Source organism: Marinobacter sp. G5_S1_61_S3 (assembly GCF_054968585.1).
Genome location: NZ_JBQKUK010000021.1, coordinates 1 through 57,331, shown reverse-complemented (window position 1 = coordinate 57,331; position 57,331 = coordinate 1). Strand labels below are relative to the sequence as shown.

The following is a 57,331-nucleotide window of genomic DNA, read 5'->3' as shown; positions in this document are numbered from 1 at the left end:
ACCTCGTACGGTGCGCTCGGCCCAGGCCCGCATCGCATTCCCTGTCGCGTTGCTGAGCGGCTTCCTCAACAACACCCCGGTAGTGGCCACCATGATTCCCGCGGTCCATGCCTGGTCCCGCAAGATTGGCATATCACCCTCGAAACTGATGATCCCCCTGAGTTACTCCGCCATTCTGGGTGGTACCCTCACCCTGATTGGCACCAGCACCAACCTGGTGGTCAATGGCCAGTACCAGCAATTGACCGGGGAGGGCGGTTTCTCGATTTTTTCCATCACCGCCGTTGGGTTGCCGGTTGCTGTGATCGGCTTGGCTGTCATGCTTCTGGTGTTACCGAGGGCGCTTCCGGATCGTAAGGACCAGCAGAAGTTCGGTTCCATGCGGGAGTTCACCCTGGAGGTGGCAGTTGCCTTTGATGGGCCGTTGGTGGGCAAGAGTGTCGGAGAGGCCGGGCTGCGTGAGTTGGAGAGGCTGTACCTCGTCGAGATTGAGCGGGATGGCAGCGTTGTTACGGCGGTACCTTCGGAAGAACGCCTTCGAGGCGGTGACCGGTTGGTCTTTGCTGGCGATACCCAGGCTATTTCCGATCTGCTGCGAATCAACGGTATTGTCCCTTCGGTACACGATGATGAGCCAAGCCTGAGTAAAGACCGGGCAGAGCGCCGGCTGGTTGAAGCCGCGCTGTCCCCGCAGTCGGAAGTGCTGGGTCTGACCATCCGGGATGCCCGTTTTCGGGATCGTTATGGCGCGGTGGTATTGGCAGTCGCCCGGGGTGGTGAGCGGGTGTCGGGCAATCTCGGCAATATTCGTCTGAAAACCGGCGACGTTCTGTTGCTGGAGGCACGTCCCGCTTTTGTCAGTCGTCAGCGATACGCCAAGGACTTCCTGCTGATCAACGACCTGGAAACCGAAACACCCCGCCATGACCGTGCCTATCTGTCCTGGGGCATCCTGCTGGTGCTCGTGGGCGCTGCCGCTTTTGGGGCATTGAGCATGCTGAACGCCGCACTGATGGGGGCGGCCCTGATGGTTCTTAGCGGTTGCTGTTCCGTCGGTCAGGCGCAGAAAGCGGTGGATGTACCAGTGATGCTTACAATTGCTGCGTCATTTGCCTTAGGGGCTGCGCTTCAGGAAACCGGGGCTGCAGGTTATGTTGCGACGGGCATTCTGGAGGTGAGCAGTGGTCACCCACTGCTGACCATCCTGCTGGTGTACTTCGCGGTATCGGTGCTGACCGAGGTCATTACCAACAACGCAGCCGCAGTGTTGGTACTACCCATTGTACTGTCAATGACAACGGCCCTGGGGATCGCGTCAGAGCCCTATGTTATCGCCGTGATGATGGCGGCATCCGCCAGTTTTGCCACACCACTGGGCTACCAGACCAATATGATGGTGTTTGGGCCAGGGGGATACCGGTTTATGGACTTCGTAAAAGTAGGCCTGCCGATGAACCTGTTTATCGGGCTGGTGACCGTCGGCGTGATCTCGGTGGTCTACGGGATCAGCCTTTCCTGAGGGCGGTTTCGGTAGGGTTGGCGAGAATGTCGCAGCAAAGAACCCTCAGCTCGCCCTTGTGGTAGTAACCGAGGGACAGGGTAACGCACATGTATGCGCCGGTAATACAGAGGTAGGGCGCGGTTATATGAACATGGCCTGGCTGGGCAATGGCCTGGCGTAGATACTGTTGGCGATACCAGTCGGCACTGGTGGTGCTTTCCAGCGGCCGGAATCGAGGGTCCAGGCCCCGGGCTGTGGCGTCCGATACCATGGTGTCATCAATTTGTACGCCGTTGGCATCGACCAGGTAACACCGCGACACCGCAGGATGATTCAGCAGGCTACTGCATGCCTCGTTCATCGGCATGCCCTGCGAGAGTGTGTCTACGGCACTACGAAAGAAATCCTCGAAGTAGGAAATCAGTTGCTGTGTTGGGTCTCTCGTTATCCGGTTTTTGCTCTTATAGTCTCTCAGTAACCCGTCCAGGTCCGTCACTTTGTGGGGAATGTCCGCCAGGGCAGTACTTGGCCTGCTGAAATAGAATCCCTGGACAAAATCAACGCCCGCGTCGATAGCAATCATTGCCTGGTCGTGAGTTTCCACGCCTTCAAGGAGCACTAGGCACCCAGACTGATGCAGCAAAGAGACGATGCCGTTGAGTATCTGTCTGGCCTTGTGGTCGTCTGTGGCCCGAGTCAGAAGCTTACGGTCCAGCTTCACGATATCCGGTGACAGGTTCCAGATGCGCTCAAAGTTGGAATGCCCAGCACCAAAGTCATCGATAGCGGTCAGGCAGCCCAGCTGTTGGTAGTAGGCAACGGTTTCACGCAGTCGTTCTGCATCGTCCGTTGGCTGCTCTACAATCTCCATCACGATGCGATGGGGAGGCAGGCCCGTTTTCTTCAACAGTTCGCCGAAAAAGCTGTCGGCACGGTTGCCAGCTGAAACCACACGGGGAGATACGTTCAGGAACAGCCAATTCAGCTGGTCCTGGAATCCGGAATAGTTGCTGATGTGCAGGTATCGGCAAAGGCGATCAAGCAGCAGGTTTTCGGCGTCAGAGCTCGGTAGCTCGAACAAATGAAGGGGTAATACCGCAGCATTATCGGTATCAAAGGCGCGAATCAGCGCTTCGTAGCCGACAACCCGTTTGTGGGAAATACTGAATATTGGCTGCAGCGCCGTTCGTAAAGTCAGGCCCTGGTAGTCGGCCGTCCATGATTCCCCCTCCCTGGTTAACATAGGCGACAGCACATCAACTTCCGGTGCGGTCATCTGCTCTGGGAGGGTTCGCGACATAGGCCTTTTCTGGTCCGGATAAACGAAAACATCGGGAAAGCCTGTGGCAGCCCGATCTGTTGATCCTGGTCGCATTTCGTTGACTTATAGGAAAGTAAATCAGTCAGCACGAACAGGATGGTCTAGATAGACAGAAGAGTGCCAAAAACAGCGGGTTATTACCACTATTTCATGTAAAAACAGGCAACGTCAGGCGGCAATGCGCAGGTGGGTGAGCAGGACCGGTGTCCGGCAGCTCCGGTGGGAGCTGCAGGGAATCAGTTGTTGCTGGGTACTGCGACGGATTCGTCGAATTCAAGTTCCATGTTTATTCCTCTCGTTCACTGAGTGACCCGAACCGGGTAAATGAAGTATGTAAAAAGTTTATCGTACCCATTGTTTTCCACAATCCGTAAAACCCGTATCAGACCAAAGGTATAAGGGATCGTACGTATGGGGTTGTTCATCAGAAAATCTGATCTTCGTCTCCAAAACATTTTGATTGGTTTTGTGCGGGGCTCTTCCTAAACTGTTGGGATCTTGTCTGGTATCAGGGAGTGGGACGTTAAGCGTCATGCAGGTACGCAATTCGAGCAGTAATTTTGGTGTGGTATCCGTAGCCATTCATTGGCTGGTGGCTGTAGCGGTGTTTGGCCTATTCGGGCTGGGTTACTGGATGGTGGATCTATCCTATTACGACGACTGGTATCGCACCGGCCCGGATATCCATAGAAGTATCGGTATATTGCTGCTGTTGGTCATGCTGTTTCGCCTGGTGTGGCGACTGTTCAATCCGCTGCCGCGTGCACTCCCGAGCCATAGCCGACTGGAAGTGTTGGCCGCTCATGGCGCACACTCTCTGCTCTATGTGCTGATTTTTGTTGCTATGGCCAGTGGGTATCTCATTTCGACGGCGGATGGGTCCTCAATAAGTGTGTTCAACTGGTTTGATGTGCCTTCGGTGACCGGCCAGATTAAGGGGATGGAGGACACCGCCGGGCTTGTCCATTACTGGTCTACCTGGGCACTTGTCGTGCTTGCCGGGGTACACGGTCTGGCTGCGGTTAAGCATCATCTGATTGACCGGGACGACACCCTTCGACGCATGTTGGGTTCAGGCCGCCGCCAATTGTAATTCAGACTATCGATTCAATCGTGCCTACGGGCTGTTTAAACAAGGAGATGAACATGAAAAAATTGCTGCTTGCATCTGCGGTTGCACTTGCGGTGTCTGGCGGAGCCCAGGCATCCGAGCACAGTGGAACCTATGCTTTTGATACCAAGGGTTCCCACCAGTTTATTACGTTCAAGATTTCCCATCTGGGCTATAGCTGGTTGTATGGTCGGTTCAACGATTTCGATGGTGAATTTGTCTACGATGCACAAAACCCGGCGAACAGTTCCGTTGAAGTTGCCGTGGACACATCCAGCGTTGATTCCAACCACGCCGAGCGTGACAAGCACCTGCGCTCGGAAGACTTCCTGTACGTTGACGAATTCCCAGAGGCCACGTTCAAGAGTAAAAGAGTGGTTGTGGACGATGAGGGCGAGGCCGATATCGTCGGTGACCTGACCCTGCGTGGTGTGACGAAAGAGGTCACCCTGGACGTGGAAATGCTCGGGCATGGTGACGATCCATGGGGTGGTTACCGCATGGGGTTTGAAGCTGAAACCGAATTCAAGTTGACGGACTTCGGTATCCCCATGGATCTGGGCAAGGCGTCTGAAACGGTTGAGATGATCATTTCTGTCGAAGGCATTCGCCAGTAAAAGCTTTCTAAATGCCGCCTCCAGATTTTAGTCCGGAGGCGGCAATGCTCCTTCCTTCAAATTCACACCTTGAACCGGCCTGTCTGCTGCTCAAGTTCCCTGGCATAGCCATCCAGCGATTCGCTAATGCGGTCGATGCTGCCTGAGCGCGTCATGCTCTCTGACGCCAGATCATTGATTTCAGTCACGCTTCGGTTGATTTCGTCAATTACCTGGGTTTGTTCCTCGGTGGCTGAAGCCACGCTGGTGTTCATGTCGCTGATATCCGCCATGGATTCGAGGATGCCCTGAAGCTCCGCCTCCGCCTCTGTGGCCAGCTTTTCAGTTTCCACCGCTTCCTTGCTGCCGGTCTCCATCACCGCAACGATATCGGCAACGCCGGTCTGCAGGGCAGTGATCATGGCCTGGATATCTTCCGTGGATTGTTGGGTGCGCTTGGCCAGGGTGCGAACCTCATCGGCCACAACCGCAAACCCCCGTCCCTGTTCGCCGGCCCGGGCGGCCTCGATGGCGGCGTTGAGGGCGAGCAGATTGGTCTGGTCTGCAATCTCGCGGATAACATCCAGTACCGAGGTGATGTTCTCCGAGTCCTGTGACAGCTTGCGTATAACCTCCACCGCCTTGGAAATCTGCGCCGCCAGTCGCTGTACCTGGACGGAGGAGTTGCGAATGATGGTGGCCCCGTTGCGGCCTTTTTCCTGGGCGTGTTTGGTAATGTCGGCCGCACGTGATGCATTGCCCGCCACTTCTTCAATGGCGCTTTGCATCTCATTGATGGCCGTGGCGACCATGGAGATAGCATCTGTTTGCCGTGTTATCCCGTCGCTGTTGTCGCGCGCCGCACTGGACAGCTCGGATGCGCCCGAGCCAAGTTGCTTGCTGAGGTCCTGGATGGAGCCGATCATGGCCTGGAGGTTTTCCAGCACCTGATTAAAGCTTGTGGCCAGTTTGCCGAGGTCATCGTCCATTTCCACGGGAATGCGTTGTGTGAGGTCTCCTTCGCCCCGGGCAATGTTGTCAAGTTGCTTCCTTAGCACACCAACGGACGCAATAATCATCCGGAGGAACACGATAAACAGAAGAATGCCGGCTATGACAGCGCTGGCGGTGATGACCAGTATAAAGGCCGAGCTGGCAGCCCCCTCCTGAGATGCTTCGTTGGCTACAATCTGAGCCTGCTCATCGGCGTGAACCCCCACCTGGTCGTAGTAATCCCTGAGCTCACTGAACAGCGGGTTGCTTTGTTCAGTCAGTAGCCTGTGCCCCGCGGCGGGGTCTCCTGACTGTGCAGTCCGCATGGACTCTCGAGCGGTCTCCAGCCAGAGGTCATAGGTTTTGCGAAAACTCTCGGTTTTCCCGGAGATACCAGTGCCTTGCAGGCGTTCTATCGCTTTCTCCAGCCTCTCCAGTGCTTGGTCAGCGTTTTCCTCGAAGTCAGCCTGATGCTGGTCCGGAGATTCATTGTTCTCCGTTGCGCTGATAAAAGACATTTGCGCGACCAGGGCCTGATAAAGGTCTCGATCGCCGTTGAGCGCTTCGCTTACGGCGGGAAGATAACGTTCGGAGAGCGTATCTGTGTCGGATACCAGATTCCGTGCCGTCAAGACGCTAAAAAGACCGATGACGATCAAAGCGATGGCGGAAATTGCGAAAGGTAAAGCGATCTTGGCTCTCAGGCCTAAGGAATTCTTGAAATTCATCTTTCCTTCCTGCTTTTCTGAAGACGCGTTTAGTCAGGATAGCATCGGAAAGAAGGTTGTCAGTGTTAGCGGGTTGCTTATGAGGTGTGGTTGGCAGGAATACCCTTAAAGCGTATCAGGGGACTCCTGGGCCGATTGTCCGTTCCGGCAGAGATGGCGCTGGCGCCAGAACTGGGCAAAGAAAATAACCAGTCCGATGAGCAACCCCGCCCACAGGTAAGGGCCCGCCAGTTGGAAAGTGCCGGTTATGGCAAACTCCACCAAGAGCATCAGGGTAAGAGCAAGAACAGCGTTCACCATGGCCGTAATCAGCGCCTGCCCACAGGCTTTCAGGTTGGGTCTCATAGTTCTCCACTCGTGGATGTCGTGAAACGGATCATCGTTTACTGATGGCGAGCATACGGTGAGGGTTACACTCTCTCCATGCGGGAATTCCGCTATTGGAAAATCCACGGGGTGTTGGTGTATCCGTCCCCGCCTCCATATAATGTGCAGTCCCGGCTTAGGCCGGGATAACCAGCGGAATTCATATCAGGCAATAACAAAGGGGCATCCATGCCAGAGTTTCAGACCACGGATGAAGGCTTTGAGCGGGTTTCATTGCGGGACTACACCGAAAAGGCCTACCTCGACTACTCCATGTACGTCATTCTGGACAGGGCGTTGCCCAACGTCGGAGACGGACTGAAGCCGGTGCAGCGGCGTATTATCTACGCCATGTCCGAGCTTGGTTTGAAATCCACCTCAAAGTATAAGAAGTCTGCCCGTACGGTGGGCGATGTCCTGGGTAAATTTCACCCCCATGGCGACAGTGCCTGCTACGAAGCCATGGTGTTGATGGCTCAGCCGTTTTCCTATCGCTACCCACTGGTGGATGGCCAGGGCAACTGGGGCGCGCCTGACGACCCCAAATCTTTCGCGGCCATGCGTTATACAGAATCCCGTCTCGCGAAATTCGCGGATGTCCTTCTCAGCGAGCTGGGGCAGGGCACAGTGGACTGGGTGCCAAACTTTGATGGCACCATGGACGAGCCTTCAGTATTGCCCGCGAGGTTGCCTCACGTACTTTTGAACGGCACCACCGGTATTGCCGTGGGTATGGCAACGGACATCCCGCCGCACAATGTCCGGGAGGTGGCAGCGGCCTGTGTAAGGCTGCTTGACCAGCCGGAGGCCACCACCGATGACCTGTGTGAGCATGTCCAGGGGCCAGACTTTCCCACCTACGCGGAGATCATTACGCCTCGCAAGGATATTCGCCAGATGTACGAGACCGGCCGGGGCTCGCTAAGAATGCGGGCGCGCTGGATTAATGAGAGCGGGGAAATCGTGGTGACCGACCTGCCTCATCAGGTCTCCGGGAACCGGGTGCTGGAGCAGATCGCCCAGCAGATGCAGACCAAAAAGCTGCCCATGGTCGCGGACCTGCGCGACGAATCCGACCATGAGAACCCGACCCGGCTGGTGATCGTTCCACGCTCCAATCGTGTGGATCAAGAAGGGCTGATGGCCCACCTGTTTGCCAGCACGGATCTGGAGAAAACCTATCGGGTGAATATCAACGTCATCGGCAATGACGGCCGCCCGGGCGTGAAGGGCCTGCGCGAAATGCTGACGGAGTGGCTCAGCTTCCGTCGCACCACCGTCACCCGGCGCCTGCAGCACAGGTTGGATAAGGTCCTGGCGCGTCTGCATATTCTTGAAGGCCTGTTGGTGGCCTATCTGAACATCGATGAAGTTATCGCGATTATCCGCTACGAAGATAAACCCAAAGCAGAGTTGATGTCCCGCTTCGGGCTGTCCGGAGAGCAGGCTGAAGCCATTCTTGAGTTGAAGTTGCGTCACCTGGCCAAGCTTGAGGAAATGAAAATCCGTGGCGAGCAGGACGAGCTGTCGGCTGAGCGGGATGAGCTGCAGGCGATTCTTGGCTCCGAGGACCGCCTGCGGGAGCTGATCAAGGACGAATTGCTGGCGGATGCGGAAACCTATGGGGATGATCGTCGTTCACCCATTGTCGAGCGCCGGGAAGCCAGGGCCTTCAGCGAAACCGAATTGGTTTCCAACGATCCGGTCACAGTCGTGTTGTCGGAGAAGGGCTGGGTCCGTGCTGCCAAGGGCCATGATATTGAGCCGGAAGGGCTCAGCTACAAGGCGGGTGACAGTTTTGCCATGGCTGCCAAGGGGCGTAATAACCAGCAGGCGGTATTCCTGGACTCCACGGGGCGGGCTTACTCCCTGGTCGCCCATACGTTTCCATCTGCGCGGGGGCAGGGCGAGCCTCTGAGTGGCCGTATCAATCCGCCGTCGGGAGCAACGTTCTCTGGGTTGCTGATGGGCGATCCAGCGCGGAAGGTGTTGTTGGTTACCGATGGCGGTTACGGATTCGTGACCTCCCTCAATGACATGATCAGCAAAAACCGCAACGGCAAGGCCGTGGTGTCGGTACCGAAAGGGGCGAAGATCATGTCGCCGGTGGTGGTGCCCGGCTCGGACAAGCCGCTTTATCTGGGCGCCATTTCCAATGAAGGACGGATGCTGGTGTTCCCGCTGAGCGAGCTGCCGGAGCTGGCCAAAGGCAAGGGTAACAAGATCATCAGCATTCCCTCGGCGCGGGTTCAGAACCGGGAAGAGTATGTGGTGGCTGTTGCCGTTTTCGCTGAGGACGACCAATTGGAGATTCGTGCCGGCAAGCGCAAGATGGGCCTTCAGTTCAGCGATCTGGAGCACTACCTGGGCGAGCGTGGCCGCCGTGGTCATAAACTGCCTCGCGGGCTTCAGAGAGTGGATGCGATAGATGTGATTCAGTCAGCCAGCAATGCGGCAGGCGTTTCCGATGCAGACAGCGTTGCCAATGCAGAGGAGCAGCCTGACAGTGAGTGAACTGGTTCTGATTAACGTTTCGGGGCGCGACAAGCCGGGCCTGACGTCGGAGATAACCGGCATCATGGGACAGTACGATGTGCGTATTCTGGATATCGGCCAGGCGGTGATCCATGACCACCTGACCTGGGGTATCCTGATCGAGATCCCCGATGAGTCCAAATCCTCACCGGTGATTCGCGACCTTCTGTTCCGACTGCATGCGCTGGATCTGCAGGTGCGTTTTGCGCCGATTACGATCGAGGAGTATCAGCAGTGGGCGGAGGGGCGTAACCGCGCCTGTTACATCGTCACGCTGCTGTCGCGGGATATCAAGGCCGAGCAAATTGCGCGGGTGTCTGCGATTACCGCTCGCCATGGCCTGAACATCGATAACATCAGCCGGCTTTCTGCCCGCCCGTCGCTGAATTCCTCCGAGAACCGCATTGCCTGCGTGGAATTTTCTGTCCGTGGCACACCATCTGATCTCGAACAGCTGCGCTCCGACTTCCTGCATATCGCCGGAGAGATGAACGTGGATATTGCCTTCCAGGAGGACTCCATCTTCCGCCGTAATCGACGGCTTGTCGTGTTCGATATGGATTCCACCCTGATCGACGCCGAAGTGATCGACGAACTGGCTTTGGAAGCCGGCGTTGGGGCGCAGGTGGCGGAGATCACCGAGCGAGCTATGCAGGGTGAGCTGGATTTCGGGCAGAGCTTTGCAGAGCGTCTGGCGCTTCTCCAGGGGTTGGATGAATCCGTGCTTGAGGGCATCGCCGCCCGCCTGAATCTAACCGAAGGTGCGGAACACCTGATACTGAGCCTGAAATCCCTGGGCTACCGAACGGCGATACTGTCTGGTGGCTTCACCTACTTTGCTCGCCATCTGCAGAAAAAACTCGGGATTGACTATGTGTACGCCAACGAGCTGGAAATTGAAAACGGCAAGGTGACGGGCAGGGTGTCGGGCCAGATTGTTGATGGCAAGCGCAAGGCGGAACTGCTTCAGGAAATTGCGGAACGCGAGCATATTTCACGGGAACAGGTCATTGCGGTGGGTGATGGTGCCAATGATCTGCCCATGCTAAGCCAGGCGGGGCTCGGGGTGGCTTTTCGGGCCAAGCCCCTGGTCAAGGAATCCGCACGGCATTCGATTTCGACGCTGGGGCTGGATGCGATCCTCTACCTGATCGGGTTCAGGGAAAGCGACAGTCTGCAGGCCCGGGAAAGGTAGCAGAACGCGCGGCATGGGAGGGCTATGCCGCGCGATTCTTCAGTGGTCACCGAAGTCGTAGTTCATCTCCGGAACCGGGGCCTGCAGATAATAGCCCTGGATGTAGTTCACTCCAGCCTGCCACAGGGTTGCAAGCACGCTGGCGTTCTCGACCAGAGGCACGATGGTCAGCTTGCCTGCACTCTGCAGGCTCTTGACCATTTCCTTGACCTCTTCCTTGGCGTCGTCCTTCTTCTGAAGTTCTTCAGTAAAGGAACCGTCGATCTTCACGTAATCCACGTCGATATGCTTCAGGGTATTGAACGGATTCAGAGCGCACCCGAACTGGCAGATCGAGACCTTGCAGTGCAGCTCGTGAACCGCCTTGGCGAACTCTTTGGCCTGTTTCATGTAGTTGTTGGCATCACCTTCGCGTATCTGGAAGATCAGTGAGTCGCCCGGCAGGCGAGCTGCCTTCAGGGCCACACTCAGCCAGGGGGTAAAGGTTTTGTCTTCCAGGGTCTCTGCCGTCACGTTCAGGAACAGGCGGGTATCGTGCCCGCGCGATCGATGGCTGGAAAGCTGCTTGATGGTCTGCAGAATCACCCAGCGGTCAATCTTGATAGCCATCTCCGAGGGGCCAACGGGCGGCAGGAAGTCGTACGGTGAGACTTCCTCGTTGTCCTTGTTCAACATCCTGACGAAGGCCTCGTAGTGTTCTTCACCCTCGCCGCGTAGATTGATAATGGGTTGGAAAAGCAGCTTGAAGCGATTGTCATCCAGGGCTTTCTGGATGGCATCGACCGAGTTGCTTTCATCCATGGCCTCGTAATCTGCCGGGTTGTACACCAGAACGCCGTTGCCCTGCTCATGGCCCGGCTTTTTCTTCAGCTCCGATGAGGCGGTGTGGGCCCGGCCCATCAGGTCCGGTGCCTTGGGTGCATTCTCGGTAATCGCGGCAACGCCGATGCTGAGAGTCAGTTGTACCGTGCGGCCGTTGATGTCGAACAGATGGTCTTCGACCTTCTTGCGAATGGCTTCACATTGCTCCGCCATGACTTTCTCTTCGCACGGCTGGCACAGCAGGCAGAAGGCGTCGTCGCTGAGGCGGGCGAGGACCATATTCTCCGGCGCCTGCTCCTTCAGCAGAGTAGCCAGGTCGCCAAGCATCAGGTCGGCGCCGGCAATGCCCACCTGACCTTTCAGGCTCATGAAGTTGTCCAGGGCGATATAGGCCAGTGCACCAGTCTTGTTGTCCTTGCCAGCCGTCGCAATCGTTTGGCCCAAGGCATCCATCAGGTATTGACGGTTGAACAGGCCGGTTAGCAGGTCCTGGCTGCTGATCTGACGAATCTTCTCTTCCAGCTCCGCGTCGCTGTGCTCTGGCTGGATCACGATCTGGGTGCAGGTCTCACCATCATACGTCGCTGCGGATACCGACATGGTGACGCTGAGTTCCTGGTCGTCACTGCGGCGGGCGACGCAGTTCATGGTCATGCCATCCTCACCACTATCGGCGAAGGATTTCATGAACTCCTTGTATTTTTCCTGGCTTTCCGGTGTCAGGGTGTCGAGCACAGGGATGCAGATCAGGTCGTCGATGTCGTCGTAGCCCAGGAACTCCATGTACGATTGGTTGGCGTAGATGTGCATGCCATCGTTAATGTAGGCGATGGCGTCCTTGGAACTTTCCAGCAGAAGCTGGCAGCGTTGTTCAGATTCCCGTAGGTGGGATTCGAGAGTCCTGCGACGCCGCCGATCCTCCAGGGCGCTCAGCTCCCGGTTAACCACCAGCACCAACTGATCCGTGTTCTCGAACGGAACCGTGTCCTGTCCACCGGCTTTCATAATGGAGACTGTGCGCTCGCGATTGAATTCGCCGGTCAGGAGAACGAACGGAATGTCCTTGTCCAAGCGCCGAATCATCGCCAGGGCGCCATCTGCGCCGAACTCCTGTTCAACATCGTCGCGCGCTAAAAGCAGGTCCCAGTTACCCGTTTTCAGGGTTTCTTCAAGGTCTTCCTCGGACGTGATGCGATGGGCTCGCGTGGCTTTGCCCGAGTTTCGGAGCAGGCTGACCAGGGTCTCGGCGTCGTTCTGGGACGGATCAAGGATGAGCAGGTGTACGGTTGCGTTCTTTTTCTGCATTTCGTCAGATGTCTCGTGATACACGTTGGCTGTGCCGACACCTGTCGTAGAACTCAGAGCACGGGGCCGGCTTTCACTAACGCTGAATGATGCAGGGGTTACCGGTTAATAACAACCCTTCGGGCGGGTTCATAAGCGCCCGTTCACAGTAACGGTGCGCTATAGCGAGGGCCATAGTGAGTCGAACTCGTCTTCACTGGTGCCTGCCTCCGGCGGATTGCCGCCGGCTGGCGTTACACTGGCGCTCTGAAGCTTGAGTTCAAACTGACTGACACTGCCGGTCGCTGAAATCTTGCGGGACAGTGTGCCCTGATCTTCCCGACCGTCATGAAGCAATGAAATCCGGCTGCCGGACTGGAACGGAAGTCGCGGTGTGATTAGGGTTGCTGCCTGGTTAACGACGCTGATTTCCGGTAGCAAGAGGCCGCGCAGGTACTCGCTGCTGTTGCCAATTTTCTGAATCAGTCTTACGCCGCATGGCGCCGCACTGGGGGCCAAAAGCTCAATGCCAACCTGTGTGCCCTGGTTGCGAACCTGTCTTATCCAGCGCACAACCGCTACGCTCCAGGGGTGGTTTGACTGCTCGCGGACGCCGAGAACCTCGCCCGCCTGAAGGGAGGAGGGGACGTTGGTCTCCCACGCGGCGCAGTATCCGCCGGGACTGGTGTTCACCAGCAGTGCATGGTGGCGCTTGGGTTTTCTTCGATCACTTTCACTGTCTGGTGTGGCGCCAATACTGTTACGGAAGTTGATTGGCGTATCTGCCGATTGCAATGGCTCGTCGTTGGGCCCGGCGTCATGGGCGCCGGCCCAGGCATCCTGTTTCTGCCGGGACGAGCGCAGGAACATGTTGTCGTCGCCGTTCTGGTTGTCGTTGCCGCTGACAAACTCGTTGAACGTTTTTTCGCCGGCCACGTAATAATGGGTTGCGGTCAGGCCTACGCATATCTCGAGCGTGCCCTGACTGGCAATGCGATTGAAGTTGCGCTTGGCAAGGATGCCGAGCGCCTGGCTCAGGTGAGTCAGAAGTGTGTCGCCAATGCGGGAGGGCAGCTCAAGTTCGCTGGACCCACCATCCCGTCTGTTGCGGGCGTGCAAGGCGTCCGTGATCTGTTCTGATAATTCCCGAGTGTCGAAGTTGTAGCAGTCGTTACCCGGCTTTTGTTCCAGCAGGCTGCGGTAGACCGGCGAGGTGTCCCGCTCCATGTTTACCACGAACAGGCTGTCGTTATCGGTTTCGGGCCCGCAGGAAACCAGGTGGGTCCAGTTCTCGAACAGCTCGTAAACCTGCGCCAACTCGCCTTGCCGGAGTTGATTGGGGCGGGCGCAGCCTAGCAGCAGGATGCGCTTGTAGCAGTCTTCCACGGAGCTTCCACGGCGATGGGTCAGAGTATCGTCGTCGACGGACAGCCCCTGAATCTTGTTGCGATGGGCGAATCGGAAAAGTCGATGACATTCCAGCCAACTTTGCGCAGGGCTTGGGCAATACAGTTGATGGGCCCTTACGATCGTAGCCGCCAACTCTGAGATGGCGCGGTGAATCGCTGTCGAGACCGCCTTGCGATTTTTGTCTAGGCCGCCGTTGTCCAGGAACTCAAGCACACACAGTTTGTAGCCGCTGGCGGCATGGAGCTGCAGGGCTTGGGACAGATTGGCAACCTTGCGCTGTTTTTCCGGTAGGGCAACGGCCAAGCCAAGGTAGTGGCGAGACAGTTCGGAGCAGACGAAGTGAATCTTCGGGCGAATCAGTTCCAGCAGTTGCAGCCGCTGCTGAGGCGCGATAAACAGATGATTGAGTTCAATGATGGCGTGATAGAGCTGCCGGGAAGCTTCCCCAATATTCGCCATTGGTAACTGGTTTACCCAGTCCCTGAAGGCTTTGGGGGAAGTCTGGCAAAAAGAGAGACTTGCCGTCTTCTGTTCAGGAACGCGGAGATCGGGCTTCAGAATCATGCCTTCCATGCTATCACGCCAATTGTCTGGACCACGGTAGGTACTCCGGGTTGCACCACGAACTACAGGCGTATCTTGGTAACGCCTGCGTGTTTTAATCGGAAAACGCCGCGAATATCGGTTTTTATTGTTATCGCTTTCTGCACTGTAAAATAGCAAACGCACAACAAAAAGCGAGAAAAGCACGAGTTGACAATGTTTAACAAGTAAAATTGGGCCAACATTGCCAAATGGGTCACGCAAACAGGTCCAATGGTGTTTTCCCAGGCTGGCCCGGAATCTCCCTGACAAGCCTGGGTACCAGGAAACCTGGCAGCACTGTGATCAGTTGCCGTACCAGGTCCCGAGCCTTGTCGTCACTAACTTCGAAGTGGTGGGCGCCGGCCACTGGGTCGAAGGCATGGAGGTAATAGGGCAGTACACCGCACTCGAACAATCGCTCGCTGAGTTCCGCCAACACTCTGGCGTTGTCGTTCACGCCTTTCAATATCACGCTCTGGTTCAGCAATGTGACGCCCGCGGCTTTCAGTCGCCCGAGGGCCTGTTGCGTGTCGGCATCCAGTTCGGCGGGATGATTGACGTGGATGACAACGACAGCCTGCAGGCGTGAGCCCGAGAGCCACGCGATCAGCGAATCAGACACCCTCTGGGGGATGACGACGGGCAGTCGGGTATGGACTCTCAGCCTGCGGATGTGTGGGATGGCTGCCAGTGCCTCCGCCCAGGCCGACAGCAGCCGGTCATTCGCCACCAGCGGGTCGCCCCCGCTGAAAATCACTTCGTTTATGCGAGTATCGTCGGAGAGGGCCTTGAGGGCCTGCGACCGGTCCTCCGGCGACAGTCGGTGGTCCTCGTAGGGGAAGTGGCGGCGGAAGCAGTAGCGACAGTTGATGGCGCATTGCCCGGTCACCATTAACAGGGCGCGGCTATCATACTTGCGAATCAGCCCGGTCGCTGGCATCGAGCCACTTTCCTGAAGTGGGTCGGAGACAAACCCGGGATAGGTGTCTGCTTCGGACGATAAAGGCAGCACCTGACGTAGCAGGGGGTCGTCGGGATCGCCCCTCGTGATTCGATTCAGATAGGGTTCGGGTACCCGTATGGGGAACAATCGGTGGCCTTCGTCCGCGCCATGGAGCCAAGCTGCCGGGTCAAGGTCAAGCCGGCGTAGGAGGGCATCCGGCGTAGTGACGGACTCCGAGAGCAGTCGCTGCCAGCTGTGATCAGCGTGATCGACGGGGCGGGCTTCTATACGGGTGGCGGTTCGCTGTATCATAGCCAGCTTCGAATTTCCAAAAGCATCGTTTCAGGTGATAATTTCATGGCTTCATATTCTACCAACGAATTCCGTGGCGGTCTTAAGGTTTTGCTGGACGGCGACCCCTGCATCATTCTCGAGAACGAATTCGTAAAGCCCGGCAAAGGGCAGGCATTCAACCGGGTAAAACTGCGTAACCTGATGACCAACCGGCAGTGGGAACGCACTTTCAAATCCGGCGAGAGCCTGGAAGCTGCTGACGTGATCGATCTGGAAATGGAGTACCTGTATACCGATGGCGAATTCTGGCACTTCATGAAAACCGACGGGTCTTTCGAGCAGTTTCCGGCGGATGCCAAGGCGGTTGGTGACTCGCTTAAATGGCTGAAAGAGCAGGATGTTTATACCGTAACGCTCTATAACGGCGCGCCTCTGACAGTCTCCCCGCCCAACTTTGTCGAGTTGGAAGTGGTGGACACGGATCCGGGTATGAAAGGCGATACCGCCCAGGGTGGCTCCAAGCCGGCGACGCTTTCCACGGGTGCCGTTGTCAACGTGCCACTATTTATCACCATTGGTGAAGTGCTCAAGGTGGACACTCGCTCCGGTGAATACGTCAACCGGGTCAAAAACAGCTGATTGGAGCCCTGGTGACTGACTCCCTTCAGTGGCGGCCCTCGGCTTCACAGGTGGCTCTTAAAAGCCGCGCACAACAGCTTGCCTGGGTGCGTGGCTTTTTTGCGCAACGTGATGTGATGGAAGTCGAGACGCCCGTGCTTGGCCGGCATGGTGTTACTGATATCAATATTGACAGTATCTCCGCGAATCCCGCCTCGATCGGAGTCCGCCCAGCGGGCGGGTGGCTGCAGACATCCCCGGAATATCACATGAAACGGATGCTGGCGGCTGGATCCGGCCCTATTTATCAGATCGCCCGGGTGTTTCGCGACGGTGAGTTCGGGCGGCGACACAACCCTGAGTTTTCCCTGCTTGAATGGTACCGGCCCGGTTTTACGGATGTCGATCTGATGGAAGAGGTCTCCGAGTTGGTTTGTGGCTGGCTGGGTTGTGAGCCGCCACGCACCATGGATTATCGCGATGCGTTTGTCCGGTTCGCGGGTATTGATCCGTTTTTGGCCGGTAATGACGAGTTGTCAGAGCGTTGCGAACAATGGATGGAACCATCCCAGCTGGATGGCCTCTCTCGTGACGATTATCTGGATCTGCTGATGAGCTCTCAGGTGGAGCCGGCACTGGCGGGCGTTGGGCCGGTATTCGTGACCGGTTATCCGGAGTCCCAGGCTGCACTGGCCCGTGTGTCTGAACGGTCCGGGGTGCGGCAGGCTCATCGTTTCGAGCTCTACGTGGGCGGTGTGGAGCTGTGCAATGGCTACTGGGAACTGACCGATCCCGACGAGCAGAGGCGTCGGTTTGAGGCGGACAACCAGGCTCGCCGCAGAGTGGGAAAGCCCGAGATGCCCATCGACCAGTCGTTCATGGCGGCCCTGGAGTCGGGGGTGCCCGATTGTTCCGGAGTGGCCTTGGGCCTGGACCGCCTGTTGATGCTGAAGTTGGGGCTTGATGAGTTGGCCGGCGTTATTGCGTTCCCGGCTGACCGGTGTTGATGTCGCCGAAAGCTTCACCCATACGCACCGTACCGCCTGCTACCTGATTGGCGTTCCATTTCACAGCGCCCTTGGGCATAACCATGATCACCGTTGAGCCCAGGCGGAACCGTCCCATTTCCTCGCCTTTTTCAAACTGGATGGGTGTTTTGAGGTTGTCATAGCGACTCTCGGAAACCTCACCGCCGCCGGGTGCCACGACGCCGGCCCAGGTCGTCTCGACACTGCCCACGATCATTGCGCCGACCAGCACCAGGGCCATTGGGCCTGCCGGGGTGTCGAATAGACAGGCAACCCGCTCATTCCGGGCGAACAGGTTGGGCACGTTCTCCGCGGTGGTCGGGTTGACGGAAAACAGCTTGCCGGGAACGTACACCATTTCCCGGAGCGTGCCGGCCAGCGGCATATGAATGCGGTGATAGTCCTTAGGGGAGAGGTAGATGGTGGCGAATTCGCCATCGGTAAAGCTTGCCGCCCGCTCCTCATCGCCACCGAGCAGTTCGTTGAGGCTGAAGGACTGGCCCTTGGCCTGGAATACCCGATCATTGCTGACTTGACCCAGTTGGCTGATGGCGCCGTCAACGGGACTGACCAGAGTGCTTTCTCGCTCGTCCACGGGCCTCAGGCCGGGTTTCAGGGCGCGGGTAAAAAAGGCGTTGAAGCTTGCATAGGCCGCCGGGTCCGGTTCCAGCGCTTCGTTCATATTGACGCCATAGCGGCCGATGAACCACTTCACCACACGATCCTTTAGCCCGGGCATGCTTTCATTGTCCGCAAGTCGGCCCGCAAGGCGTGAAACCGCGAGTTGCGGCGTTATGTACTGGCTCATTACAAACAGCTTGTCGAACATTGGAAAGTGATCCTTGGCGCTCAAAGGCGCGAAGTTTAACAAATCGCGGGGTGTGTATAGAAATTGTTTCATATCTTCGCGGTTCGGTCCGCTGCTTGCTATTATCTGTGCAGGCCGGCCAGGTGGCTCCGCTTCAGGCGCCTAGCCTGACAGAAATCATAGAAGGTGTGTTCTCAATCCATGCTACTCATAATCGGTGCAGTCATTGTCATTGCCAGCGTCCTCGGGGGCTATGTCCTCCATGGTGGTAATCTTCTGGTGTTATGGCAGCCCACGGAAATACTCATTATCGGCGGCGCTGCAGTGGGGTCATTCATCATTGCCAACCCCCTGCACACCATCAAGGAAGTGGCGAAAGGTGTCCTCAGCCAACTGACGGGTTCTCCCTACAACAAGTCCTTTTACATGGATTTGCTCAGCCTGATGTACGAGATTTTCGACAAATCCAGGAAACAGGGTGTGATGGCCATCGAGGAAGACATCGACAATCCGGAGTCAAGCCAGATCTTCAGCCGTTACCCCGCCATTATTAAGTCGAAGTACCTGCTGGCCTTTATCACCGACTACCTGAGAATTATCAGTTCCGGGAACATGGCAACCCATGAGCTCGAAGGCATGATGGAAAATGAGATCGAGAGTCGTCAGCACGAACTTGAAGAGCCAGCCCACGCTGTCAACAAGATAGCCGATGCTCTGCCAGGCCTCGGGATTGTCGCAGCCGTGCTCGGTATTGTTATCACCATGAACTTCCTGAGTGAGGGCCCTGAAAGAATTGGCCTCAGCGTGGCGGCGGCGCTGGTGGGAACGTTCCTCGGAATCTGGATGGGGTATGGCTTCGTTGGCCCCACCTCCATTGCCATGGAGCACACCGCCAAATACGAGATCAAGGCCTACGAATGCGCCAAATCCGCAATCGTTGCCACCGTGTCGGGCCAGGCGCCGCAGATGGCCATCGAGTTCGGCCGCAAGGCCCTGCCGTCGGATAAGCGGCCCGGGTTTCAGGAACTCAACGACCACGTGCGTTCAAAATAGTCTGAGCAAGAGCCGTCAGGAGCAGTTTCTTGGAAGAACAGCCAATCATCGTAAAGAGAAAAAAGAAAGTTGCGGCTGGGCACCACGGCGGTTCATGGAAAGTGGCTTTCGCTGATTTCGCTACCGCCATGATGGCGTTTTTTCTCGTGCTCTGGCTGACCGCAACGGCGTCTCCTGAACAAATTCGTGCTGTGGAAGGTTACTTCAAGGACCCGGTCGGGTTTACTGAGGGTGGGTCTCCCAATCCGGTGGATCTTGAGGGCAGTGCCTCGGTGATCAACGAAAGCAGCGAGGACATCGAGCGCAGCGATATCCAGATCGAAGACCAGGTTGTGGAGGAGCTGGCGCAGACTCTGGAGCAGCGGCAGATGGAGGAGCTCTTTCAGGACCTTCAGGACCGTATAGAGCAGAGCGAAACCCTTCAGGAGTTCAAAGATCAGCTGCTGATCGATATCACAAGCGAGGGCCTGCGTATTCAGATCGTCGACCGCTCACAGCGCCCCATGTTTGACAGTGGTCGGGCCGAGCTCAAGTATTATTCTCAAGATATCCTGTTTGAGCTTGCCAAGACTCTCGGCACCGTCAACAACAAACTGAGCATTACCGGCCATACGGACTCCACGCCCTTCAGCGGTCGCCCGGGTTACACCAACTGGGAATTGTCGGCGGACCGGGCCAACACGGCTCGCAGAGCGCTCGTTGCAGGCGGTGTCAGGCAGGAGCAAATTGGCCGGGTTGTGGGGCTGAGCGATTCGGTGCTGTTTGATCAGGACGATCCTCAGGCGCCGGTTAATCGTCGTATTTCCATTATCGTGATGAACAAAAAGACAGCGGCTGGCATCCAGAGCAATGCCAGTCGATCGGGTGAGCCCTTGATTGACCTGACTGCCCCCTCTGAAGAGGAGCAGCAGGAGGCAATGAAACGGCTGGAAGAAGGCAGCTGGGCGGAAGAGAAGGAAGAACCCAAGCCCGGAGAGCTGAACTGGTAAGTCGGTTCAGTCGGCTTTCAGTCCCCGTGACTGTTGTTCCGCCATATCCTGAAGAATCCGGTTGAAGCTTTTCAGTCGCTCCGTGCTGATGCGACCATCTTCGGCAGCCTGCGCAATGGCACAGCCGGGGTCCCCCATATGGCTGCAATTGCGGAACTTGCAGTGACCGATCAGGTCTCGTATCTCTCGGAAGCCGTACTCGATCTCTTGTGGTGTCATGTGCCACAGCCCGAACTCCCGGATACCCGGCGAATCGATGAGGTCGCCTCCGCAGTTGAGGTGAAAAAGTTTGGCGGTCGTGGTGGTGTGAACCCCTTTCCCGGTGCTCTCCGAGACCGCGCCTACCCGGATCGATGCTTCCGGCAATAACGTCTGGATAATGGACGATTTGCCAACTCCCGATTGACCCACGAATACGCTAGTCTGACCTTTTACCAGGTCTTCAACCCTAACCGCCTGCTCACCCTCCAGGGTTTTTGCGGAGGTGCGTTCTATTCGATATCCGAGCTTTTCGTAGCGAGCCAGAAGTTGGTCGATTGCTTCCCGATTCTGGTCAGTCACCAGGTCGGTCTTGTTGAGCAGGATGATGACCGGAATGTCTGTGCTCTCGGCCGCCACCAGATAACGATCAATCAGGTTGTCGTGGGGTTCCGGTTCGGGGGCGATCACAAGGATGATGTAGTCAATATTGGCAGCGACGGGTTTGAGGGCGCCGAAGTTGTCGGGCCGTTGCAGTAGGGTGTGACGGTCGCAACGTGCCACAATGACGCCGGTATTGTCGCTGCCTGGTCGCCAGATCACCTTGTCGCCAGTTACCAGGCTGTCGATGTTCGCTCTCACGAAGCAACGCAGCACCTTGCCGGTGTCTTCCCCCTCCAGGGCTTCCACGTCGAGTTGCTGGCCGTAGTGAGCGATAACAAGGCCTTGTTGCTCCGGGCCGAGATCACCAGCGTCCAGCTTTTCGCTGATGGATTCTTCTTTCTTCGCCGCCCGTGCAGTCCGCTCCTGCTGAATTTTCTTGATGCGCCACTGCTGCTGCTTATTGAGTCGACGTTTAGCCATATCGTGGGTCGGTTAATTCCTGCTGGGAAATGGTGATTGCTGTAACATCATACGTGAATGATTTCGTCAGAGCCTGTTTGTTCTGTCGGGATTGGCCGATATATTACCAATATTACGAGGGTGGCCGGTCACTGCTTCCCGGGAGCGTCTGAAACCAGGGATGGTTTCAGTCGAGCGCACATGGATGTGCTTGTAGCGTATCCCGGGAAGCAGTGACCGGCCACCCATGCACGCATTGGAAGGCTGGGAGTCACCGAATGCCAGAAGCCAACTACCTTGTCTGGATTGACCTGGAAATGACGGGGTTAGACCCGGAAAAAGAGCGGATCATCGAGATAGCAACCATCGTTACGGATTCTGAATTGAACACGATTGAAGAAGGGCCGGTGATTGCCGTTCACCAATCAGACAAACTGCTCAGTGAAATGGACGAGTGGTGCACGCGGACCCATGGCGAAAGCGGACTGACCCAGCGGGTAAAGGACAGCAAGTACGGCGAGATCGATGCCGAACAGAAAACCCTGGAATTCCTGCAGCGGTATCTCGAGCCGGGGCAGTCCCCATTATGTGGCAATAGCATCGGCCAGGATCGTCGCTTCCTGGTGAAGTACATGCCGGAACTGGAAGCCTTCTTTCACTACCGCAATCTGGATGTGAGTACCATCAAGGAGCTGGCGAGGCGCTGGCGCCCGGATGTGCTGGACGGGGTTAAGAAGAAAGGCAGTCACCTGGCGTTGGACGATATCCGCGACTCCATAGAGGAGCTGCGGCATTACCGGGAACACTTTTTCCAACTGTAGGCCGCGGCGCTTTCAAGCTATAGGCCGTGCCTGCGAAGGGCCCAGTGCACATGCTCCCGAACCATCTCTGACGGAAAGTCAGCCCGCTGTTTTAGGGCCTCGATCACCGGAATGGTCGATGGCGCATTGCCAAGGCCCACCGCCAGGTTCCTCAGCCATCCCTCGTAACCGGTGCGGCGGATGGCGGAGCCTTCAGTGCGTTTGAGGAATTGTTCTTCCGTCCAGAGGAACAGCGTAGCCAATTCGCTGTTGTCCAGGCCATGGCGGGGCTGGAAGTCTTTTTCCGCCGTTGGCTTGCTGAACTTGTTCCAGGGGCAGACCAGTTGGCAGTCGTCACAACCGAACACGCGGTTACCCATTTTGGGGCGCAGTTCTTCCGGAATACTGCCCTTGAGCTCGATGGTGAGGTAGCTGATGCATTTGCGGGCATCGAGTTTGTGGGGGCCTTCAAAGGCATCTGTGGGGCAGATGTCCAGGCACGCAGCGCAACTGCCGCAATGTTCCTTTTCAAACGGTTCGTCCAGCGGTAATGGCGCGCTGGTAAAGATTTCTCCGAGGAAGAAAAACGACCCCGCTTTTGGATGAATCAGCATGTTGTTCTTGCCAATCCAGCCCAGGCCCGCGCGCTGGGCAAGGGCCCTTTCGAGCACAGGAGCGCTGTCTACGAACGCTCTGTAATCGTATCCCGATACTGCCTCGTCAATGCGTTTTGCCAGGGTCGCCAGTCGTTTGCGCATCAGCTTGTGATAGTCACGCCCAGTGGCATAGCGGGTAATGTAGGCCTTCTCGGGGTTAGTGAGTATTCGCCCCGGGTTATCGGGCGCAGGCAGGTAGTCCAGCCGCACGGAAATGACTCTTTGCGTTCCTTCCACCAGTGAGGTGGGGGTATAGCGTTTGTCGCCATGATCTTCCATATACGACATTTCGCCGTGAAAACCCTTGCGGAGCCAGTCCTTCAGGCGAGCTCCGTGAGCACCGGTGTCCGGGAGGGTAATGCCGACATCACTAAAGCCGAGTTCCCGGGCCCAGGATTGGATATGTTCCGGCAGATGTTCGAGGTTTTGATCGATCGATTCGGTCATGGAGTGCCAGTCGAGTGGCAACCGGTTTTCCCGGCGGCCCGAAGGGTAATGAAGTTTAATTTGATTAAGTTATGACCTTTTCCGCTGTTTTGCTATTCTTTACAGGTATCTGGCCGATTTTCTTAATCCGAATTCTTTAGCGGGAGCCGATTTTCATGCCCCTGTCTGGTGGTCATAGTTTACCAGAAGACCTCTACTCCGCCGATGCGGTGAGGGAGATTGATCGCTATGTAATTGATCAACAAGGGGTTGACGGATTTGACCTGATGCAGGCCGCAGCCGCCGGTGCGTTTCGCAGGCTGGTACGCAACTGGCCTGAGCCGGGCCGGGTTCTGGTGCTGTGTGGCGCCGGCAACAATGGCGGTGACGGCTATTTGGTGGCGGCCAATGCCGTACGCCATGGTTTGGATGTGGACTGTATTGCCGTTGCGCCGACGGGAAAATTATCTGGTGATGCCCGCAAGGCCTGGCAAAAATCCGTGGCCGATGGGGTAAAAGTGCGGGAACTTGTGGATCTTGGTAGCGGCGATGCGCAGCGATCAATTGCCAGCGCCGGGTTAATCGTGGACGCCATGTTGGGAACCGGCGTAACAGGCGCTCCCAGGGAGCCCTTTGCGGCGATGATCGACGCGTGCAATGAGGCGCCTGCGCCCGTAATGGCGATTGATTTGCCGTCCGGCCTGAACGCAACCACTGGGGCGGTGGTCGGAAAGGCGATACGGGCCGATGCAACAGTGACCTTTATTGGGCTCAAGGCCGGACTGTTTACGGGGCAGGGGGCTGAGTGTGGGGGTGACATCCTGTTCGAGTCCCTGGATACCGATGACTGGGCCTCCGAGAGCGGTCAGCAGCCTTTTGCTCGCCGAGTTGACTGGCAGTCGATTCGTTCGGTCATCCCCAGGCGATCAAGAACCGCGCATAAGGGTCGTTTCGGGCACGTGCTCGTGGTGGCCGGGGACCGGGGTTTTGGCGGTGCCGGCCTGTTGGCAGCCGAAGCAGCGGCAAGAGCCGGTGCCGGACTGGTTACGCTGGCCACGCGCCCGGAATACGTCTCACCGGCCCTCGCTCGCTGTCCATCGGTCATGGTGCAGGGGCTGATTCATGGTTCTGAACTGCCGCCGTTGATTGAAGCGGCGGATGTCATAGTCTGTGGTCCGGGCATCGGCCAGGGTTCCTGGGGGCAGCAGATGCTCCAGCAGGTGGTTGCGAGCGGTAAGCCGAGGGTGCTCGATGCAGATGCCCTCAACCTGATGGCCTCAAGGGTGGCGCAGCTTGCACACAATCATATCCTTACCCCGCATCCTGGAGAGGCGGCGCGGCTTCTGGCGTGTGATGTGGCGGAAATTGAAGAAGATCGTGTAGGCGCTGCCGGGCGAATGTCCCAGATGTTTGGCGGAGTGGTGCTGCTTAAGGGTGCCGGCACGGTGGTGGCAGGCGGAGGTGCCGTACCGGACGTTGTCAGCGGCAGCAACCCTGGCATGGCGACTGGTGGCATGGGGGATGTTCTTTCGGGTGTGCTGGGTAGTTTGTACGCTCAACTGAAGGATGCCCGTGTTGCAACCTCGGCAGGGGCTGCATTGCATCTGGCGGCTGCGGACCTGGCGTCGGAAACCCGCGGTTATATGGGGCTGTTGCCGATGGACGTTATTGAGGCCCTGTCACAGGTATTGGTGGATTCTGAGCGCTGGCCGGATCGTCGTTCGGTTGGCGGTGGTGGAGGCGAATGATGGACGTTGCAGCGCAGGAGCTCTCGCTGTTCCTGGAGGATGAGGTGGCAACTGAAAACCTTGGAAGGGGGCTCGCTACCGTTGTGGTTCAGGCCGGACAGGGAGCCACTGTATTTCTCGAGGGCAACCTGGGTACGGGAAAGACAACCCTGAGCCGCGGAGTCATGCGTGGCCTTGGTCATGACGGGGCTGTTAAAAGCCCGACCTACACCATTGTGGAGCCGTATGAGCACCTGAGCCCTCCCGCTTACCACTTCGACCTATACAGATTGGGTGATCCGGAGGAGCTGGAGTACATGGGTATACGTGATTACTTTCAGGGCCGGAGCCTTTGTTTGATTGAGTGGCCCGAGCGGGGTCAGGGAATCCTTCCGGATCCCGACCTTTGGATACGCTTGAGTGTCAGTGGAGATGGGCGTAAAGCGCTTGTCTCGGCGGCAACGGCTGTGGGTGTGGGGTTGCAGGCCAGGCTTGCGGCAATACCGTTGTCGAGTGTTCGAGGTTAATTATGTGTGATCAGTGCAGGTGGGCAGGAAAATGATGGCAAGAATGTTCTCCAGATGGTGCCTGGCCGGTAGTGTAATGCTGACTCTGTTGTTTCCTATGGCAGCAATGGCGGGCGTTAACGTGGAAGGCGTGAGGATCTGGCCCGCGCCGGACCATACCCGGCTGGTGCTGGATGTTGCCGACAAGATTGATCACAAGGTGTTTGCCCTTTCCGGGCCTTCGCGCCTGGTGATTGACCTTGAGAACACGACGCTCAAGGCCGATTTTGACAAGCTCGACCTCTCGGGCAGTCCCGTAAAGCGTATCCGCAGCGCCCCGCGCAACGGTAATGATCTTCGGGTAGTGCTCGATCTGAAGAGTGACATCAAGCCGCGCAGCTTTCAGCTCGAACCCAATCAGCAGTACGGTCACCGGTTGGTCGTTGACCTGATCGACGAAGGTGGTCTGAAGGCTCGAAAGCCTTCGGAGCCAACCGTCACCGAAAACGCCAACGGCAAGCGGGATATTATCGTGGTGGTTGATGCCGGCCACGGCGGCGAAGACCCGGGAGCAATCGGCCCCCGGGGCACCCGAGAAAAGGACGTGGTGTTGAGAATGTCGAAAACCCTGGCGGAATTGATCGACGCCAAGCCGGGTTATACCGCCAAGCTAACCCGTACCGGCGACTACTACATCGATTTGCGTAGCCGCACACTGCTGGCCCGGAAGCACAACGCCGACCTGTTTGTGTCGGTCCACGCCGATGCCTTTCGCACGCCTCAGCCCCGTGGTGCTTCGGTGTTTGCGTTGTCACAGCGGGGTGCCACCAGTGAAACCGCCCGCTGGCTGGCCAAGACCGAGAACCGCTCTGACCTGATCGGGGGTGCCGGTGGGGTGTCCCTTGATGGTCGAGATGACATGCTGGCGGGTGTGCTGCTGGACCTTTCCATGACCGCCAGTATCAATTCCAGCCTCGGTGTCGGGGACTCTATCCTCGGCAGGCTTGGCAGTGTCGCCAAGCTTCACAAGAAAGGCGTTGAGCAGGCTGCGTTTGCGGTGCTGAAATCACCGGATATTCCATCGGTTCTCGTTGAGGCGGGATTCATCTCGAATCCGAAGGAAGAGCAGAACCTTTCCAGTGCCTGGTATCGTGAAAAACTGTCCCAGGCGGTGTTTCGGGGTATCGATGACTACTTCCAGAAAACGCCCCCGCCAGGCACGTTGCTGGCGTGGCAGAAGCAGAACGGCCGTGGCGATGGCAGTGTCAGTCAGTACCGGATTCGCCGCGGGGATACGCTCTCAGGCGTCGCTCGGGAGAACCAGACAACCGTCAGCGAACTGATGCAGTATAACGGCCTCAATGATGACCGTGTTATGGTAGGGCAAACCATTCGTATTCCTGCATCCTGACACGAGGTCCCCTGGTAACATGCCCTCCATTCGATTACTCACGCCCCGCCTGGCCAACCAGATTGCTGCCGGCGAGGTGGTTGAGCGCCCGGCTTCGGTCGTGAAAGAACTGGTAGAAAATGCGCTCGATGCCGGTGCCCGCCGGGTCGATATCGAGGTGGAGCAGGGGGGTGTCAAGCTGATCCGGGTACGTGACGACGGCATGGGCATAGACGAGACGGACCTTCCCCTTGCGCTCAGCCGTCATGCCACCAGCAAGATTGAAAATCTCGAAGACCTCGAAGCAGTGGCGTCCCTTGGTTTCCGGGGGGAGGCCCTGGCCAGTATCAGTTCCGTTTCCAGGCTGGCACTGACATCACGCACAGAGCGCCAGGAGGCGGCCTCAAAGGTAGAAGTGGAAGGGCGCGACATGGACGCCAGTATTTCCCCGGCGGCCCATCCGGTGGGCACGACGGTGGAGGTCCGGGACCTGTTCTTTAACACGCCCGCCCGGCGCAAGTTTCTCCGTACGGAGAAGACCGAGTTCAACCATGTTGAAGAATGCATTCGCCGCCAGGCCCTGAGCCGTTTCGACACCGGTTTTACGCTTCGACATAACCAGCGTGTGGTCCAGAGCCTCAGGCCGGCTGAGAATCCGCTGGACCGGGAGCGGCGGATTGGCTCTCTATGCGGTCAGCAGTTTATCGACAACGCCGTGGTGATTGATGCTGAGGCTACGGGATTGAAACTTTGGGGTTGGGTTGCCCTGCCGACCTTTTCCCGCAGTCAGGCGGATTTGCAGTACTTTTTTGTCAACGGGCGGGTGATACGGGACCGGCTGGTAGCGCATGCCGTGCGCCAGGCTTATCGGGATGTGCTTTACAACAACCGTCACCCGGCGTTCGTGTTGTATCTGGAGGTTGATCCCGCGAACGTGGACGTGAATGTTCACCCCACCAAGCACGAAGTGCGTTTCCGCGATGGGCGCCTGGTTCACGATTTTATTTTCCGGACGCTTCACAAGGCGCTGGCAGATGTACGCCCGGATGATCATCTCAAGGGAGCGGTAGCCCAGTCCCACGGTCGGGAGGCCGGTACGGCAACCGGTGGTTTTGGCGTTCAGGCTGCCATGCCGGGTGTCAATCACCAGCCCGCCTCCGATCCGTTTACAGGTTCCGGCGGCAGCCCGCAGCATGCCGGGTTCTCAGGGAGCCCGAGGCCCCCGCAGCCTGAATGGCAGGCCCGCGATCAAATGGCGTTCTACCAGTCCCTGAACGAGGGCGGTGGAACCGGGGCGCAGCCCGCGATGGCTGACTCCGGTGATCTGGCCGTTGCGGCGCCTACGCCACCGCAGGACAGCGGTGATGAGCCGCCGCTTGGCTACGCCATTGCCCAACTGCACGGAATTTATATCCTGGCCCAGAGCCGTCAGGGCATGATCGTGGTGGATATGCACGCGGCCCATGAACGTATTACCTATGAGCGTATGAAGCGTGCGCTGGAGGCGCAGGACCTCAAGAGTCAGCCGCTGCTGGTGCCGGTTTCCCTGGCTGTCAGCCAGAAAGAGGCGGCATTGGCGGAGACTCATGGTGAAGAGCTTTTGCAGTTGGGATTGAGGGTGGAGCGCATTGGCCCCGAAACTCTCGCTGTGCGGCAGGTGCCTGCGCTGTTGCGGGGGGCGGACACCGAGCAATTGGTTCGGGATGTGCTGTCTGACCTGATTGAGAACGGCGAAAGCGACCGTGTGGAGGCGGTGATACATGAGTTGCTTGGTACCATGGCATGTCATGGTTCCGTGCGTGCCAATCGGCAACTGACCATTCCGGAAATGAATACCCTGTTGCGGGACATGGAGGCCACCGAGCGCAGTGGTCAGTGCAACCATGGTCGGCCCACCTGGACTGTGGTCACCCTCTCGGAGCTGGACAAATTATTCCTGCGCGGGCGTTAACACCGGTATGACGGCATCAACCGCTAAAGGCACCAAGCCCCTGGCCATATGCCTGATGGGCCCGACTGCCTCGGGCAAGACCGACCTGGCCATCGAGCTCTGTCGCCACCTGCCCTGCGATATCATCAGTGTTGATTCGGCGATGATCTACCGGGGTATGGATATTGGAACCGCCAAGCCCTCGCACGAGGAGCTCTCCCAGGCGCCACACCGGTTAATTGATATCTGCGACCCGGCGGAAACATACTCGGCAGCGGACTTCCGTCGCGATGCCCTGCGTGAAATGAACGACATTGTGTCAGCGGGGCGGATTCCGTTGTTGGTGGGTGGCACCATGATGTACTTCAAGGCATTGCTGCATGGTATGTCCAACCTGCCGTCTGCTGATCCAGTCGTCCGGGAGGCCCTTGAGCAGGAGGCGAAGGAGCGAGGCTGGGGTGCCCTTCACCAGGAGCTGGAGCGACAGGACCCTGTGGCGGCGGGTCTCATTCATCAGAATAACCGGCAGCGACTTATTCGGGCACTTGAGGTGATTCGTCTGACGGGACGGCCGATTTCCTCAATATGGCAGGACAAGGCGAGCAGAGGCCAGGCAGAGAACCGTCAGAACAGTGATGGCATTGAGGATTACACCTATTTCACCCAATGGCAGGCAGACGAATCGCCGTCTCTTCCGTATACTGTAGTGCAGCTTGCGATGGCTCCCGCCGAGAGGCGGGTGCTCCATGAAAGAATAGCCCTGCGTTTCAACGCCATGCTGAATGCGGGTTTTCTTGATGAGGTCAGGGCGCTGAAGGCCAGGGGTGATCTGAATGCTGGCCTGCCCTCCATGCGTTGTGTCGGATATCGTCAGGGCTGGGCACATCTGGCCGGTGATTATGATTACGACACCATGGTGGACAAGGGCGTTGCTGCTACCCGGCAGCTTGCCAAGCGACAGCTGACCTGGTTGCGAAAGTGGTCCGATGTGGACTGGTTGGATAGTGGCGACAAACTTATGTCCGACACTGCCTTGAAAATTATTGAGTTTCGCACCACATTTAACAATTGAAGTTGACGATCTGCCTTTACTTATAAACAGGAGAAAACACATGTCAAAAGGGCACTCTCTACAAGACCCTTACCTTAATGCATTACGCAAGGAACGCATTCCGGTTTCCATCTTTCTGGTCAATGGTATCAAGCTTCAGGGCCAGATCGAGTCTTTTGACCAGTTCGTGATTTTGCTGAAAAACACTGTCAGCCAGATGGTCTATAAGCATGCCATTTCCACTGTGGTGCCCGCGCGGAACGTTCGTATTCCGCCACAGGCTCCGGGCGGAGAAGAATCTGAAGACTGATTTATCCGGGCACACCGGTGTTGTCACCCGCGCTCCCGAAGGGCCCGAAAAGGCTCCCAGGGCCGCGGGTGTTTGTTTTGGTGACAGGTGCAGCCTGACTGATTTGGAGTTGTTACTACTTGTTTGAGCGTCCCGACGTTGGTGAACGGGCGATTCTCGTTCATATCGAGTTTTCCTCACACGAAGAAGCTGAGGATCTGGGCGAGTTCCGTGAACTGGTCTGGTCTGCCGGTGTCGAACCCGTAGGTGTTGTCACCGGCTCGCGCAAGCAGCCCAGCCCGAGACTGTTTGTCGGCGAGGGGAAGCTGGAAGAGATTCGTGATGCCGTGACCGCCAACGAAGCGGATGTGGTGCTTTTCAATCACGCACTCAGCCCCAGCCAGGAACGAAACATTGAGCGTGAGCTGAGCTGTCGTGTGCTCGATCGCACGGGCGTCATCCTGGATATTTTCGCTCAGCGTGCTCGCACCCATGAAGGTAAGCTTCAGGTGGAACTGGCTCAACTTGAGCATATGTCGACCCGCCTTATTCGAGGGTGGACGCACCTTGAGCGCCAGAAGGGTGGTATCGGGTTGCGTGGCCCGGGTGAAACCCAGTTGGAGACGGATCGGCGGTTGCTGCGGGAGCGTATCAAGTCCATTCATCGCCGCCTTGAAAAGGTCCGTAAACAGCGTAACCAGGGTCGCCGGGCCCGGATGCGTGCGGATATTCCAACCGTCTCACTGGTGGGCTACACCAACGCGGGCAAGTCCACGCTGTTTAACCGCATAACAACGTCAACCGTTTACGCGGCGGATCAGCTGTTTGCGACCCTGGACCCGACGCTGAGGCGCCTGGAACTTCCTGACATTGGCCCGGTCGTAATGGCCGACACTGTCGGCTTTATCCGTCATCTTCCCCACAAGCTGGTTGAAGCCTTCCGTGCCACCCTGGAAGAAACCACCGAAGCCTCAATTCTGCTCCACATAATCGACTGCCACGATCACCGTCGTGACGAGAACATGGAGCAGGTGGAAGAAGTGCTGGCAGAAATAGGTGCTGACGAGATTCCGGTGCTGCAGGTTTTCAACAAGATCGACCTGCTGGATAACTTCCAGCCGCGGGTTGAGCGCAACGAAGATGGCGTTCCCGTGCGTGTCTGGGTTTCTGCGGTCACCGGGGAAGGTCTTGAAGGCCTGTTTGATACCATCGTCGAACGATTGGCGGAGGACGTGATCCATCAATTCGTACTGCTGGGCCCGACGGACGGCAAGTTGCGGGCGCTTTTGCATGAAGCGGGCTCTGTCGTGACGGAAAGTCACCGCGATAGCGGGGATTCGGTACTGGAAGTACGCCTTCAGCATCGTGACTGGTTACAGCTTTTGAGCCGCGCTGGCGTGCGCGAAAATGATGTAAGGCTTGAAGAACAACGTACATAGGCCGGCTGTGCTATTGCCGGGGCGCTTATAAATCCCTAGTATTTGCAGCCATTCGATTAGTTTGGAACGGAGAACACTATGGCCTGGAATGAACCGGGTGGAAACCGCAACGACAATGACCCCTGGGGTACTGGTGGTGGTCGTGGCGGAAATGACCAGGGCCCACCGGACCTGGACGAGGCGCTGAAGAAGGGTCTCGACAAGCTCAATCGCTTGCTGGGTGGCAAGGGCAACAAGTCCGGAGGCAGTGGCGGCAGTTCGTCCTCGGGTGGCGCCGGCGGTTTTGGTGCCATCCTGGCGTTGGCGGCCATCATTTTTGCCGGATACGTGGTCTTTCAATCGTTCTACACCGTGAACGAGCAGGAGCGTGCGGTTGTGCTTCGCTTTGGCGAGTTCAGTCGTACTGAAACGCCGGGTCTGCGCTTCAAGGTTCCGTTGATCGATAGCGTTTATCTGGTCCGGGTGACGAACGTCCGGAATGCGGAATCTACAGGCCAGATGCTGACACAGGACGAGAACCTCGTCTCTGTCGACCTTCAGGTCCAGTATCGTGTTGGTGATGCTCAGGCTTATGTGCTGAACGTCCGTGATTCCAACCAGGCATTGGCGTTTGCTACTGACAGTGCCTTGCGCCATGAAGTTGGTAGCTCAACACTTGATGACGTGTTGACGGAAGGTCGTGCCGAGTTGGCCGTTCGCGTGGAGCAGCGCCTGCAGAGCTTCCTGGAAGAATACGGCACTGGCTTGACCATTGTCCGTGTAAACGTCGAGAGCACTCAGCCACCCGATGCGGTGCAGGATGCCTTCCGTGAAGTGCAGCGCGCCCGTGAGGACGAGCAGCAGGTCAAGGAAGAAGCTGAAACCTACCGCAATAAAGTGGTCCCCGAGGCTCGTGGCCGGGCACAGCGCCTGACCGAGGAAGCGGCGGCCTACAAGGAAGAAGTGATTGAGCGTGCCCGTGGTGAAACCTCACGTTTCCTGGCGGTTCTTGGTGTGTATCAGACTGCGCCGGAAGTCACTCGCGAGCGTATGTACATCCAGGCGCTTGAAGGGGTTCTGTCGAATACCAGCAAAGTGCTGGTGGACACCCAGAGCAGCGACAATATGATGTACCTGCCTCTGGATAGGCTGACTAACCGTTCCGGTGCCAGCACCGGCAGCCAGAGCGGTTCCGGAAGCTCCGGCAGTGACATCGACATCAAGACCCTGTCAGATCAGGTGATTCAGGAGCTGCGTGGCAGGCAGGATAGTGGCGTTCGGAGGAGCAGATAATGATGGGACCCAAAAGTATTGTGGGCCTTGCAGGCGCCCTGATTGTCGTACTGGTTACGCTCTCCAGTGTTTACATTATCCCGGAAACCCATCGTGGCGTGCTGCTGCGGTTCGGTGAGTTGATCGAAACGGATATTTCAGCCGGGCTTCACTTCAAGGTGCCGGTCATTGATCAGGTCCGGGAATTCGACATCCGATTGCTGACAACGGATCTTCCATCGCGTCAGTATTTGACCATCGAGAAGAAGCCGCTGGACGTCGATTCCTACATCGCCTGGAAAATCCGCAACGTGGATCAGTTCTACCGGGCCACTGGTGGTGACGAATACCGCGCCTCCGAGCTGCTGTTGTCTCGCGTGGATAACGGCCTTCGGGATGAGTTCGGTGTTCGGACCATGGTCGAGGTCGTTTCCGGCCAGCGTGACGAGCTGATGCACACCCTGCGTGACCGGGTGAACGAAACGTCGCTCAAGGAATTTGGCATTGAAGTGGTGGATATCCGCGTCAAAGCCATTGAATTCCCGGGGCAGGTGAGCCAGAACGTCTATCGTCGAATGGCGACCGAGCGCGAGAAACTGGCGCAGGAATTCCGCTCCCGCGGTCGCGAGTTGGCGGAGGGTATTCGCGCGGATGCTGATCGCCAGCGCACCGTTATCCTGGCGGAAGCCTTTGCCAAGGCTGAGGAAATGCGTGGTGAAGGTGATGCTCAGGCCGCCCAGATCTATGCCGATGCCTATGGGTCTAACAGCGAGTTCTATAGCTTCTACCGCAGTCTGGAAGCCTATCAGAACACCTTTGCCAATGAAGACGACATCATGGTCATCGACACTGATAGCGACTTCTTGAAGTTCCTGAAGGACCCTCAGGGAAACCGCTAACCACGACGATGGTAGTGACAAAACCGGAATACCTCGGTATTCCGGTTTTTTTGTGTCTGCCAACAGTGTAAAATTCTGCCGGTTTTGGTTCGGGTTTTTATCTTTCCCCGAGCATCGCCCTAAATCCTGTGCACTCTCGCGGCAAGAAGCTTCCGCCCCGGGACAGAACGGACAACCGAATCTCATGACAGTATCTGATCGCTGGCTACTGCCTGATGGCGTGGAAGACATCCTTCCGCCATTGGCTGGACAGATTGAATCCCTGCGCCGGGATGTAATGGATACCTGCCAGCGTTGGGGTTACCAGCTGGTTATCCCGCCGTTGATCGAATACCTCGAATCACTTTTTACGGGCACCGGGCACGACCTGGAGCTTCAGACCTTCAAGCTGACTGATCAGCTGACCGGCCGGATGATGGGGCTGCGTGCGGACATGACGCCGCAGGCAGCACGCATTGATGCCCATACCCTTGGCCAGGAAGGTATTACGCGGCTGTGTTATGCCGGCCATGTGCTCCACACCCGACCGCGCCATATGCTGACAGGGCGCACGCCCATCCAGGCGGGTTGCGAGCTGTTTGGTAGCGCCTCCGAATCGGCGGATCTGGAAGTGATCAGCCTGATGCTTGAAACCCTGCGTGTATCGGGTTTGCCCAGAATCCATCTGGATCTTGCCCATGTCGCGATCTACGAGACATTGGTTGGAGAGGCCGGGTTTGATCGCGATACCGGCGCGGCCATCTTTGATGCCATGGCCCGTAAGTCTGTGCCGGAACTGGATGAATTGCTGGGCGGGTGCCCACCGGGTTCTGCTGGCGGCATGCTCAGAGAGCTGGCCAGAGTCAGCGGTGGGAAGGATGCCCTGCGTGAGGCAAAGCGCATTCTTGAAGGGGCGCCGGAACCGCTTCGTCAGGCGCTGGATCAACTGGATCGAGTGGCGGATATGCTGTCCGCGAGCTATCCAGAGGTAAGCTTCGGGTTCGATTTTTGTGAGCTTCGAGGATACAACTACCATACCGGGCTGGTGTTTGCGGCCTATGTGCCGGGGCATGGTGACGCGGTTGCCAAGGGCGGTCGCTACGATGCCATTGGCAGTGATTTCGGCCGTGCACGTCCGGCGACGGGCTTTAGTCTTGATATCCGTGCGCTGGTCTCACTTGGTCAGCGAACCGGCCGCGCTGGCAAGGCCATATGGGCGCCAGCCACCGAAGATCCTGCGCTGGATGGCGTGATTTCCGGCCTGCGGATGACGGAGACGGTTATCCGCGCCCTGCCGGAAGACGAGGGCGTTGATCCTGGCACGCGCAATTGCGATCGTGCCCTGGTGAAGCGAGACGGCCAGTGGGTCGTGGAGCAGTTGGACTGATGACCTTCGGGGTCGGGCCACTCATTTACAGGTAAACCTGCGGGCACCCCATCAATTGGCGGGGCCGCACTGAGAGAGAGTCATGGGTAAAAACGTTGTAGTGCTGGGCACCCAGTGGGGTGATGAAGGAAAAGGCAAGATTGTTGACCTGCTGACCGATAAGGTTGCGGCGGTGGTGCGCTTTCAGGGCGGCCACAATGCCGGCCATACCCTGGTTATTGAAGGTAAGAAAACCGCCCTTCATCTGATTCCGTCTGGCATTCTTCGCCAGAATGTCCAGTGCCTGATTGGCAACGGCGTCGTGCTCTCTCCGGAAGCGTTGCTGAAGGAAGTCCGCGAACTCGAAGGCAATGGGGTTGCTGTGCGGGAGCGTTTGAAGATCAGTCTGGCGTGCCCGGTCATCCTCAAGACCCATGTTCGTATCGATCAGGCGCGCGAGCGAGCGCGAGGTGTCGACAAAATTGGCACCACCGGTCGCGGTATCGGGCCGGCCTACGAAGACAAGGTTTCACGCCGTGGGATTCGCGTTGGAGATCTGTGTGACCCGAAGAGCTTTGAAGAGAAGCTCCGGGAAATCATGTCGTACCATAACTTCGTGTTGACCGAGTACTTCAAGGAAGAGCCCGAAGACATTGATCAGGCGTTTTCCGAACTGATGACCATGGGCGAGGAAATTCTGCCCATGTCTGCCGACGTCACGGATATCCTCCATGACCTTCGCAAGCGCGGCGAACACATCCTCTTTGAAGGTGCGCAGGGCTCGCTGCTGGACATTGATCTGGGTACCTACCCGTACGTCACCTCCTCAAATACCACGGCTGGCGGCACGGCTACCGGGTCTGGTTTTGGGCCGTTGTTCCTGGATTACGTGCTGGGGATCACCAAGGCCTACACCACTCGTGTCGGTTCCGGTCCGTTCCCGACCGAGCTGTTTGACGATATGGGCCATCACCTGGCGGTCAAGGGCAACGAGATTGGCACCACCACCGGGCGTTCACGCCGTTGTGGCTGGTTTGATGCGGTTGCACTGCGCCACGCCATCCAGATCAACAGCGTATCGGGCATCTGCCTGACCAAGCTGGACGTGCTCGATGGCATGGATACGGTGAAGGTGTGCATTGGCTACAAAACGCCTAACGGGGAGATTACCCGCCCGCCGATCGGTTGCGATACCTACAAGGACATTGAGCCGGTGTATGCGGATCTTCCGGGTTGGCAGGAGAGCACGGTCGGGCTGACAGGCCTGGACCAGTTACCGGAGAACGCCAGGGCCTATATCCGTTTCCTGGAAGAGCAGATCGAAGCACCGATCGATATCATTTCCACCGGTCCTGACCGGGTAGAGACGGTCATTCTGCGCCACCCCTTCGGCGAGTAACCTTCCTGGGTTGTCGCGGACACCTTCAGGGCTTGTCCGCGATAACCGTCGCCCTTTTCGGACCCGGATAACCTTCCACGGTCTTCGTTGGGTCGTCCGGGTCGAGAAAGTCCTGCAGCGACTGGAATTGCATCCAGTCAGTGCTGCGTTGCTCCTCGATCGTGGTTTCTGTCACATCCACCACGCGGGCGTTGCAAAAACCGGTTCGGTCCAGCCAGCGCAACAGAGTGTCGCAGCTGGGCAGGAACCAGACGTTGCGCATCTGGCCGTAGCGGTCCTCCGGCATCAGGCTGTAACCTTCCGGCCCATCCGCTATCAGCGTTTCCAGCACCAGTTCGCCACCCGGGCGGAGTGTGTCTTTCAGTTCCAGTAAGTGATCAAGTGGTGAGCGACGGTGGTAGAGCACACCCATTGAGAAAGTGGTGTCGAATGCTTCCAGCTTTGGCGGCAGATCCTCTACGCGCACCGGGAGCAGATCAATGCGCTGCTCCTGGCCTGCATACTGTTTGACGCTGAGAAACTGGAACAGGAATAACAGTCCTGGGTCGATGCCAATCACCCGGCCGGCTCCTTCGCCCAGCATGCGCCAACAGTGATAGCCAGAGCCGCAACCGACATCCAGTATCTGCCGACCACTCAGGTCTGACAGGTAGGGAGCGACGCGGTCCCATTTCCAGTCAGAACGCCACTCGGTATCGATATAGGTGCCAAAGAATTCGAACGGGCCCTTACGCCAGGGCATCAGTCCTCGCAGCCCTTCTTCGAGCTTTGCACGGTCTTCTGTGCTGAGGGGCTGGTCGGAGTTCAGGGTAATGGCCGACTGGTTCAGGTTCGCCGTGGCATCACCAATGTGGGGCAGGGTGTCCAGAGCCCGGTTCCATCGGGCAATATCCCCATGAGGGTTGTCGTCAAAGCGCTTTTGTAGCTGTTGCTGCAGTTGCTTTCGCCAGCGCTCAAGGCCACGGCTATCAAGATCGTCAAGCAGCGGGGCAAAGCACCCCTGCCAGTTGAAGGTCGTCATGGAGGCTCCGTTCAGTGCGATTTAATGGCGAGCATGGAGACAAAGTTGAAACACTGGTACCACACCATAACCTGACTAAATCCTGCGTTTATCAGTCTCTCACGGTGTTCGGCCAGGGTTTCCGGTATCAGTACCTGTTCCAGGGCGGAACGCTTCTGACTGATCTCCAGGTCGGAATAGCCGTTGGCCCGTTTGAACTCGTGATGGAGTTGGGTCTGTGTTGATTGCTCGGAATCGGATTCAAAGCGAATTTTCTCGGAGAGGATCAGTACTCCGCCGGGCAGTGTGGCGTCGGCGATGCGAGCCATCAGTTCTGCGCGTCTGTCTGGCGCCACGAACTGCAGTGTGAAGTTCAGGGTGGTCACCGACGCGTTCTCAATCGGGGTGTCGAGGATGTCCTCGCACCGCAGCGAAACCGGCAATGGGTGGTCGTCCAGAGCAATATAATGCTCGCAACGCTCAATCATGGCAGCCGAGTTGTCCACGCCTGTAAGGGTGCAGTCGCGGTCCCCAATGCCATGGCGCATGGCCAGAGTGGAGGCGCCGAGAGAGCAGCCGAGATCGTAGCAGTGACTGCCCGGGCGGGCATACTGTTCGGTGATCACTTCAATCATTGGAATAATCGTGGTGTAACCCGGTACTGAGCGCCGGATCATGTCCGGAAATACCCGAGCCACCGATGTGTCAAACCGGAATTCTCCGGTTTCCCGTTCAGTGGCGAACAGACGGTCCAGCGCCTGGCCCGGTTTTTTGTTCCTGTCAGCCATTGTCTGCTGGCTCCTGGCCCTCATGGACAGGCCTGTCGTGTGCGGGTGTCGGGCCTCGGCTGCAGCGTACGCCCCGGTTCTTGTAATCAACGAGGATGCCCCGGAACTCCGGGTCCACATCGGCGGCGATGGCCAGATACCCCTGTTCGCAGACAGCGTGGAGTTCCGATGACTTGGGCGACATGCGGAACTCTTCGCCAGGTTTGATGTGAACGGCCTCAAATTCCCCCACCGGCACATGATCCTTATTCTCGGCATGATCAATCCGCCCGCTGGCCTCCAAAACCACGATGGTAACGATGATGGTGGCAATGGCAGTGACAATCAGGCTGCGGACGGTAAATCGGGCCTCACTTTGGCTCATCGGTTGGTCTCCGGTCTGTCGGTAATAGTGGCCTCAATATTGGCCGGGTACATGAATGGAAGGGGCCTGTAGCGCCGCCAGTTGTTCCCGAAGTGACAGGATCTGGTCGGACCAGAAACGCGGCTGGGCAAACCAGGGGAAGAAACGCGGGAAGGCCGGGTCGTCCCAGCGCTTGGCCAGCCAGGTGCAGTGGGAAATCTGCCGGAAGCAGCGCATGGGTTCAATCAGATGACGCTCACGACGATTGAAATCGCGGAACATCTCGTAGCCTTCCAGTAGTTCACCAAATTGCTGGCCACGTTCAACGTCATCACCGTTCAGTAACAGCCACAAATCCTGAATCGCAGGCCCGGTACGGCAATCGTCCAGGTCGACAAACAGCATCTGTTCCTCGCGGCAGAGGATGTTGCCGGCGTGGCAGTCACCATGAATTCTCAGGGAGTGCACCTCGCCAGCGTCATCGATCCGACGGGCGCAGTGGTCGACAAGATCGGGAATCAGCGAGTCCCACGCTGGCCGAAGGTCATCTGGAATCCAGCGGTTTTCCGTAAGGAACCGATTGTTATCCTCAATGCCCGAAAGAATCGACATAACCGGGCGATGGTTGAAGGGCTCAGTGTCACCGATATTGTGGAGCTGGCCCAGCCACTGGCCGAGGCGGTACAGGGTATCTGTCACGCTGGTGTCGGGCGCCTGCCCGCCCCGCTGCTGAAATACGGCAAACAGAAAGTCCCCGCAACGGCCCAGTGTATCGCCGGAGGGCATAGCCATGGGCGCCACGACCGGAATATCGGCGTTGAGCAACTGGACGGTAAACTGATGTTCTTCCCGGATCTGGGCTTCGCTCCAGCGCCCCGGACGGTAAAACTTGGCGATTACCGGTGGCTGGTCTTCAATACCAATCTGGTAAACACGGTTCTCGTAGCTGTTGAGGGCAAACAGGCGTCCACTGACCACAAATCCGGCGTCTTCCAGGGCATCAAGAATGGTATCGGGGGTAAGGGCGTCGTAAGGATGGCTGGAGGTTTCGGTCATAAATAAGGTTTAGTATCTCGAATTCTGTTGGGACTTCATGCTGGCGAGGTGATACCAGTTTTCGTCCAGTTCCCATCGCACCCGATCAATGCCAGACGCGCTGAGGACGATGTTGCCTGCCTGGGCCTGGACCTGGGCCAGTTCACGCTCGGCCCGTTGCCAGTCACGATCATTGTCTCCCAGGTTACGCATGCTCGGAAAAATGGTGGTGAGTGCTTCGTGCGTCGAGGTTTCATGGGAGCGCAGTGAGCTCATGATGGCGGTCCCTCCTTCAACCCGGAGAACGCGATGCTGATAAGGATAGTTGGCCACCATTTCATCGGCCTTCAGTGCCTGGTTCAGGCTGATGACTTCAAAGCCTCGCCAGCCAAGCCAGCCAACAAATATGGCCGCCACCAGCATTACAATAATAAACTGCTTCCTGTCAGACATCGGTTCCCTGCTCCGTGCACTCAATTCACGGCCAAGTATAACGTTTCGGGGGCGACACCGTAATGCGATTCGGGCTTTTTAGCCAACGAGCGTGTTGGTGATGCTGACAAACGATCGAAACACAACGCGGGTGACGTTAAAGCAGATGACAGGGCGAGACATAGTACAGGCAGATACCGTGGTCGTCGGTGCCGGCATTGTCGGCCTCGCAGTGGCCAGGACGCTGGCCAAGCAGGGCAGGGAGGTGCTGGTGCTGGAATCCGGCGCTCACTTTGGCGAAGGGGTGTCGTCCCGCAATAGTGAGGTTATCCATGCTGGGATCTACTATCCCGAGGACTCCCTCAAGGCCCGGTTGTGTGTTCGTGGTCGTCGGATGTTGTATGAGTACTGTCAGACCCGTGGCATCGACCACCGCAAAACCGGCAAGTGGATTGTGGCCAATGGCGCGTCGCAGGTGGAGAGGCTCGACACTATCGCCAGTCAGGCCCTTCGCAACGGTGTTCCGCTCCAGCGGGTAACCCGCAGGGCCCTGCGGGTGTCTCTGCCGGACGTGACCGCCCAGGAGGCGTTGTACTCACCGGAAACGGGCATTGTAGACAGTCATGGTGTGATGCTGTCGTTGCTGGGAGAGCTGGAGGACTACGGTGGCCATTTGCTCCGCCAGGCGCCTGTAGAACATGCGGCGACCTGTGACGGAGAGCATCGGTTGCAGGTTGGAGGGCCGGCGCCCTGTGAGCTCAGGGCGCAACGGGTGGTGAACGCAGCCGGCCTCGGAGCAGTACCATTGGCCACGAGCTGGCAGGGAGTGCCAGCGGATATCGCGCCCCGCCAGTGGCTGGCCCGAGGTGTCTACTTCAGCTATTCCGGTCGCCACCCCTTCCGTTCATTGGTATACCCGATCCCTGAACCAGGCGGCCTCGGCGTTCACCTGACGCTTGATCTAGCGGGCCAGGCTCGATTCGGGCCCGATGTTGAATGGATAGAGCGAGTGGACCTCTCGGTTGACCCCGGTCGGGCAAGGTCGTTTGCTGAAAGTATTCGCCGTTGGTGGCCAGCATTGGACGAGTCCCGCCTGCAGCCCGCCTATGCCGGCATTCGTCCCAAGCTTGCTGGCCCGGATGGTGGGTTTGCGGATTTCCGGATCGCCGGAGAACGTCGGCACGGTGTTGCCGGACTGGTGCACCTGTTCGGCATTGAGTCGCCGGGATTAACGGCTGCTTTGGCCATTGCGGATGAAGTGGCAGGGCAGCTCGCCGACTAATGCGTTTGCATACCTTTATCCGGGGGTTCTTGCCAGCGCCCAGATCTGAACCTCCCTGGCGCCGGCCTCAAGCAGCACTTCAGTCAGGCTTCGTGCAGTGGCGCCGGTGGTGACCACGTCATCAACGATGGCAATACTGGCCGGTGGTATACGGGTAACCTGGTAGATTCCCCGCAGGTTGGCCAGGCGCTCTTCGCGGTTCAGTCCTCGTTGTGGCCGGGTGCGCCGGTTCCTGACGACAAGGTCAGCGCTCCAGGGAATGCCCGATTGACGGCTGATGTGCTCTGCAATATCCGCCGCTTGATTGAATCCTCGTTTTCGTCGACGGGCCGGATGCATCGGGCTGGCCAGAAGCAGGTCCGGCGTGCGTTCAGGATGGGTCTCCAGCATCAATGTCAGATGAGTGCTCAGATCCTGGATCAGGGGGCGGGCATAGGCGCGTTGGCCATTGTATTTGTAGCGCTGGACCATACCGTCAACCGGGAATCGATAGCGCCAGGGCGCGACGATTCGGCTGAAGGGCGGTGGGTCTTTCAGGCACTGACCGCAGATGAGTTCATCGCCAGCGTAGGCGATAGGCAGTGCGCAGCAGCGGCAGTGCGAGTGGTTGGCGGGCAAGTCCTGCCGGCAGGGAGTGCAGAGCCCGAAATGGGCATGCGGTTCCAGGCAGGCCACGCATTGCCCGCCGCGCAGCTGAAATAAGCCCTTGATGCTGATTTGAGCGCGCGGAATCCGTTTCGCGCTGTTAACCTTTGGTGTGATCAAGGTTGACAGCGATTTCAGTCCCTTTATCATCTGTTCAATCCGTAAACCAGAATCCCGGTAAAGTTAACAGGACTGAATCATGACTGCCACCGCACACGCCGATGCACCCTCTATAGCGCCTTCTACCGCGCCTTCTACCTCACCGCGCCACGATTGGACCATGCAGGAAGCCCGTGCGTTGTTCGAACTGCCATTCAATGACCTGGTGTTCCGGGCTCAGAGCGTCCATCGTGAGCATTTCGACCCGAATGAAGTGCAGATCAGCACGCTCCTGTCCATCAAGACCGGTGCCTGCCCGGAGGACTGTAAATACTGTCCCCAGAGCGGTCATTACAACACCGGCCTGGAAAAGGAAAAACTGCTGGAAATTGAAAAAGTGGTTGCTGAGGCCAAGGCCGCCAAGGCAAAGGGCGCGTCCCGTTTCTGTATGGGGGCGGCCTGGCGTAGCCCGTCGAAGAAAAACATGGAATATGTCGTGGATATGGTGCGCCAGGTGAAATCCCTGGGCCTGGAAACCTGCATGACTCTCGGCATGCTGAAGCAGGAACAGGCCGACGAGCTGGCCGAAGCCGGGCTGGATTACTACAACCACAATCTGGATACGTCCGAAAAGTACTACAGCCATATCATTACCACCCGCACCTATCAGGACCGGCTGGACACCCTCGAGAATGTCCGTAATGCAGGCATGAAAGTATGCTGCGGCGGCATCGTGGGCATGGGAGAAGACCCTGACGATCGTGCTGGCCTTCTGGTTCAGTTGGCGAATCTGCCCCACCATCCGGAGAGCGTGCCGGTGAACATGCTGGTGAAGGTGGCAGGAACGCCGATGGAAAATGTGGAAGATCTGGACCCGTTCGACTTTATCCGCACCATCGCTGTTGCTCGGATCATGATGCCTGCCTCGCACGTGCGATTGTCTGCGGGCCGTGAAAATATGAATGAGCAGATGCAGTCCCTGTGCTTCCTGGCTGGTGCGAACTCGATTTTCTATGGCGAGAAGCTGCTGACGACCGCCAACCCCGAGGCGGATGCGGACCGCGAGTTGTTCAAGCGTCTGGGCATTCGGCCTGAAGAGCGCGAGCAGTCCTGCACCGAACAGGAAGCGGAAGAAGCTATCGTTGAAGCGGTCGAATACGAACAGACCCGTCACATGTTCTACGATGCCACCCGTGAGTCTGCATAGGCAGACAGCATGTCTGTGAGGGCTGGCCATGCGTGACTTTGCAGCAGAGCTGGAAGAGCGAAAACAGGCGGGGCTTTACCGCACCCGCCGCCAGATCAGCGGCCCCCAGCAGCCCGCGTTGGTTTCCGATGGCGTGCCGCTACTGTCGTTCTGCAGCAACGATTACCTGGGGCTGGCGAATCACCCCGGGATTATCAAGGCTGCCACTGAGGCCATGCCAAACACCGGTTTTGGCGGCGCCGCTTCGCATCTGATTTGCGGTCACCACGATGCCCACCACCAACTGGAACTGCGGCTAGCGGAATTTACCCGCCGCAGTGCTGCGCTGTTTTTTTCGACCGGCTACATGGCCAATATGGGCGTTATCTCTGCGCTGGCTGGCCGTGGCGATACCATCTTCTCTGATCGCCTGAACCATGCCTCCATCATCGATGGTTGTGTTCTCAGCCGCGCCAGGGTGCGTCGTTATCGCCACGGTGATATGAGTGCCCTGGCTGACATGCTTGCCGCTACCGGTGGCCACAAGTTGGTGGTGACAGACGGCGTATTCAGCATGGATGGGGATATCGCGCCATTGAGGGAGTTGGCGGCACTGTGCCGGGCGCACGAGGCCCTTCTGGTGGTGGATGACGCCCATGGTTTGGGCGTCCTGGGGCCTCAGGGGCGGGGCAGCCTGATGGAGCAGGGATTGTCCGAGGAGGACGTGCCCATATTGATCGGCACCCTGGGCAAGGCTGTGGGCACCAGTGGCGCCTTTGTGGCTGGCCCCCAGCTGTTGATGGATTACCTGGTACAGAAGGCCCGCACCTATATCTACACCACCGCCATGCCTCCGGCCATCGCTCTGGCCACCTGTGCCAGCTTTGACCTGATCGAACGGGAAGATAGCCGTCGCAGTCACCTGCAGATGCTGATCTCAGAGTTTCGCCAGGAGGCATCGGCACTGGGCTATGAGTTGATGCCATCGCGCACACCAATTCAGCCAATCTTGGTGGGCGACAACTGGGCAGCCCTGGCATTGAGTCAGGCCCTGGAGGAGAGGGGGCTAATGGTTACGGCGATCAGGCCGCCGACTGTGCCGGAAGGCCAAGCTCGTTTGCGGGTCACCTTCAGCGCTGCGCACTCTTCGGAAGACCTGGCAACGTTGCTGTCCGCATTGGCGGACTGCCGTTCACTACTGAACAGGCCCTCTGCAGAGGTGGTATGAACGCTGTGGAATCACGAATCCCGCTGGTGGTTGTGGGTGGTTGGGGTGTCGATGCCGCCATGTTGCTTCCGTTGTTTGATCGTTGGCCAGGGGAGATTCATCTGATATCGCTGAACGACGCCCTGATGTCCCGATGCGACTCGATCACGGGGGTGGCGGATTATCTGCTGGAGCGTTATCCGTGCCCGTCAGTTTGGGCGGGTTGGTCCCAGGGGGCGCAGGTGGTAATGGCGGCTGCCTCACGCAGTTGTCCCCAGGTCCGCAAGGCAATCACTCTGGCGGGGTTTCCCCGCTTTGTGGCTGGGGAGCAGTGGTCCACAGGGATGGAAGTGGATACTTTTGAGACATTCCGGGAACAGGTGTCGCAAAACGCCGGCCTTGCCTGGCGGCGCTTTCAGCGACTTTTGATTCACGGCAGCTATGATGAGTCGCAAGCCCGGCAGGAACTGCGCCCCTGGCTTGCGCGAGGGCCTTCTGTCAGCGACGTGAACCTGGTTCGGGGCCTGGACTGGTTGGGCAGCGAAGATCAGCGGTCTCTGTGGGGTGCTTTACCAGTGCCGACGCTGCATCTTCAGGCGAGCAACGATGTGGTCGTTGAATGTTGGGAGCACTCGTTTCATCCGTCTCCAGCCGCCAAGGTCGTTAGGGTAACCGGTATGACCCATTGGCCTCGAGGGCAGGCGCTTTCGCGTTGCCATGACGAAATCCTTCAGTTTGTTTTCGGCAAGGAGGTTGAATGGACCCTGTAACATCCAATATCCACGACTGGGTGCCCCCGAAATCCACAATTGCCCGCGATTTCGGCTCAGCTTCCCATACCTACAATCCCGCTGCCCGGCTGCAGCGCTATATGGGCCAGGTCTTGCTGGACCAGTTGAAGGAAGGGCTGCATCAGGCCCAAAGCGCAGATGGACTCCAGATACTCGATCTGGGTAGCGGCACTGGGTGGTTTACAGGGCAGTTGGCGTCGATTCCGGGGAGCCAGGTGACTGGCGTTGATATTGCTGCGGGAATGCTTCGTTACGCCCGATCTGCCAACCCGAGCGGCATTCGGTGGATCGAGGCGGATGCCGAGGCGTTGCCGTTGCCGGATAACAGTGTGGACGTGGTCTTCAGCAATTTGATGATTCAGTGGTGCCGTGACCCGGCCGGTGTGCTTGCTGAATGCCGCCGGGTTCTGCGCCCAGGCGGTCGGCTACTGGTGTCGACATTGCTGGAGGGTACCCTTGACGAACTTCGGGAAGCATGGCACCGGGCAGACCCCGGGCACCAGCATGTGAATCGTTTTGAATCGGAAGCGCGTTTTCGGGAGCAGGCATTTGAAACGCTCCCGGATCCGCAACTTGCGATCGAGACCATTTCACTGGATTATCCCTCGCCGCTGGCTCTGTTGGCGGAGCTCAAGGCTATCGGCGCCGGGTACAAAGGCGCCTCGCGGCGGCAAAGCGCGACCGCGCCTGGCCGTTTGCGGGCCATGTGCCGTTATTATCCGCGAGACGGGGAACGCCGGATACAGGCCACTTACACATCGGCATGGCTGGGTTGCCGTCTGCCGGACTGACATGGGGATTCATTGATCTATGGCCAGAAAGAGTTACTTTGTGACGGGTACCGACACCGGCGTGGGGAAAACGCTGGTGTCTGCTGCGATTCTTGAGGCGGCCGCTACCCTGGGGAAGAAAACGCTTGCGATGAAACCAGTGGCGTCTGGTTGCGACGAAACACCGGAGGGGCTGCGCAATGAAGATGCGCTGATACTGATGGAGTCCATGTCGGAACCGTTGCCTTACGATCAGGTGAACCCGGTAGCCTTACAGCCCGCCATCGCGCCCCATGTGGCAGCTGCCCAGGCGGGTCGGCACCTCACGGCGGAACGGCTGGTCGGATTTTGCCGCGGGTTGCAGATGCGTCCCGCGGATTTACTGTTGGTGGAGGGTGCCGGCGGCTGGCGGGTACCACTCAATGATCGTGAAACCTACGCCGCCATGCCTGTCGCTCTGGGTATGCCTGTCATTATGGTGGTACCCCTGAAACTGGGCTGTATCAACCATGCACTGTTAACCGCTGAAGCTATCCGCCGTGATGGCTTGCCTGTCGCAGGCTGGGTGGCCAATCGGCCGGACCCCGCGGCCATGAACTGTGAGCAGGAAACCCTCGATTATCTGATTCAGAACCTGCCCGCGCCATGCCTGGGGGTGTTGCCATGGCAGAAGCGTGCCGACCCGAAGGAGCTGGCCGAAGCCCTGGATGTTGCCGTTTTGTTTGAAAATTGACCAAATTTGTGGCTTACTGGTGTCAATATATGGTCATTGGGCTGCGCGGTTATGATCAGCAATACATTAGGCATTGGTATTCAGGGTATCCAGGACGGCATGCAAGGCATGGAAAATGCCGCCCGCAGGATTGCCCGTGGCGGTGTTGATGGCCCCCAGGGCACGGCAGAAGGTGTCGGTGGCCTCGTGGAACCGATCATTGATCTGAAACTGTACGAGCGCAGCGTTGAAGCCTCGGCCCAGGTAGTGAAAACCGCCGACGAAACCCTGGGAACGCTTCTGGATATTACTGCCTGAACCCTCTCAGGGCGTCCGAGCCCTGTTCAGGTCCTTTGGATTCGACGGCCAGTCTGCTGACATGATGATTTCGGGCTCCCTTCCGTCAATGGCTTCTGCCTTTCCTACGCCTTCCGTTGGCTCGGGAGACGCAGCTGCGGGTGCCCCTCTCCGGCCATCTTCGGATGAATCACCTTCATCTCGAACATCTCCTGAAACCTCCGGGTCCGACCGCGTAGCTGACGATAATGCTGCGGAGGATCGTACCCGCTCGCAGGGTTCCAGCGTAGAGGATGCTCAGGGCCTGGATGAGGCAGAGCTGAAACAGCTTACGGAACTGAAAGCCAGGGACCGTGAGGTTCGTGCCCATGAGGCAGCCCATCAGGCGGTTGGCGGCCAGTACGCCGGTTCCATTTCCTACGTCTATGAACGGGGCCCCGACGGTGCCCAGTACGCTGTTGGTGGCGAGGTCTCGATTAGCACCTCGCCCGTGCGGGGAGATCCCCAGGCGACAATCGATAAAATGCGTGTGGTCAGGGCCGCAGCGTTGGCGCCGGCAGAGCCTTCCCCACAAGACCGGGCGGTGGCGGCAGAGGCCATGCAGTTGATGCTGCAGGCACAAGCTGAACTCTCCTCAGAGTTGGGTCGCACTGACGAGTCCGGGCAATCTGAAGTGTCCGAGGACCAGGCGGGTGACGAAAGCAGTGCAAAGCAGTCGCAGGAAGCGACGAATGCCTATCAGGTCATCTCCGGCGTCGGGAGCAATGATGTAAGCGCCAATCCCCCTTCATCCTTCCGGGCAACAGCCTGAAAACAAGCTGCTTTTTAGTCTAAAACCTCCCCGTGTGCTTAAGCCATCGGTACACATTCGCGACAAAACACAACACAAATTTTGATTGCGCCTATTGACAATTCTGTGCCTCTAAACGTATGTTTCAAACAAGTGTTTTATTGGCGTTCAGCTTCTCTTGCTGAGCGTATGAGTAAATCCCGAGGCTGAGTGTTGTGACCGTGTCGCAGCTGAGACCGAAAACCTGAGGTGGATTCCATGCCTGACTACAAAGCGCCCCTGCGTGACATTAAATTCGTAATGAACGAGCTGCTGGACAGCGAGCAGCACTACGCCAATCTGGAAGGCGCCGAAGATGCAACTCCGGATATGGTCGATGCCATCATCGGGGAAGGTGCCAAGTTCTGTGAGCAGGTTCTGTCTCCGCTGAACCAGGTGGGCGATAAAGAAGGCTGCACCTGGAGCGAAGACGGCGTGAAAACGCCAACCGGCTTCAAAGAGGCCTATCAGCAGTACGTGGAAGGCGGCTGGCCGTCCATGACCGCTGATCCCAACTATGGTGGCCAGGGCCTGCCACACTCTCTTGGCCTGGTAATGAGCGAGATGGTGGGTACCGCCAACTGGTCCTGGGGCATGTATCCCGGCCTCAGCCACGGTGCGACCAACACCATTGAAGCCCACGGCACTGAAGAGCAGAAGCAGACTTACCTCACCAAGCTGATCAGCGGCGAGTGGACCGGCACCATGTGTCTGACCGAGCCTCATTGCGGTTCCGACCTGGGCACGCTGCGTTCTAAGGCTGAGCCCAATGCAGACGGCACCTACAGCATCACCGGCACCAAGATCTTCATTTCCGCTGGTGAGCATGACATGGCCGAAAACATCGTCCACATTGTGCTGGCCCGGCTGCCAGGCGCTCCTGAAGGTACCAAGGGCATTTCCCTGTTTATCGTGCCCAAGCTTCTGCCGAATGACGACGGCTCTTCCGGTGAGCGCAATGCCGTTTCCTGTGGTTCCATCGAGCACAAGATGGGTATTCACGGCAACGCCACTTGTGTGATGAATTTCGACGGTGCCAAAGGCTGGCTGATCGGGCCTGAGAACAGGGGCCTGAACTGCATGTTCACCTTTATGAACACGGCGCGTATTGGTACCGCGATCCAGGGTCTGGGTGCTGCTGAGCTTGGCTTCCAGGGCTCCCTGGCCTACGCCAAAGACCGTCTGGCCATGCGCTCGCTGAGTGGTCCGAAGAACCCCGAGGGTATCGCTGACCCGATTATCGTTCACCCGGATGTTCGTCGCATGCTGCTGAGCCAGAAAGCGGTTGCAGAAGGCGCCCGTGCTCTGATTTACCTGACCGCACAGCAGGCTGATATCGTTCACAGCGGTAAGACCGAGGAAGATCGCAAAGCGGCTGATGAAGCCCTAGGCTTCCTCACCCCGATCGCCAAGGCGTTCCTGACCGAGATCGGTTACGAAGCAGCCAACCTGGGTATGCAGGTATTCGGTGGTCACGGGTTTATCTCCGAGTGGGGTATGGAGCAGAACGTTCGTGATTCCCGTATCGGCATGATCTATGAAGGCACCACCGGTATTCAGGCGCTGGATCTTCTCGGTCGCAAAGTACTGATGACCCAAGGTGAATCCCTGAAAGGTTTCACCAAGCAGGTTCACGTGTTCTGCAAGGAAAACGCCGACAACGAGCAGTTGAAAGAATTCGTTGAGCCGTTGGCCGCCATGAACAAGGAGTGGGGCGAACTGACCACCAAGGTTGGCATGTCCGCCATGAAGAACCGCGAAGAAGTGGGCGCGGCCTCCGTGGACTACCTGATGTACTCCGGTTACGCTGTTTTCGCCTATCTTTGGGCCCGTATGGCCAAGGTCGCGCTGGACAAGATGGTGGAAGGTACCACCGAGGAAATGTTCTATAACGCCAAGGTTCAGACAGCGCGCTTCTACTTCAAGCGCATGCTGCCGCGGGCCAAAGGGCATGCGGAAAGCATGCTGGCGGGCTCAGACAGCCTGATGGACATGCCGGAAGAAGCCTTCGCCCTCTAACTAAGGCGGGTTTCACGGAACTCTAAAAGCCCGCTCTCCCAGGAGGCGGGCTTTTTTGATGACATGGCCGCCGGTGCTCCATGAGTTGGGGGCTCCGATAGGGTAGAATAGGCCACCATAAATATAACCTGTGCGGACACATAGCCGAGGAAGTGATCAGGGCCGAAGGTCCATCGTTGTTCACTTCGCAGACTGACTGAATTGTGGAGAGTTTTGAGATGGCTGATTATCAGGCACCTTTACGTGACATGCGCTTTGTCCTGAATGAAGTATTTGATGCGCCGGCTCTTTGGGCGTCTCTGCCCAAAGTGGCAGAGAACGTTGACCCGGACACTGCCGACGCCATTCTGGAAGAAGCCGGTAAGATTACCAGTGGTGTGCTGGCTCCTCTGAACCGCGAGGGCGATGAGCAAGGCTGTAAGTGGAATGACGGCGACGTGTCCACACCCGAGGGGTTTCGCGAGGCCTACCAGACCATCGTTGAGGGTGGCTGGAACGGCCTGGGCGGCAACCCGGAGTTTGGCGGTATGGGCATGCCAAAAACTCTGGTTGCCCAGTTTGAGGAGATGATGCAGGCGGCCAACATGGCCTTTGGCCTAGCCCCGATGCTGACGGCGGGCGCCTGCCTGGCCCTGGACGCCCATGGCAGTCAGGAGCTCAAGGAAAAATACCTGCCTAATATGTACGCGGGTACCTGGTCAGGCGCTATGGACCTGACGGAACCTCATGCGGGCACGGATCTGGGGATTATCCGCACCAAGGCCGAGCCTAATGGCGATGGATCCTTCAGTGTAACGGGCACCAAGATTTTCATTACTTGGGGCGAGCACGACATGGCGGAGAACATCATCCACCTGGTGTTGGCGAAGCTGCCGGATGCGCCCAAGGGCCCCAAGGGGATTTCCCTGTTTTTGGTGCCCAAGTTTGCAGTCAACGAAGACGGCTCCCTTGGCGAGCGCAATAGCCTGAGCTGCGGTTCCCTCGAGAAAAAAATGGGCATCAAGGGGTCCGCTACTTGCGTGATGAACTTCGACGGCGCCAGGGGCTGGCTGGTTGGCGAGGAGAACAAGGGACTGGCCGCCATGTTCACCATGATGAACTATGAGCGTCTGGGCGTGGGCATCCAGGGTGTTGGTGCTGCTGAAGCATCGCTGCAGAGTGCTCGTGAATACGCTCTGGAGCGTATCCAGAGCCGAGCTCCCACGGGTGCCCAGCAGCCGGAAAAAGCTGCGGACCCGATCCTGGTCCACCCTGATGTGCGCCGCATGCTGCTAACCATGAAAGGGTATGTGGAAGGAGGGCGCGCGTTCTCTACCTATGTTGCTCAGTGGCTGGATATCGCCAAGTATTCCGACGATGACGAGCGCCGCAAGCATGCCGAGGGCATGGTGGCGCTGTTGACACCGGTAGCGAAGGCTTTCCTGACCGATCGTGGCCTGGACGCCTGTATCATGGGCCAGCAGGTTTTCGGCGGTCACGGCTTTATCCGGGAGTGGGGCCAGGAACAACTGGTTCGCGACTGCCGCATAACGCAGATCTACGAAGGCACGAACGGCATCCAGGCGCTGGACCTGATGGGTCGGAAAGTGGTCGGCAGCCAGGGCAAGCTTTATGAGCTATTTGCTGAGGACGTGGCCACCTTCATCGAGGAAAACAGCAGCGACGAAAACCTGCGCCCCTACCTGGAGCCACTGGCTGCAGCATTTGAGCGCCTGTCGGATGTGACTGAGCATGTGATCAAGCAGGCTGGGGATAACCCGGACGCTGTGGGCGCGGCCTCCGTGGACTACCTCGACCTGTTTGGCCTGACGGCTCTCGGCTATATGTGGGCCAAAATGGTTAAAGTGGCGGCACCGAAGGCCGATGGCGACACCTCTGGCTTCTACACCGGCAAGGTGAAGAGCGCACGCTTCTACTTCGACCGATTGCTGCCGAAGACCGTCGCACTGGCTGAGGGCATTCGCAGTGGTAGCGACTCAATGATGGCTCTGACGGCTGAGGAGTTCTGAGTAGTCAGCGGTGAACAAAAAGGCAGGCCCGCGGGCCTGCCTTTTTTGTGCTGCTCTATATACTCGCTTACAGGTTTTCTATCCGGCCTGGATCAAGAACAAACGGGTTTTCGTTACCTTGAATGTCGGCCACCTGGCGATGGCGGACAAGCTCTCGATCATCCGGTGGATCGATCTGATTCCAGCTCTTGAACACCCGGGAAGCGCCTGCCCAGGGCAGGTCATAGGTGTCCACCATATAGGCAACCGTGCGGGCGATATCGCCTTTTACCTTTTGCGGGGGTTCAAAAAACTGCGCACTCTCGCGAATTCCGCACTCGTCCGGGCTGCTTGCATTGCCCAATTCTTCGTAAATCGCGTTTCTCCGGGACATTTCAATGCGACTGCGCACGGGGACCATGTTATGAAGGTCCGATGCAATCTGCCGGTATCTGTCGTCATCGTCGCATTGGCTGCTGGTGCCGCACCCAAGTGCATTGCGAACTTCTGCCAGAGGGTAGACATAGCCTTCCGTAAGGACAAAGCCTTTACTTTTGAAGGGTGTGTCACAGAAGAAGGAGTTGCCGCCTTGGGCATAAAGGTTGCCCCAGAACTCGTTTTTTACAACGGTGTCCGGGTCACTGAAGCGGGTGTTCTGGCTGATGACGAGAGACGGGATAAGCAAGGCCGCCAGTGCGACCAAAACAACGTTTTTAGTTTTCATAGGCCATTTATACCTCTCAGCGCGTGACAGCGCCTTTGCTGATCGGGCCAGGAAAGGAAGTGGTTAGATCTGGCCGGTCAGAAAAATGACGGTTTATTCATTTATAATTGAGAAGTATGACACAGAGGCTCCAAAGGGAGAGAGCCTCTGTGTGGCTATTTGTTGCATTATGTTAACTGGTTAACACTTCACTTCTGTCGGTTGCGCAGATTCTGGTAACCCTTTCTCAAATCTTCGCCCAGCTTATGAGCGGTCTCTCGAGCCTCTTTTGATGCATCTTCGGCGTCGTGAAGGATGTGATCGAGTTTGCTCCGAAACCGTTCCCAGTCCTTCTCCAGATCGTCCCACTCGTCTTTCACGTCCTCATGGGCCAGATGCATCTGAACCCGTGCTTCGTCACGGTACTGTTTAATCTTTTCGGACAGTTTTTTCAGTTCGTCCTGGAAGCTCATATCACGCACCTCCTTTAACAGTTAACAACTATACGATGCTACTGAATATCGAAAACTGTCAAGCCGGATGACGGCCATTTCGCGGAGTCAGGCGGGTCTTGCAAGCAAGGTGATCAGGTCTTGCAGGTAATGCCAGGGGGAGAGCGTATCAAAGCCTTTGGCGGCCCTGTCGGTGGTGCTGCATAGTTCCAGTGCGGTATTGAGCTGGTGGCGGTTCAGGCGTCTCGCCGCTTGTTCAACGGCCTTTGCGCGCTGGGGCTGGAACACGCCGCGCTTCTTCAGGAAGCCGGCAGTATTCTCCCGTTTGGCTGCGGCGATATTCAGCTCCATGGTGAGGTTCAGGTCCCGTGTCAGCACCGCCAGCAATCCCAGCGGGTTCTCGCCTTCCTGCTGCAGTACCCCGACGATTTTGCGAGCGTGGGCGGCCCGGCCAGCGAGGAGTTCTGTCACCAGCTCAAAACCGTTGAAGCGGGAGCTGTCCTGAACAGCCTGTTCGACGGTGTCTTCGTCGATGGTGGCGCCGGTGCCCAATAACGCCAGGCGATCCAGTTCCTGACTTGCCGCCAGGAGGTTGCCCTCGAGGCGTTCCGCCAGGATGTCCAGTGCGCCGCGGGTAAGGCTGAGGCCATGGTTGCGAGCCCGCTGTTGCAGCCAACCCGGGAATTTATCCGTATCTATGGGCCATACCGGCACGTGTACGCCTTTGTCCTGCAATTCCTTGTACCACTTCCGGCGGGTTTCGGCGGCATCCAGCCGCGCGCTGATCAGTAGCAGCACAATGTCGTCAGGAGGATTCTGCAGCACGCTTTCAAGAACGGCGCGGCCATCACCCAATTTGCCGGTAGGCAGGTGTATTTCGATACGGCGTTTTTCGGCAAACAGCGATAGCGCACCAAACTCCTCGCCCACGCGGTTCCAGTCCAGCTGCTGGTCGGCGTGGAAGGTTACCCGGTCCTGATAGCCCGCTTCCCGCGCAGTCTTCCGGATCTGGTCGCAGCATTCCTGAACCAGTAGGGGCTCATCGCCTGACACCAGGTAAACAGGTGACAAGCCTTTCTGGAGAAGCTGGGGTAGCTGGTGGGCCTGGGTCTTCATGGTTGGCCACTGTCTTGATCGCGGGTCTGTTCCGCTTCCTGTTTCAGCCGGTCAATGCGATCCCGGTCAAGGGGCGCCAGGCGAAAGATAATTTGCTGGGCCAGTCGGTCATAGAGTTGCTCCTGGAGGGCTTCCTCTTCCCGTTGCTTGGCCAGCACATTGGATTCGTCGTAGCGATAGGTTTCACTGCTATTCAAGTCGGTTGGGGCGATCAGAGGAACCTTGTCGGAGGTCAAAACCTCAATATCGACCGTTTGCCGCAATGTATACTCAGCAGCCGCGGCGCGCACGGTGATGGCACTGGCACGACGTTCCCGGCGGAAATTGCTGATGTTGAGCACATAATCGGCTTTTTCGGAGGGCTGAAGGTCGATGTTGCCCAGAGACAGCTGTTCCTTCACCGAGCCACACAGCTGTTCTGGCACATCGCCGGAGCAATCAACAGCCAGCGGCTGCAATGCGGACGACACCGGCGGGGCGCCCCGTAGCTGAAACCCGCACCCTGACACCAGAAGTGACAGGGCGAGGCCAGCCGGAAGTATCTTGGGGAGGCTCGCCAAGAGGTTCATATCAGTTCGCCACCACGTTCACCAGTTTACCAGGCACAACGATGACCTTTCGCACGGTTTTGCCCTCGGTGAAACGGACAACGTTCTCATTCTCGAGTGCCAGAGCTTCCAGTGCGCTCTTCTCGATGTTCGCTGGGACGTCGGCTTTTGCCCTGACTTTGCCATTCACCTGCAGGACAACCTGAATCTCGCTGCGAACCATGGCGTCCTTGTCTGCCTCAGGCCAGGGCGCGTCAACCACAGGCTCGTCGTGACCCAGTGCGTGCCACAACTGGTGACAGATATGGGGAACGATTGGAGACAGGACGAGTACCGCGGTATCCAGTGCTTCCTGGCGAACCGCCAGGCTCTGGGGCTCATTGTCAGTCAGTTTGCTGACATCGTTGAGCAGTTCCATCACCGCTGCGATGGAGGTGTTGAACGTCAACCGTCGGCTGACATCGTCGCTCACCTTGGCAATAGTCTCATGGGTCTTGCGACGAAGATTGCGCTGACCTTCACTGAGGCCGGTGGTATCCAGGGCAGGAACTATTCCGCTTTCAGTGTGCTCGCTGACCATACGCCACAGGCGCTTGAGGAAACGGTGGGCGCCCTCAACACCGCTGTCGGACCATTCCAGTGACTGCTCTGGAGGCGCCGCAAACATCATGAACAGACGCACGGTATCGGCACCGTGCTCATCGATAATAGCCTGGGGGTCAATGCCGTTGTTCTTGGACTTGGACATCTTGGTGACACCACCGGCCACCACCGGTTGTCCGTCGTCCTTGTGAACGGCGCGCACGACCTGACCCTTGTCGTCTTTCTCAGTAACGACATCCGCTGGCGAGATCCAGATTTTTGCACCGTTATCGTCTTCACGATAATAGGTTTCGGCCAGCACCATGCCCTGGCACAGAAGGCGGTTAAAGGGCTCGGAACTGTTGACCAGCCCCACATCCCGCAGCAGCTTATGGAAGAAGCGCGCATAAAGCAGGTGCAGAATGGCGTGCTCGATGCCGCCGATATATTGATCTACCGGCAGCCAGTAGTTGGCGGCAGCCGGGTCCAGCATGCCCTTGTCGTAGTTGGGGCTGCAGAAGCGGGCGTAGTACCAGGACGACTCCATAAAGGTGTCAAAGGTGTCTGTTTCCAGCGTGGCCGGCTGGCCTTCAAAGCTGGTCTTTGCCCATTCCGGATCTGCCTTGATGGGAGATTGGACGCCGTCCATCTCCACGTCTTCGGGCAGTGTGATCGGCAACTGATCGTCCGGTACCGGGCGTTCGGTGCCATCGTCCAGGGTCATCATCGGGATTGGAGCGCCCCAGTAGCGTTGGCGCGACACGCCCCAGTCCCGCAGGCGATAGTTGACCGTGCGCTTGCCAATACCGCTTTCTTCCAGATGATCGGCGATTGCGTCAAACGCCTCGGCACTGGTCAGGCCGTTGTACTTTCCAGAGGATACCAGAACACCTTTTTCGGTGAAGGCGCGCTCCTGAACATCGATTTCGCGGCTGTCTGTGGCGGCGATAACCTGCTTGATGGGCAGGCGATACTTGAGCGCGAACTCGTGGTCCCGGTCATCATGGCCAGGCACCGCCATCAATGCGCCAGTGCCATACTCCATGAGCACGAAGTTGGCGACGTAAACGGGAATCTCTTCCTGCGTCAGCGGATGAATGGTCTTGTAACCGGTATCAATGCCTTTCTTTTCCATGGTTGCCATATCGGCTTCGGCAACCTTGCTGTTACGGCACTGCTCGACAAATTCAGCAACCTCGCGATAGCGCTCGGAAGCGGCCTTGGCAATGGGGTGCTCGGCGGCCACGGCCATGTAAGTCACGCCCATGAGCGTGTCCGGGCGGGTGGTGTAGACGTCCAGCGCGTCCTCGCGGCCTTTGAGGGGGAAGGTCAGCTCGGTACCCACAGATTTGCCAATCCAGTTACGCTGCATGGTCTTGACCTGCTCAGGCCAGTCCTCCAGCTCGTCCAGATCATTCAGCAATTCTTCGGCGTAGTCGGTAATGCGGATAAACCACTGGGGAATCTTTTTCTGCTCGACCAACGCGCCGGAGCGCCAGCCGCGACCATCAACCACCTGTTCATTGGCCAGCACCGTCTGGTCGATTGGGTCCCAGTTGACGGTGGACATCTTCTTGTACACCAGGCCTTTTTCGTAAAGGCGGGCGAAGAACCATTGCTCCCAGCGGTAATAATCCGGCTTGCACGTCGCCAGCTCGCGGTTCCAGTCGTAACCGAAGCCCAATTGCTTGAGCTGGTTTTTCATGTAGGCAATATTGGCGTGGGTCCACTTCGCCGGCGCAGTCTTATTGGCAATGGCGGCGTTCTCAGCGGGCAGACCGAACGCGTCCCAGCCCATGGGCTGCATGACGTTCTTGCCCTGCATGCGCTGGTAGCGGGAAATGACGTCGCCGATGGTGTAGTTGCGCACGTGCCCCATGTGCAGTTTGCCGCTGGGGTAGGGGAACATGGACAGGCAGTAGTATTTGGGTTTGCCCGGTTCTTCCTTCACCGTAAACGTGTTGTTTTCTTCCCAATAGGTACGGGCTTGTTGTTCAACATCGCGCGGATTGTATTGCTGGTCCATTCCTGCCATTACCAAAGTTACCCTTTATCAGACCGTATCAAAAAAGATGTGCGAAGAGGCCGGACATTCTAACGCACACAAGGCTTAACAGGTAGTCTGCCAATTTGCCGATACTGTGCCATGCTTGGGGTGAAGGCGGGCAGGTGCGGCTG

General features: G+C 57.7%; 51 protein-coding genes (1 of these 51 cut by a window edge). 31 read left to right on the top strand and 20 right to left on the bottom strand.

The window, feature by feature from the left end; translation table 11 throughout:
* On the top strand, positions 1-1,519 hold the 3' portion of the coding sequence (locus ACTRWH_RS18380) for an SLC13 family permease (RefSeq protein ID WP_075196544.1). It extends 257 nt beyond the left edge of the window; 1,519 of the gene's 1,776 nt are visible here — the last part of the coding sequence; its start codon lies beyond the left edge, outside the window; the stop codon is at positions 1,517-1,519.
* Here ACTRWH_RS18380 and ACTRWH_RS18375 read toward each other — a convergent pair.
* Positions 1,506-2,801 (bottom strand): EAL domain-containing protein, encoded by a 1,296-nt coding sequence (locus ACTRWH_RS18375; RefSeq protein WP_036209674.1) that lies wholly within the window; start codon positions 2,799-2,801, stop codon positions 1,506-1,508. The two genes, ACTRWH_RS18380 and ACTRWH_RS18375, sit on opposite strands and share 14 nt — an antisense overlap.
* A gap of 553 nt (positions 2,802-3,354) precedes the next feature.
* On the opposite strand from ACTRWH_RS18375, the gene ACTRWH_RS18370 reads away from it, so the two are divergent.
* Together ACTRWH_RS18370 and ACTRWH_RS18365 are read left to right on the top strand one after the other, a co-directional pair.
* The gene (locus tag ACTRWH_RS18370) at positions 3,355-3,915 is read left to right on the top strand and encodes a cytochrome b (RefSeq protein WP_075196543.1); all 561 of its coding nucleotides are present in this window, start codon (positions 3,355-3,357) and stop codon (positions 3,913-3,915) included.
* 53 nt (positions 3,916-3,968) lie between these two features.
* Entirely contained in the window at positions 3,969-4,550 is a 582-nt protein-coding gene (locus ACTRWH_RS18365) for a YceI family protein (protein ID WP_036209679.1), read from the top strand.
* A 62-nt stretch (positions 4,551-4,612) separates the two neighbouring features.
* Here ACTRWH_RS18365 and ACTRWH_RS18360 read toward each other — a convergent pair whose 3' ends face one another.
* Positions 4,613-6,250: a methyl-accepting chemotaxis protein gene (locus tag ACTRWH_RS18360; RefSeq protein WP_085679770.1), complete on the bottom strand. Its 1,638-nt coding sequence runs from the start codon at positions 6,248-6,250 to the stop codon at positions 4,613-4,615.
* 105 nt (positions 6,251-6,355) lie between these two features.
* On the bottom strand, positions 6,356-6,595 hold the full coding sequence (locus ACTRWH_RS18355; RefSeq protein ID WP_036209682.1) for a hypothetical protein: 240 nt from the start codon (positions 6,593-6,595) through the stop codon (positions 6,356-6,358).
* 210 nt (positions 6,596-6,805) lie between these two features.
* Between ACTRWH_RS18355 and parC the strand changes: the two genes are divergently transcribed.
* Together parC and serB are read left to right on the top strand one after the other, a co-directional pair.
* Positions 6,806-9,130 (top strand): DNA topoisomerase IV subunit A, encoded by a 2,325-nt coding sequence (parC, locus tag ACTRWH_RS18350; protein ID WP_036209686.1) that lies wholly within the window; start codon positions 6,806-6,808, stop codon positions 9,128-9,130.
* Positions 9,123-10,346 (top strand): phosphoserine phosphatase SerB, encoded by a 1,224-nt coding sequence (gene serB / locus ACTRWH_RS18345; RefSeq protein WP_136633265.1) that lies wholly within the window; start codon positions 9,123-9,125, stop codon positions 10,344-10,346. The genes parC and serB overlap by 8 nt, the downstream gene beginning before the upstream one ends.
* Positions 10,347-10,385: 39 nt before the next feature.
* On the opposite strand, the gene ACTRWH_RS18340 is transcribed toward serB, so the two are convergent.
* From ACTRWH_RS18340 to epmB, 3 genes are all read right to left on the bottom strand, one after another.
* Positions 10,386-12,473: an EAL domain-containing response regulator gene (locus tag ACTRWH_RS18340; RefSeq protein ID WP_036209690.1), complete on the bottom strand. Its 2,088-nt coding sequence runs from the start codon at positions 12,471-12,473 to the stop codon at positions 10,386-10,388.
* 159 nt (positions 12,474-12,632) lie between these two features.
* Positions 12,633-14,435, bottom strand: coding sequence for a GTPase (locus tag ACTRWH_RS18335; protein WP_136632987.1), 1,803 nt, complete (start codon positions 14,433-14,435; stop codon positions 12,633-12,635).
* 226 nt (positions 14,436-14,661) lie between these two features.
* On the bottom strand, positions 14,662-15,702 hold the full coding sequence (gene epmB, locus ACTRWH_RS18330; protein WP_127401725.1) for an EF-P beta-lysylation protein EpmB: 1,041 nt from the start codon (positions 15,700-15,702) through the stop codon (positions 14,662-14,664).
* Between the two features lie 45 nt (positions 15,703-15,747).
* On the opposite strand from epmB, the gene efp reads away from it, so the two are divergent.
* Both efp and epmA read left to right on the top strand, forming a co-directional pair.
* Positions 15,748-16,323: an elongation factor P gene (gene efp / locus ACTRWH_RS18325; protein WP_036209698.1), complete on the top strand. Its 576-nt coding sequence runs from the start codon at positions 15,748-15,750 to the stop codon at positions 16,321-16,323.
* An 11-nt stretch (positions 16,324-16,334) separates the two neighbouring features.
* Positions 16,335-17,309, top strand: coding sequence for an EF-P lysine aminoacylase EpmA (epmA, locus tag ACTRWH_RS18320; RefSeq protein ID WP_036209701.1), 975 nt, complete (start codon positions 16,335-16,337; stop codon positions 17,307-17,309).
* Here epmA and asd read toward each other — a convergent pair.
* On the bottom strand, positions 17,281-18,159 hold the full coding sequence (gene asd / locus ACTRWH_RS18315; protein WP_462826718.1) for an archaetidylserine decarboxylase: 879 nt from the start codon (positions 18,157-18,159) through the stop codon (positions 17,281-17,283). The two genes, epmA and asd, sit on opposite strands and share 29 nt — an antisense overlap.
* A gap of 180 nt (positions 18,160-18,339) precedes the next feature.
* Here asd and motA point away from each other — a divergent pair, with 180 nt between their 5' ends.
* Both motA and motB read left to right on the top strand, forming a co-directional pair.
* Complete coding sequence (gene motA / locus ACTRWH_RS18310) at positions 18,340-19,191, top strand: flagellar motor stator protein MotA (RefSeq protein ID WP_075196537.1); 852 nt, start codon at positions 18,340-18,342, stop codon at positions 19,189-19,191.
* Positions 19,192-19,220: 29 nt separating this feature from the next.
* The gene (gene motB / locus ACTRWH_RS18305) at positions 19,221-20,180 is read left to right on the top strand and encodes a flagellar motor protein MotB (protein ID WP_036209707.1); all 960 of its coding nucleotides are present in this window, start codon (positions 19,221-19,223) and stop codon (positions 20,178-20,180) included.
* 6 nt (positions 20,181-20,186) lie between these two features.
* Here the strand turns inward: motB and rsgA are convergent, their stop codons facing one another.
* Positions 20,187-21,242, bottom strand: a complete 1,056-nt coding sequence (rsgA, locus tag ACTRWH_RS18300) for a small ribosomal subunit biogenesis GTPase RsgA (protein WP_462826717.1) — start codon at positions 21,240-21,242, stop codon at positions 20,187-20,189.
* A gap of 257 nt (positions 21,243-21,499) precedes the next feature.
* On the opposite strand from rsgA, the gene orn reads away from it, so the two are divergent.
* Positions 21,500-22,042 (top strand): oligoribonuclease, encoded by a 543-nt coding sequence (gene orn / locus ACTRWH_RS18295; RefSeq protein WP_036209714.1) that lies wholly within the window; start codon positions 21,500-21,502, stop codon positions 22,040-22,042.
* A gap of 17 nt (positions 22,043-22,059) precedes the next feature.
* Here the strand turns inward: orn and queG are convergent, their stop codons facing one another.
* Complete coding sequence (gene queG, locus ACTRWH_RS18290; RefSeq protein ID WP_036209717.1) at positions 22,060-23,124, bottom strand: tRNA epoxyqueuosine(34) reductase QueG; 1,065 nt, start codon at positions 23,122-23,124, stop codon at positions 22,060-22,062.
* 155 nt (positions 23,125-23,279) lie between these two features.
* Between queG and ACTRWH_RS18285 the strand changes: the two genes are divergently transcribed.
* The 11 genes from ACTRWH_RS18285 to ACTRWH_RS18235 all read left to right on the top strand — a co-directional run bounded on the left by ACTRWH_RS18285 (position 23,280) and on the right by ACTRWH_RS18235 (position 36,329).
* Positions 23,280-24,851 (top strand): NAD(P)H-hydrate dehydratase, encoded by a 1,572-nt coding sequence (locus ACTRWH_RS18285; RefSeq protein ID WP_462826716.1) that lies wholly within the window; start codon positions 23,280-23,282, stop codon positions 24,849-24,851.
* Positions 24,851-25,357 carry a tRNA (adenosine(37)-N6)-threonylcarbamoyltransferase complex ATPase subunit type 1 TsaE gene (tsaE, locus tag ACTRWH_RS18280; RefSeq protein ID WP_462826724.1) on the top strand — a complete coding sequence of 169 codons (507 nt, stop codon included), beginning with the start codon at positions 24,851-24,853 and terminating at the stop codon, positions 25,355-25,357. Before ACTRWH_RS18285 ends, tsaE begins: the two co-directional genes overlap by 1 nt.
* A 34-nt stretch (positions 25,358-25,391) precedes the next feature.
* Positions 25,392-26,747, top strand: coding sequence for an N-acetylmuramoyl-L-alanine amidase (locus ACTRWH_RS18275; RefSeq protein WP_041332406.1), 1,356 nt, complete (start codon positions 25,392-25,394; stop codon positions 26,745-26,747).
* 19 nt (positions 26,748-26,766) lie between these two features.
* Entirely contained in the window at positions 26,767-28,677 is a 1,911-nt protein-coding gene (gene mutL, locus ACTRWH_RS18270) for a DNA mismatch repair endonuclease MutL (RefSeq protein ID WP_036209729.1), read from the top strand.
* Positions 28,678-28,684: 7 nt separating this feature from the next.
* On the top strand, positions 28,685-29,728 hold the full coding sequence (miaA, locus tag ACTRWH_RS18265; RefSeq protein ID WP_085679784.1) for a tRNA (adenosine(37)-N6)-dimethylallyltransferase MiaA: 1,044 nt from the start codon (positions 28,685-28,687) through the stop codon (positions 29,726-29,728).
* Positions 29,729-29,768: 40 nt separating this feature from the next.
* On the top strand, positions 29,769-30,017 hold the full coding sequence (hfq, locus tag ACTRWH_RS18260; RefSeq protein ID WP_007154829.1) for an RNA chaperone Hfq: 249 nt from the start codon (positions 29,769-29,771) through the stop codon (positions 30,015-30,017).
* Between the two features lie 119 nt (positions 30,018-30,136).
* Positions 30,137-31,435 carry a ribosome rescue GTPase HflX gene (gene hflX / locus ACTRWH_RS18255; protein ID WP_036209734.1) on the top strand — a complete coding sequence of 433 codons (1,299 nt, stop codon included), beginning with the start codon at positions 30,137-30,139 and terminating at the stop codon, positions 31,433-31,435.
* A gap of 78 nt (positions 31,436-31,513) precedes the next feature.
* Positions 31,514-32,707 (top strand): FtsH protease activity modulator HflK, encoded by a 1,194-nt coding sequence (gene hflK, locus ACTRWH_RS18250; protein WP_041332407.1) that lies wholly within the window; start codon positions 31,514-31,516, stop codon positions 32,705-32,707.
* A gap of 2 nt (positions 32,708-32,709) precedes the next feature.
* On the top strand, positions 32,710-33,585 hold the full coding sequence (hflC, locus tag ACTRWH_RS18245; protein ID WP_041336347.1) for a protease modulator HflC: 876 nt from the start codon (positions 32,710-32,712) through the stop codon (positions 33,583-33,585).
* Between the two features lie 184 nt (positions 33,586-33,769).
* A complete protein-coding gene (locus ACTRWH_RS18240) occupies positions 33,770-34,951 on the top strand; it encodes an ATP phosphoribosyltransferase regulatory subunit (protein WP_036209740.1) in 1,182 nt (393 codons plus the stop codon).
* Positions 34,952-35,033: 82 nt separating this feature from the next.
* Entirely contained in the window at positions 35,034-36,329 is a 1,296-nt protein-coding gene (locus ACTRWH_RS18235) for an adenylosuccinate synthase (protein ID WP_036209743.1), read from the top strand.
* A gap of 25 nt (positions 36,330-36,354) precedes the next feature.
* Here ACTRWH_RS18235 and cmoB read toward each other — a convergent pair whose 3' ends face one another.
* From cmoB to ACTRWH_RS18210, 5 genes are read right to left on the bottom strand one after another with little or no spacing between them, the layout of a single operon-like run.
* Positions 36,355-37,350, bottom strand: a complete 996-nt coding sequence (gene cmoB / locus ACTRWH_RS18230; RefSeq protein ID WP_085679786.1) for a tRNA 5-methoxyuridine(34)/uridine 5-oxyacetic acid(34) synthase CmoB — start codon at positions 37,348-37,350, stop codon at positions 36,355-36,357.
* 11 nt (positions 37,351-37,361) lie between these two features.
* A complete protein-coding gene (gene cmoA / locus ACTRWH_RS18225) occupies positions 37,362-38,117 on the bottom strand; it encodes a carboxy-S-adenosyl-L-methionine synthase CmoA (RefSeq protein ID WP_036209747.1) in 756 nt (251 codons plus the stop codon).
* Entirely contained in the window at positions 38,110-38,481 is a 372-nt protein-coding gene (locus ACTRWH_RS18220) for a hypothetical protein (RefSeq protein ID WP_036209750.1), read from the bottom strand. The genes cmoA and ACTRWH_RS18220 overlap by 8 nt, the downstream gene beginning before the upstream one ends.
* A gap of 33 nt (positions 38,482-38,514) precedes the next feature.
* Positions 38,515-39,516: a serine/threonine protein kinase gene (locus ACTRWH_RS18215; RefSeq protein ID WP_075196528.1), complete on the bottom strand. Its 1,002-nt coding sequence runs from the start codon at positions 39,514-39,516 to the stop codon at positions 38,515-38,517.
* 9 nt (positions 39,517-39,525) lie between these two features.
* Positions 39,526-39,948 (bottom strand): hypothetical protein, encoded by a 423-nt coding sequence (locus ACTRWH_RS18210; RefSeq protein ID WP_007154819.1) that lies wholly within the window; start codon positions 39,946-39,948, stop codon positions 39,526-39,528.
* Between the two features lie 145 nt (positions 39,949-40,093).
* Between ACTRWH_RS18210 and ACTRWH_RS18205 the strand changes: the two genes are divergently transcribed.
* The gene (locus ACTRWH_RS18205) at positions 40,094-41,209 is read left to right on the top strand and encodes an FAD-dependent oxidoreductase (RefSeq protein WP_462826723.1); all 1,116 of its coding nucleotides are present in this window, start codon (positions 40,094-40,096) and stop codon (positions 41,207-41,209) included.
* A 15-nt stretch (positions 41,210-41,224) separates the two neighbouring features.
* Here the strand turns inward: ACTRWH_RS18205 and ACTRWH_RS18200 are convergent, their stop codons facing one another.
* Complete coding sequence (locus ACTRWH_RS18200; RefSeq protein WP_269400100.1) at positions 41,225-41,884, bottom strand: ComF family protein; 660 nt, start codon at positions 41,882-41,884, stop codon at positions 41,225-41,227.
* A 169-nt stretch (positions 41,885-42,053) separates the two neighbouring features.
* On the opposite strand from ACTRWH_RS18200, the gene bioB reads away from it, so the two are divergent.
* The 9 genes from bioB to ACTRWH_RS18155 all read left to right on the top strand — a co-directional run bounded on the left by bioB (position 42,054) and on the right by ACTRWH_RS18155 (position 51,773).
* Positions 42,054-43,160: a biotin synthase BioB gene (gene bioB / locus ACTRWH_RS18195; protein ID WP_144402140.1), complete on the top strand. Its 1,107-nt coding sequence runs from the start codon at positions 42,054-42,056 to the stop codon at positions 43,158-43,160.
* 28 nt (positions 43,161-43,188) lie between these two features.
* Positions 43,189-44,367, top strand: coding sequence for an 8-amino-7-oxononanoate synthase (gene bioF, locus ACTRWH_RS18190; RefSeq protein WP_085679805.1), 1,179 nt, complete (start codon positions 43,189-43,191; stop codon positions 44,365-44,367).
* The gene (locus tag ACTRWH_RS18185; protein WP_085679808.1) at positions 44,364-45,116 is read left to right on the top strand and encodes an alpha/beta hydrolase family protein; all 753 of its coding nucleotides are present in this window, start codon (positions 44,364-44,366) and stop codon (positions 45,114-45,116) included. The genes bioF and ACTRWH_RS18185 overlap by 4 nt, the downstream gene beginning before the upstream one ends.
* Positions 45,104-45,928, top strand: a complete 825-nt coding sequence (bioC, locus tag ACTRWH_RS18180; protein ID WP_085679811.1) for a malonyl-ACP O-methyltransferase BioC — start codon at positions 45,104-45,106, stop codon at positions 45,926-45,928. Before ACTRWH_RS18185 ends, bioC begins: the two co-directional genes overlap by 13 nt.
* A 19-nt stretch (positions 45,929-45,947) precedes the next feature.
* The gene (gene bioD, locus ACTRWH_RS18175; protein WP_085679814.1) at positions 45,948-46,640 is read left to right on the top strand and encodes a dethiobiotin synthase; all 693 of its coding nucleotides are present in this window, start codon (positions 45,948-45,950) and stop codon (positions 46,638-46,640) included.
* A 51-nt stretch (positions 46,641-46,691) separates the two neighbouring features.
* Positions 46,692-46,937 carry a hypothetical protein gene (locus ACTRWH_RS18170; protein WP_007154811.1) on the top strand — a complete coding sequence of 82 codons (246 nt, stop codon included), beginning with the start codon at positions 46,692-46,694 and terminating at the stop codon, positions 46,935-46,937.
* Between the two features lie 88 nt (positions 46,938-47,025).
* Positions 47,026-47,727 carry a putative metalloprotease CJM1_0395 family protein gene (locus ACTRWH_RS18165; RefSeq protein ID WP_227517881.1) on the top strand — a complete coding sequence of 234 codons (702 nt, stop codon included), beginning with the start codon at positions 47,026-47,028 and terminating at the stop codon, positions 47,725-47,727.
* A gap of 237 nt (positions 47,728-47,964) precedes the next feature.
* Positions 47,965-49,764, top strand: coding sequence for an acyl-CoA dehydrogenase C-terminal domain-containing protein (locus ACTRWH_RS18160; RefSeq protein ID WP_036209767.1), 1,800 nt, complete (start codon positions 47,965-47,967; stop codon positions 49,762-49,764).
* A gap of 218 nt (positions 49,765-49,982) precedes the next feature.
* Entirely contained in the window at positions 49,983-51,773 is a 1,791-nt protein-coding gene (locus ACTRWH_RS18155) for an acyl-CoA dehydrogenase C-terminal domain-containing protein (protein ID WP_075196522.1), read from the top strand.
* A 67-nt stretch (positions 51,774-51,840) separates the two neighbouring features.
* Here ACTRWH_RS18155 and ACTRWH_RS18150 read toward each other — a convergent pair whose 3' ends face one another.
* The 5 genes from ACTRWH_RS18150 to leuS all read right to left on the bottom strand — a co-directional run bounded on the left by ACTRWH_RS18150 (position 51,841) and on the right by leuS (position 57,179).
* A complete protein-coding gene (locus ACTRWH_RS18150; protein WP_036209771.1) occupies positions 51,841-52,476 on the bottom strand; it encodes an endonuclease in 636 nt (211 codons plus the stop codon).
* Positions 52,477-52,664: 188 nt separating this feature from the next.
* Positions 52,665-52,928: a hypothetical protein gene (locus ACTRWH_RS18145; RefSeq protein WP_462826715.1), complete on the bottom strand. Its 264-nt coding sequence runs from the start codon at positions 52,926-52,928 to the stop codon at positions 52,665-52,667.
* A gap of 87 nt (positions 52,929-53,015) precedes the next feature.
* Complete coding sequence (gene holA / locus ACTRWH_RS18140) at positions 53,016-54,023, bottom strand: DNA polymerase III subunit delta (protein ID WP_041332415.1); 1,008 nt, start codon at positions 54,021-54,023, stop codon at positions 53,016-53,018.
* On the bottom strand, positions 54,020-54,592 hold the full coding sequence (locus tag ACTRWH_RS18135) for an LPS-assembly lipoprotein LptE (RefSeq protein ID WP_305936679.1): 573 nt from the start codon (positions 54,590-54,592) through the stop codon (positions 54,020-54,022). Before ACTRWH_RS18135 ends, holA begins: the two co-directional genes overlap by 4 nt.
* A gap of 1 nt (position 54,593) precedes the next feature.
* Positions 54,594-57,179 (bottom strand): leucine--tRNA ligase, encoded by a 2,586-nt coding sequence (leuS, locus tag ACTRWH_RS18130; RefSeq protein ID WP_127402413.1) that lies wholly within the window; start codon positions 57,177-57,179, stop codon positions 54,594-54,596.
* Between the last annotated feature and the right edge of the window lie 152 nt (positions 57,180-57,331).

Excerpts from the sequence above, each read along its gene's own strand:
- miaA (WP_085679784.1), top strand. The coding sequence starts at position 28,685 with ATGACGGCATCAACCGCTAAAGGCACCAAGCCCCTGGCCATATGCCTG.
- ACTRWH_RS18240 (WP_036209740.1), top strand. The coding sequence starts at position 33,770 with ATGACAGTATCTGATCGCTGGCTACTGCCTGATGGCGTGGAAGACATC.
- cmoA (WP_036209747.1), bottom strand. The coding sequence starts at position 38,117 with ATGGCTGACAGGAACAAAAAACCGGGCCAGGCGCTGGACCGTCTGTTC.
- bioC (WP_085679811.1), top strand. The coding sequence starts at position 45,104 with ATGGACCCTGTAACATCCAATATCCACGACTGGGTGCCCCCGAAATCC.
- hfq (WP_007154829.1), top strand. The coding sequence starts at position 29,769 with ATGTCAAAAGGGCACTCTCTACAAGACCCTTACCTTAATGCATTACGC.
- ACTRWH_RS18135 (WP_305936679.1), bottom strand. The coding sequence starts at position 54,592 with ATGAACCTCTTGGCGAGCCTCCCCAAGATACTTCCGGCTGGCCTCGCC.
- ACTRWH_RS18355 (WP_036209682.1), bottom strand. The coding sequence starts at position 6,595 with ATGAGACCCAACCTGAAAGCCTGTGGGCAGGCGCTGATTACGGCCATG.
- mutL (WP_036209729.1), top strand. The coding sequence starts at position 26,767 with ATGCCCTCCATTCGATTACTCACGCCCCGCCTGGCCAACCAGATTGCT.
- ACTRWH_RS18335 (WP_136632987.1), bottom strand. The coding sequence starts at position 14,435 with ATGGAAGGCATGATTCTGAAGCCCGATCTCCGCGTTCCTGAACAGAAG.
- holA (WP_041332415.1), bottom strand. The coding sequence starts at position 54,023 with ATGAAGACCCAGGCCCACCAGCTACCCCAGCTTCTCCAGAAAGGCTTG.
- ACTRWH_RS18360 (WP_085679770.1), bottom strand. The coding sequence starts at position 6,250 with ATGAATTTCAAGAATTCCTTAGGCCTGAGAGCCAAGATCGCTTTACCT.
- queG (WP_036209717.1), bottom strand. The coding sequence starts at position 23,124 with ATGACCGAATCGATCGATCAAAACCTCGAACATCTGCCGGAACATATC.
- asd (WP_462826718.1), bottom strand. The coding sequence starts at position 18,159 with ATGTTCGACAAGCTGTTTGTAATGAGCCAGTACATAACGCCGCAACTC.
- bioB (WP_144402140.1), top strand. The coding sequence starts at position 42,054 with ATGACTGCCACCGCACACGCCGATGCACCCTCTATAGCGCCTTCTACC.
- bioD (WP_085679814.1), top strand. The coding sequence starts at position 45,948 with ATGGCCAGAAAGAGTTACTTTGTGACGGGTACCGACACCGGCGTGGGG.
- ACTRWH_RS18185 (WP_085679808.1), top strand. The coding sequence starts at position 44,364 with ATGAACGCTGTGGAATCACGAATCCCGCTGGTGGTTGTGGGTGGTTGG.
- ACTRWH_RS18210 (WP_007154819.1), bottom strand. The coding sequence starts at position 39,948 with ATGTCTGACAGGAAGCAGTTTATTATTGTAATGCTGGTGGCGGCCATA.
- ACTRWH_RS18165 (WP_227517881.1), top strand. The coding sequence starts at position 47,026 with ATGGCTTCTGCCTTTCCTACGCCTTCCGTTGGCTCGGGAGACGCAGCT.
- ACTRWH_RS18220 (WP_036209750.1), bottom strand. The coding sequence starts at position 38,481 with ATGAGCCAAAGTGAGGCCCGATTTACCGTCCGCAGCCTGATTGTCACT.
- ACTRWH_RS18235 (WP_036209743.1), top strand. The coding sequence starts at position 35,034 with ATGGGTAAAAACGTTGTAGTGCTGGGCACCCAGTGGGGTGATGAAGGA.
- ACTRWH_RS18370 (WP_075196543.1), top strand. The coding sequence starts at position 3,355 with ATGCAGGTACGCAATTCGAGCAGTAATTTTGGTGTGGTATCCGTAGCC.
- ACTRWH_RS18375 (WP_036209674.1), bottom strand. The coding sequence starts at position 2,801 with ATGTCGCGAACCCTCCCAGAGCAGATGACCGCACCGGAAGTTGATGTG.
- ACTRWH_RS18150 (WP_036209771.1), bottom strand. The coding sequence starts at position 52,476 with ATGAAAACTAAAAACGTTGTTTTGGTCGCACTGGCGGCCTTGCTTATC.
- ACTRWH_RS18205 (WP_462826723.1), top strand. The coding sequence starts at position 40,094 with ATGACAGGGCGAGACATAGTACAGGCAGATACCGTGGTCGTCGGTGCC.
- bioF (WP_085679805.1), top strand. The coding sequence starts at position 43,189 with ATGCGTGACTTTGCAGCAGAGCTGGAAGAGCGAAAACAGGCGGGGCTT.
- ACTRWH_RS18145 (WP_462826715.1), bottom strand. The coding sequence starts at position 52,928 with ATGAGCTTCCAGGACGAACTGAAAAAACTGTCCGAAAAGATTAAACAG.
- parC (WP_036209686.1), top strand. The coding sequence starts at position 6,806 with ATGCCAGAGTTTCAGACCACGGATGAAGGCTTTGAGCGGGTTTCATTG.
- leuS (WP_127402413.1), bottom strand. The coding sequence starts at position 57,179 with ATGGACCAGCAATACAATCCGCGCGATGTTGAACAACAAGCCCGTACC.
- ACTRWH_RS18365 (WP_036209679.1), top strand. The coding sequence starts at position 3,969 with ATGAAAAAATTGCTGCTTGCATCTGCGGTTGCACTTGCGGTGTCTGGC.
- rsgA (WP_462826717.1), bottom strand. The coding sequence starts at position 21,242 with ATGGCTAAACGTCGACTCAATAAGCAGCAGCAGTGGCGCATCAAGAAA.
- orn (WP_036209714.1), top strand. The coding sequence starts at position 21,500 with ATGCCAGAAGCCAACTACCTTGTCTGGATTGACCTGGAAATGACGGGG.
- ACTRWH_RS18285 (WP_462826716.1), top strand. The coding sequence starts at position 23,280 with ATGCCCCTGTCTGGTGGTCATAGTTTACCAGAAGACCTCTACTCCGCC.
- epmB (WP_127401725.1), bottom strand. The coding sequence starts at position 15,702 with ATGATACAGCGAACCGCCACCCGTATAGAAGCCCGCCCCGTCGATCAC.
- ACTRWH_RS18170 (WP_007154811.1), top strand. The coding sequence starts at position 46,692 with ATGATCAGCAATACATTAGGCATTGGTATTCAGGGTATCCAGGACGGC.
- ACTRWH_RS18340 (WP_036209690.1), bottom strand. The coding sequence starts at position 12,473 with ATGCAGAAAAAGAACGCAACCGTACACCTGCTCATCCTTGATCCGTCC.
- tsaE (WP_462826724.1), top strand. The coding sequence starts at position 24,851 with ATGGACGTTGCAGCGCAGGAGCTCTCGCTGTTCCTGGAGGATGAGGTG.
- ACTRWH_RS18160 (WP_036209767.1), top strand. The coding sequence starts at position 47,965 with ATGCCTGACTACAAAGCGCCCCTGCGTGACATTAAATTCGTAATGAAC.
- cmoB (WP_085679786.1), bottom strand. The coding sequence starts at position 37,350 with ATGACGACCTTCAACTGGCAGGGGTGCTTTGCCCCGCTGCTTGACGAT.
- ACTRWH_RS18155 (WP_075196522.1), top strand. The coding sequence starts at position 49,983 with ATGGCTGATTATCAGGCACCTTTACGTGACATGCGCTTTGTCCTGAAT.
- motA (WP_075196537.1), top strand. The coding sequence starts at position 18,340 with ATGCTACTCATAATCGGTGCAGTCATTGTCATTGCCAGCGTCCTCGGG.
- efp (WP_036209698.1), top strand. The coding sequence starts at position 15,748 with ATGGCTTCATATTCTACCAACGAATTCCGTGGCGGTCTTAAGGTTTTG.
- hflK (WP_041332407.1), top strand. The coding sequence starts at position 31,514 with ATGGCCTGGAATGAACCGGGTGGAAACCGCAACGACAATGACCCCTGG.
- ACTRWH_RS18275 (WP_041332406.1), top strand. The coding sequence starts at position 25,392 with ATGGCAAGAATGTTCTCCAGATGGTGCCTGGCCGGTAGTGTAATGCTG.
- ACTRWH_RS18215 (WP_075196528.1), bottom strand. The coding sequence starts at position 39,516 with ATGACCGAAACCTCCAGCCATCCTTACGACGCCCTTACCCCCGATACC.
- hflC (WP_041336347.1), top strand. The coding sequence starts at position 32,710 with ATGGGACCCAAAAGTATTGTGGGCCTTGCAGGCGCCCTGATTGTCGTA.